We start from the raw sequence: 57,671 nt of genomic DNA on the forward strand, positions 1-57,671 counted from the left end.
AAGCCTTCAGGCAAGCCGTTCATAAATTGTTGGGCTTTCAATAATTCGGCGTGGTATTCATCAAACGGCGGAATGTTACTATCCCACTCCAGCAACAACGATGTGCCGCCCGTACGTTGCCACGCAAGGCTAAACAACTCCCACACGCCGGGTATTACCTGCCTGTCGTGGGTATCAATAATGTGTGTACCACAGTATTGATGGCCTGCTAAGTGCATTTGCACAATACGGTCGTGGGGCAGGTTTTCAATGTATTCAACCGCGTCCATATCATTGTTATAGCAGGTAACGTAAACATTGTTCACATCCAGCAGCAACCCGCAACCGGTTTCATCGGTAAGGGCAGTAAGAAACTCCCACTCTGGTATGCTTGAGTGCTTAAACGCCAAATAGGTACTGGGATTTTCAAGCACTAACGGACGCTCAAGGTAGTCTTGAACTATTTTTATACGGTCGGATATGTGTTTTAAACTTTCAAAAGTAAGGGGCACGGGCAACAGGTCGTGGGTATTTACTCCCAGCACTCCCGTCCAGCAAAGGTGGTCGCTAATCCAAGCGGGATTCACCTCGGCTGCCAGCTTTTTCAATTTCCCCAAATAGTCAAAATCAACAGGGTCGGTGCTACCAATGGATAACGAAACCCCGTGCATGGCAATGGGATACCGCTCTGCCACCTGTCGTAAAATATGACGCGGGCGGCCGCCTGTATCCATAAAATTTTCTGAAATAATCTCAAACCAATCAACGGCGGGCCAATGCTCGGTAATGTGGTTAAAGTGTACGTTACGCAAACCTAAGCCTAACCCAATATTGGGCAGCCGGCTCAGCATTTGTGCATACTCTTGGGTTGTTTTCATGGCAATTAAACACTCTTTGGCTTTAGCAACTACTACTCTTCCTTATTTAAAAAATAGTAAACAGGGCGGCTATTACTGCCCTGTTTACTGCCCTTTCGGGTGATTGATTTTTCTTACAACTTATTCCACTTGCAAAGCAATGCATCGATTTGATATCGTTATATATTGGGATTAGTCTTGCACACATTGGCATCAGTGCTTGGGCTTTCTGCCTTGCTACCGCAAAGCACGCTGCACTTGCTTTCTTTTAAACCAAAGGTACAATTCATATCCCCGCTACTACCGCAAGCATCGTAAGGGCCAAGGCTTTTCAGCCACCACGATGGAGGGCCGTCAGGGAAACGGGGAGTTCCAAACTCGCGACCTTCGCTGGTAAGACGTTCTTCAAACAGTTTGCGGGCAAGTTTCCAAACACTCTGTCCGGTATTTGTACCCTGTGTACTGATGCGCTCGGCTTGTATGGGGGTAGCACAACTTCCTTTCCATGCACAATCGTTTGAGCCGGGTTTCTCTTGTTCTTCGGCACTGCCGTATAATCCGCAACCGCCTTGTCCCCTGCAATTGTTAAGGGTGTGGCACACGTGCGTAGTGGTTGAGCAAAAGCCTGTACCTGCACAACTGTTGGTGCCAAAACGATCGTGGCCTTGGCAGGCGTTTAAGCCCATGCAAGCATGCAGCTCTAACGGAACAAAGGTGGTGGTGCTTGATGTTGTTGACGGTGTTGTTGACGAACTGCCGCAGCCATTACTTCCACTGCTGCCGCAACCGTTGCTATAATATATCCTGTTAATCATGGGTGTATATTTATTTTATGCGTTGATAATGGATTAAAAACTAACGGGTTCACCTGCAATACTGCTCATATCAGGCAAGGTAGCAAAACGGCCGGGCAGGCTGCTTGGCGGATTTAGGCTTGAGGGTATAGCATTGTAAAGGGCTATAATCTGCGATTTTGCGGTAGATTCAGGCGAAAATTCGTAATTCTCAAAAGTGGGAGCGGCATAGTTACCATCAGGCAAGCTAAGGCTGGTAATAAAATCGCAGAGGGTGCTTAGCATAAACACCATGCCCTTGTGAATACCAAAGTTAAATATCTCGCTTTGTTGGGGCATAGGGTTGCGGTAGCACGATTCCATCATCATATACATGTAGGTATATACTGCATTCAGCAGGTTTGATACGGTTTGTATATCAGCGGGGTAACCGGCTGTTTTAGGATTCACGGGGAATGGTTTTACGAAGTATTTTACATCATCGGCAAAGTTTGGAAACTCAGCATGCAAATCAACAAACTTGCGGTAGTGCGATTCTTCGTCGTGCATTTTATCGTCCGTAGTGTGGTCGTCGGCAATGGTACCTTCACCTTGGTGCACAATAGTTTCAATGGCTTTGCGTGCAGCAGCGTTGCTGTCTATTATCACCAAATCACCGCTGTCATCAGCATTGGTAAACTGTGGTTTGTGGTATTTGTTGTAGTACAGCGTATCTACGTTGTTGTGGGTATAGTATCCGTTACCGGGACCTAATTGTGGTTGGCCTGCGTATTTTTCGTAATCCTCGGGCTTAATGTTTGCCTCAATGTAATCCAAAATGCTTTGGTAAAACTGTCCGATAGACACCCAATGGTCAGGAATTTCGTTGCTATTCGGTACACCGCCGGGGCTTTCAATTTGTATAAATTGCTCTAATTGCTCGGCTGAAAACGGTGCTAAACTGATGCTAAGTTCAGGAAAACGACCGGGCAGGTTAGTAGGCCAGTTGGTAGGTGAAATACCCACTAAATCAGGCATGCCGATAAGGGCGCGGTGCAGGTTGGATGCCAAGGCCATGTGCAGCATTTCTTCAATCACTACACTCATAATAGTAGCACCTGCTTTGTTGGCATACACCATTACATCTGCCGATTTTTCAAGTGCTGTTTTAGCAGCAATGGCAGCAGGCAAGCCTTCATCGATATACTTATTGGTATAATCGGCCTGAATTTGGTCTTGGTTAGGGGTGCGGATAATTGAATAGTAGGTGTACAGGTAAATGGGGATGGTCGACATCTCAATGTCGATGGCTTCTTGCAATGCATGGGCAAGCGACTGTTGGTCCTTTGCCAGGGTTAAAAATCTTTTCATAGGTTTAGTTAATAGCGCTACCGATGACCAAAACTGATAGTATTTGCTGGGTTTATGCAGTGATTATCATTGATAGTTTACAGTTAATTAGTTAGCACCGAAGTACATAAATTAATAGCCAAAAAACAACGGCAGCATCTATTTGTAATCATTCTAAATTAATCATTTTCAGCAGGAAAAATGCAGGGTACTTTTTGGAAATAAATTTATATCGTAATATTGCAATATAGTAGTAAAGCGATGGGAGCCACTAAAACAGATTATTTTACCGAACGACAAAACCAACTGGCCGCACTGGCAAAGGCTTTGGCGCATCCGGCACGTATTGCCATTTTGGATTATTTGTTAAAAGTGAATGCTTGCGTTTGCGGTGATATTGTAAATGAATTGCCCCTTGCCCAACCCACCGTTTCGCAACACCTGAAAGAACTTAAAACTGCCGGCCTGATAAAAGGCAGTATTGAGGGCAACAGTATTTGCTATTGCATCAACGAGAATGCACTTGGGCAATTACAAGAGTTTTTTAATGTGATTACTGCCCACGAGGACACAAAAAATAAATGCTGCTAAAAACAACAACTATATGAAATTATCGGATGTTAAAAACCACCTTGGGGCAATGGACAGTTTAACCTTTGTGCTTGAAAACGGTGAACAAGTACCTGCCCACTTCCACATTACCGAGGTAGGTTTGGTTACTAAACGCTTTATTGATTGCGGAAATACTGTACGCAATGAAACCGTTGTAAGTATGCAACTTTGGGATGCAAATGATTACGACCACCGTCTTGCCCCTGAAAAACTGCTGAAAATTATTGCTACATCTGAAAAGGTATTGGGCATTGAAGACCACGAGGTAGAGATTGAATACCAAGGAGGCACCATTGGTAAATACGGACTTAATTTTAACGGCAACCAGTTTGTGCTTACCAACAAACACACGGCTTGTCTTGCCGATGACCAATGCGGTGTGCCTGTGGTGAAAAAGAAAATTGCCCTGAGTGAATTGCAATGCTGCCAACCGGGAGGAGGCTGTTGCTAATGAAGGAGTTCTTTAAAAAATATAAGAAGCCGATACTAATCACCAGCACCATCATTATTTTAAATGTGGTATACGGGTTTGATGCAAGGTTTACGGTTATAAATATTGTTTGGCTTTTTGTTTAAATAAGTAATGAAAAAGGTATTGGTATTATGTACCGGCAACAGTTGCCGAAGTCAATTGGCAGAAGGGTATTTGAGGCATTTTGCAGGCAGCAACGCCGAAATATACAGCGCGGGTATTGAAACGCACGGGGTGAACCCAAGGGCAATAGCTACTATGCTTGAAGATGGTATTGATATCTCAGGTCATACATCAAACAACATTGACGAATACAGGGATATTGATTTTGACTATGTGATTACGGTTTGCGACCATGCCCAAGAAAACTGCCCGTATTTTCCAAGCAAGGCACAACGGTTTCACCACAACTTCCCCGACCCTGCAAAGGCAAAGGGCAGCGAGGAAGAAATTACCGAACAGTTTAGGCAGGTGCGCCAACAAGTAAAAGAATACATGCAGCAATTTGCGGCTAAGTATTTGGCATAAAGAAATACAATAGGAACAGCCCATTTGAAACAAAGGCACTAAGGAACAAAGCTTATTTTGTACCTCAGTGCCTTTGTAGTTGTATAAAAGCACTCCTTAAGAGAGTCTTACGCTTTAGGCCAAGTAAAGTAAAAGTGTGCGCCTTGGCCTTTGGCAGATTCTACCCATACCCTGCCGTCTTTCTCTTCAACAATCTTTTTCACAATGGCAAGCCCTACCCCTGTTCCCTCTACTTTATCACGGGCTTCAAGGGTTTGGAAAATCACAAATATCTTTTCGTGGTATTCGGGTTCAATACCTTGCCCGTTATCCCCTACGCCAAACTTATACCATGCACCATCATCTTCACACGAAATATCAATCACCGGTTCGGGGTTGCTGCCATTGTATTTAATGGCATTGCTAATAAGGTTTGAGAATACTTGCTCAAGGGCAATCCGCTCAGTATTAAGTACCGGAAATTTGCCGTGCATAGTAATCTTGTATTGAGGCGGTGGCGAAAGCATCTCGATAATACTGTTTACCAGCACCTCTGTATCCACTTTTGAAGGGGTAACTTTTATACGCCCTGCACGAGAATAACTTAAGATACCGTTAATCAAATCTTCAAGCCTGCTTACGCGTCCGCGTAGTAGTTGGAATTGGTGTGCGGTTTCACCCTCAAGTTTACCTTCAAGGTCTTCCTCAATCCACATACTAAGGTTGTTTATAGCGCGCAACGGAGCTTTCAAATCGTGCGATACAATGTATGCAAACTGGTCAAGCTCCTTATTAATGCGCTCCAAATCACCTGTGTATTCTTTCAACCTGCGCTCGGCCTCTTTTTCTTTACTAATGTCCTGAAACACGCCTTTCAAGTAAGGTACACGTCCGTCTTCAATCACAGGCACACCTTTAGTTTTCACATCCAGAAGATTACCTTTTGCCGTTATTACTTGCGATTCGATGTCAAACGGCGTTTTATGATGCAGGGCAACTTTCACCGCCTCTATAATGGCTTCACGGGTTTCCTCGGTATAAAATAAGTGTACGTTGGCGAGTGTGGGAACAAAATACTCGTCAACCTCGTGTATGGTTCGCATTTCCTTGCTCCACATCACCTCACGGGTTTTCATGTCTATTTCCCAGCTTCCCACGCGGGCTATGTGCTGGGCTTCCTCTAACTCCATTTGCGATTTTAATATCCGCTGCTCGGCCAGTTTACTCTCTGTCACATCAAAATTCACCCCAATCATACGGATAGGTTTTCCGATTGCGTTTCTGTACAGTTTAGAGATGGCGGCTACGTATTTAATCTCGCCACCACCGCCCAATACCTTAAATGTATCGGCATAATCGCCCTGTTTACCGCTTATTGTATCCTGCACCCCGTCAAAAACACGTTGCTTATCCTCCGGATGAAGAGTTTTTTCAAAGGCATCGTAATCTCCGCCAAAATCATTAGGGTTAAGATTAAATAGCGAGTACATTTCTTTATCCCACAACAATGCCCCTGTTTCTAAATTCCAATCCCAAATACCCAGTTTTGCAGCGTTTATTGCCAGTGATAAACGTTCTTGACTTTCCTTCAAGCGTTCTTCGGCCATTTTGCGCTCGGTAATATCCAACCCAAATCCAATCATGTTTACCAACTCGCCTTCATCGTTCAGCAACGGCGACATACGTCTTAACACCCAAATACGGCCTTTAGGGGTTTCTATCGCTTCTTCAAATTCTATTTGTTGTTTGTTGTATGCAACTTTATTAAATATGGCTCTGCGGCTGTGGGCTACGGCTTTATCACGGCCATATTTCTCACAATAATCATAATCATCTTTACCAATGATAAACGCTCTCTTTTCAGGGTCGCGTATGGCCGCCTCGTTCACAAATAAGTAGCGGTGTTTATTGTCAAACACCACAATATCAGTAGGTATGCGGTTCAGTATTACTTCGTAAAAATCTTGCAGTCGCTTATTATTCTCTTCAGCCACTTTGCGCTCGGTAATATCCCGCGAGTTGATAACAATACCGTTTATACCGGGGGTATTAAGCAGGTTGCTTCCTATGCTTTCTACATCTACCCAACTACCGTTGCGGTGTCTCAGCCTAAACTCAATAGGGTCTGATATTCCGCCGCGTTCCATGCCTTTTGCAAGCTCGTATTGAGCTTTCTGTACATCGTCGGGGTGTATAAATTCAAAAATGCTTTTGCCTATTACATCCTCCTCGGTATAGTTAAAGGTTCTGTAAAACGAGGGGCTTTCGTATACCGTACGGCCTTGGGCATCTATAATGGTTGTTATATCATTACTGTTTTGCACCAACAGCCTGAAACGCGTTTCACTTTCGGTAAGTTTCTGTTCAGCTTCTACTTTTTCTGTTATATCGGTAATAATCCCTTGAAAGTGTATTGCCCTCGACTGTTTTGCATCCCACTCAATGCTGTTGTCAGAGTCAATCCAATGGTACTTGCCTTCGCTATCACGCATCCTAAACCGCAGGCTCACCCTCACGACTTTTTCTTTAAATGATTGCAACACCTTTTGGATGGTGGGTTTCACATCGTCGGGGTGCACAAAATCAGTAAAGGCTACTTTACTCTGAATCCACTCTTGGGCATCGTATCCCAATTGCGAAATATTTTCGGTGATGTATTCAATATTCAGCTTAAAGTTGGGTTTCCAGCGCACCAATATCGACGGGCTGTTTTGAACAATCAGTGAGGCGATTTTTTCTTTCTCTTCGGCCTCTTTAATGGCAGTAATATCGGTATGTGTTCCAATAAATCGGCTGCGCGGGTTGCCATCTCCATCCGTGCTTTGTATAATCTTGCCTCTGTCTAATATCCACTTATAGCTGCCATTTTTGCATTGCAATCTGTACTCGCTACGGTAGTTTTCTACTTTTCCGCTCAAATATGCCTCAAACAAATTCAACGCCCTTTCCCTGTCATCAGGGTGCACAATGTTCCACGCATCGGGCATTACAGGCGAAGGGTCTGAGACTTGATACCCCAGCATTTGTTTCCAACTATCCGATACAAACAACTCTCCCGAAACCAAGTTATAATCCCAAACACCGTCATCATTTCCGCTCAACGCATATTTCCAGCGTTCTTCACTCACCCGCAGCTCTTCATCCGTTCGTTTCTTTTCACTTATATCACTTTGAATAACAATAAAACCGGTTAGTATTCCGTCATCGTCATACATCGGGGTAGTATTTAGCGCTGCCCAATACCCCTGACCCGATTTTTTAAAGCCGTGTATCTCTCCTTCAAACGACACTCCTTCCTGTATCGACTGATATAGCTTTGTAACCGCATCAATAGTAAGCGAGGTATAAGGTTCGGAGCCTCGCAGCAGTTCACCGGGGTCTTTACCAACCAACTCTTCTACACTAAACCCTGTAATACGCTCAAAAGCAGGATTTGCCCATGTGGCTATGCCTTTGGTATCAATAAGTATGATGGCGTTGTTGGTTTTTTGTGCCACCAAGCTCAACCGCTTAATTTCTTCTTCGGCTGTCTTACGCTCGGTAACATCTACCTTAATAGCCATCAACTGGTACAAATCGCCGTGCGAATTGTAAAAGGGGATAATATTGGTAGCCTCCCAATAAATCTCACCGTTTTTCCGGCGGTTGCATATTTCACCGTTCCATATCTCCCCTTTTCTAAGGGTGCTCCATAGTTGCTGCCAAAATTTTTTGGTGTGATAACCCGATGAAAGTATGTTGTGATTTTTGCCTACAAGTTCCTTTTCACTATAGCCTGAAGCCTTGCAAAACTTTTGGTTTACTGATAAAATAGTACCCGTAACATCGGTAGTGCTTACACAAAAGCTTGAGGTAACGGCCTTATCAAACTCTTCATATTTTTTATACGATTCGGCCAGCTCTTCCCTAATCTGGTCTTTCTCTTTGTTTACAATATTATTGGCCTTAAACAGCTCTTGCGAACTAAGCTCAAGAATACGCTCCAGCCTTTTATAGTCCTCATCAAAACTCAGATAAGAGGCACTTATATCGTCCATTAAGGCGATAAACTCCGGGCTCGGGTTATTCTCTTTGTAATACTTCTTAATCTGCCGTTGCAATAACCTGTGCATATTTATCAAAATATAAAAAGGGTCTACGGGTACTAAAGGCACCCAATAAACCCTAGTTAGTTACTAATTAATTCTCAATTTTATTTCTCACTCATCAGCGTAACGGTCATGGTTTGGTTGTGCAACTCACATTTCAGGAATTTCATAAACGGCGATATCTCGCCATATGAGTAAAACCCTGTAATTACAGTATCGTCGCCAAACTGATTTTGCGCTGTTTCCACCTCTTCTTCAACCATCTGTTTCAACACCAATTTACGTCCTACACAACTGATAAGAATTGCCAAATCAGGTGTTTTTCCATCCCAATCGGCCATACTTTTTTCGGCTGCTTCCATGCTGCCGTCAGTCAGGCGGTCAACATTGGCTTTCATCAACCGTACGTACGACCCTTGCGGTATATCGCCCGCAAACGTCATTGATTTATCTTCTTCGTTTATTGCCAAAATGGTACGTACAATCGGGCGTTCGTCGCTATTAGTGCGTATGCTTAGCGGAAACAATAATGCCGATGCAGGCAACTCGGATGCTTTTTCGCCCAAAAACGATTTATATAAATCCAATGCCGGTTCGCCATCAAGCTCATACAGCACATTGTGTTTAGACTTGGTAACGTTACGTTCAATACCAAAACTATCCCATCCGCCCATACTGGCATATCCCAGTGTAAGGCCTTCGCCGTAAAAACCAACGGCTGCAATAATGTTTGAACCGGGTGCGGCCTCGTGTGTAAACACAAGTGTTTTTACAAAATCAGGTCCGTCACCCGCCAACCCTCCGGTTACTGATACCCCTTGGGGCAGTTCTTCCTGCATTCCGCGCACAAACTCACTACCGTTTACCACCAATCCGTCGGTAAGCACAAACAAGTGCCGCAGGTTATTGTGGTTAAACATTGATACAATTTTGCGACCTGCATCATAACTTTCATCTGTATTGTCAATCACCAACTGGTGAGATACAACCTGAGTATTCTCAAACTGAATGGCCGTAGCCGTAACTGTACCGTCGTACACTTTGGCTTCCAGTATCTCTCCTGAGGTACTGCATCCAATCATTTGTGCTTCGGGAAATTTTTGCCTCAATTGCCCGATGGCTTCCGAGCTTTCAATTACTTGCCTTTGTCCGAAAACTATTAATAGTGATGGGCTGATGGCCTCTGTTCCACCGGTTTGTGCCCATTCTTTTTTTTCAGTAAAATGGTATTGGGCTATCTTCATAAAATATGTTAGTTAAGCGTATCCATCAGCAATTTATCTTTTTGTATTGATATTTTATAAGTGCCTTATAAAAAAGAGTGAAATTGCCTCGCTTATCGATAAATTGAATAATTATTGCCTTTCCGCTTTTGATTTATTCCGAAATGAATAATTTTGTTAAGCTATACATGGATACACTATACGACCTTGCCGACCTTGAAGCCCTTGCAATGGGCGATAACGACTTTATGAAAGAGTTACTTGCTGCTAATGTAGAAAGTATTGAGGCCGGTATTGAAGCGATAGCCAAAAGCTACACCGAGGGTGATTTGGATACCATGGGTAAAGAAGCCCACAAAATTAAACCGTTATTGGCTATGCTGAAGGCAGACAAGCTGCACAAGCCTATAGTTGATATTGAATTATACAGCCGCAAGGAGTATAGCCCTGAGCAAGTGCAACGCGCCTATGCTGAGTTTGAACCACTTGCCCCTGTATTGCTGCAACAACTGAAAGAGTTGATTGCATAAGCATCCCCTGTTTATCAACCTATTTTATGATGTATTTACCGGTGCGGGGTTGTTGCAGTTTACCCAACGCTACATACCGCATTGCATCAATGGCATGGTTATTATAATCAACGGGTTTATTAATCGTTATCCCGTTTTTATCCGTTTGCCATTTATAACTGCGTAACTCTTTTATCAGATTGAGCGACGCGGCCGTTATGCACAACGGGTAACGGCGCAAAATATCTATCGACAAATTAATACTGTCAGGACCTTTGGGTGCCGATTTAATATTATAGCCTGCCCTGTAAATCTCTTCGATTGATTTAGGTTCTGCGGCATCGGCAAGCACCTCATCAAACCTTTGCAAACGAGCCGTATCAAGGTGGGCAGCTATATCGGGATTGGTCAAACCCGTTTGGTACAAATGCTCGTGCACAAACAGTTTTCCGTCGCCCATGCGCACCTCTACCAAAGCAGTAGGGTCATTACTAAAGCCAAAATCAAGGCCGTAGCCCACCAATTTTGCATCATCAGGCAGATGGGGCACAACCGTATAATTTATAAATACCTGCCCGCTAATATTACCGTACTCGCCCATGCCGAATATTTTCCAATATTCGGGATCGCTTTCCTGTAAATACTCAATCTCGGCAATAGTAATCGGGTCAAGAAAAGTGTTATCACGATAATTACTTACAATTACCTCTACATCGCCCTGTGTATGGGCACGTTTTTGTTCCAGTTCAGTATTTATCCAGCAATTAATATCATCAGGATTAAAATCAAGAAATGCCCTGCCCGACGTACGAAAAATTAACTGTTGCCATTCTTCAAAAGTGCACTCATTAGCCTCGTTAAGCCACAAGTGAGTACGTTTTCGCCCGCGCACTTTTTGTTCATTATCCAGCGAAAAAAACTCCAAAATATTGCTGCCGTATTTAATAATATTTTCGGTTTTATTGTGCTGCACCAAACCGTATAATCCGCTTTTGGTAAGCACTTCAACCACATCGCGCAAAGCGGTAGCACGCAACGCCGGAAACGATTTACGCACTACCGATAATATTTTATTTTCTCCGCTAAATAATTCAACAATAAAAAGCTGTGCCAACGAGTAGGTTTTTGAACTACGGGTACCCCCGCGGTTAATTACTATCCGTTTATTGCTGTTAAAATTCCGCTCGAAAACGGGAGTTACTTCTAAATTAATTATTCCTTCTGACACTGATTTCTATTTTCCGGATTTGAAGCCCGTCGTTGGTTAATTGCTTATCGGTATAGCCATAATTGGCCTTTAAATCAAAAATTAATCCCGTACTGTTTCCTTCCCCGTTTATCAGGGCATCCAGCACCGCCCCTTCTAGTGTATCGCGGATGGCTTCGCAGGTAGCTGCGGTAGCCTCACTTGCCAGCAGTTCTCCCCACGTTGCCCACGACAACTTCATGTGTACGCACCAAAAATCTTTAATGGTGGGTATTTTGGGTTGCGGTACGGTATGTTTCTCCCCGCTTTTCAGGGTAGTTTCAATACTGTGGTTTTTGCATTTATCAAAATATTCATCAAAACCTTTTTGCAGCGCGGCAGCGGTTATTGTTTTCGGTATTGCTTTTTTTCGTGGCATAATTATTTATTTTTTTCTCCTTTTGCCTCGCCTTGGGCAGTGCTTTCACCGCTTTGTTTATGTCGGGCATATACCGTCATCAGTGCTTGTATGTCCTCCATAAAGCAGGCGTGGCAGCTACTGCGGGCGGGTGCTAATCCAACTATTGACCGTAAATCATCAATGCGCAGTTTATCCTCGTGTGTAAACAGGCTCACCTTGGTTTGCTCCCACAACGCCCATTTCTCCTCAAGCTGTTGCAGGATTTTTAATTGATAGTTATTAAACATAGTTTTACTTATTTAAATATTTTATACAGGAAATGACTGATGGCAGAAGCCGCAAGTCCGTAGATGGTGATAATAATGGCTGATTGCAGGGTAACAGGGCGTTTTTCGGTCACCTCAGCCACAAAATGCAATACCGCTAACCAAAAGGATAAGCAGATGTGGCAATCGAGGGGTTTTAGTTTTAATTGGTGCAAGGGTATTTGAAACCTTGTATGCAACCACCTTTTTAATTGGCTTACAATACCTGAATAATGAACGACAGTAAGCGATGCAAGGGCAATGATGATTAATTTACTAAACAATGATATTGATTCCATACCCCTTAATTGGTTATGACAAAAAGTGTTTCAGGTCTTTACTTTCGCAAAATTCAAATGAAATTCACGGTCGTAACCGCAATATTTATATAAATTTTGCGGTAGCTATCGCAAATTTTGTGTTAAATTTGCGATTATGCACGTTGAAAGACAACTGCTTGCCCAAATGGAGCAACGCCTGAAAGGTAATAAAGCCATCATACTACTTGGCCCAAGACAAGTTGGGAAAACTACACTTATTAACCAATTGGCTGAAAAAAGCGGCGAGGAAACACTTTGGCTAAACGGAGACGAAGCCGATGTGCGTGAAGCTCTTACCAATACCACATCGGCCAAGTTGCGCGCTTTGATTGGAAAAAACACGCTGGTAATTATTGACGAAGCCCAACGGGTTGAAAATATAGGTTTGTGCCTGAAACTGATAACCGACAACATTAAGGGAGTAAAAGTGATTGCTTCCGGCTCTTCGTCGTTTGATTTGGCAAATAAGATTAATGAGCCGCTAACGGGGCGTAAGTGGGAGTTTACCTTGTTTCCCCTCTCATACAACGAGATGTGCCAACACCACGGTTTACTTGATGAAAACCGATTGCTTGAACACAGACTGGTATACGGTTATTACCCTGACGTGGTAACCAATCCGGGTGATGAGCAGGAAATACTGAAACAATTAAGCGATAGCTACTTATACAAGGATATTCTTACTTGGGAAAACATCCAAAAACCTGAAAGACTTGAAAAACTGGTACAGGCACTTGCTTTTCAAGTAGGGAGCGAAGTTTCGTACAATGAACTGGGACAGCAAACCGGGCTGGATAACGAAACAGTTGAAAGGTATATCCACCTGCTTGAAAAAGCGTTTATTGTTTTCCGCCTGCCCTCTTTCAGTCGTAACCTGAGGAACGAATTAAAGAAAAGCCGTAAAATTTATTTTTACGACAATGGCTTGCGCAATGCTGTTATTAAGCAGTTTAATGCCTTGGCCTTTAGAAATGATGTGGGAGCCTTGTGGGAAAACTTTTTGGTAACTGAACGCATGAAAACGCTTGAATACCAACGGGTATTTGCCAATCGATATTTTTGGCGTACCCACGCCCAACAAGAAATTGACTATATTGAAGAAAGGGGCGGGCAACTGCACGCTTATGAATTTAAGTGGAATGCAAAGGCCAAAGTACGGATGCCAAAGGCATTTGGCGAAGCATACCCCGAACATACCTTTGCCGTAGTAAACAAAAAAAGTATGGTTGATTTTTTATCAACCTGACAGCTTTCGCAAATTTCACATTAATTTTGCGATTACAACCGCAGCATTTATATAAAATTTGCGGTTGTAATTGTGATTACTTATTAAATGGTTTGCCAAAAGTGTTCCGTCATCAAAATCAGGCGCACTGTTATAGTAGTTGTAACAGCATTATAGGGTTACTCAACAATCAAAGAAGGGGGAATGCAAAACACCTTATCCAGCATATTGCAAACGAAACCTAACTATATTAGCAACTTAAAACCCTAAACTAAAAACTGAAAACTACTAATTAGTGTTTAAAGTGGCGGATGCCGGTAAACACCATCGCCATGTTGTGCTCGTTGCAGTAGTTTATACTCAACTCATCTTTAATAGAGCCGCCGGGTTGTATCACGCTCACAATACCTGCTTTGTCGGCAATCTCCACACAATCAGGGAAAGGGAAAAACGCATCCGAGCCCATCGAAGCACCTTGCAGCGATAAACCAAATTCACCCGCTTTGGCAATGGCATTTTTCAACGCATCCACGCGAGAAGTTTGTCCGCAACCAATGCCCAACAACTGGTTGTCTTTAGCCAACACAATGGTGTTAGATTTGGTGTGCTTCACAATCTTATCGGCAAACAACATATCTGCCACCTCTTGTGTAGTAGGTTTGCGGTTGGTTGGATAGGTAAAATCGGCTTCGGTTACTACTTTGTTGTCAGCATCTTGGTAAATGCTGCCGTTCAACAAGGTTTTATGCACCATCTCTTGTGCAGGAATACTCTTCAACTGCAACAACACACGGTTTTTCTTTTGTTTTAATATTTCAAGCGCATCTGCATCAAAGGCAGGGGCAATCAACACCTCAAAAAACAGGTTATTAATTTCAGTAGCTGTTGCAGCATCTACCGTACGGTTGCAGGCTATTATACCGCCAAACGCACTGGTAGGGTCAGCAGCAAGGGCTTTGTGCCATGCTTGGGTAAGGTTTGCATCGGTTGCCAATCCGCAAGGGTTGGTGTGTTTAATAATAACAAACGTGGGGCCTTCAAACTCATTCAACAGGTATAGGGCACTATCAACGTCGTTCAGGTTGTTATACGATATTTCTTTACCGTGCAATTGGGTAAATACTTCGTCCAAATTTCCACGGAAAAACGCCTTTTGGTGGGGGTTTTCGCCATAACGCAAGTGCGTATCCGTTACCCCTGCAAAGTAATTACCGATAGCAGTATCGTATTGCGAGGTACGGGCAAATGCTTGCTTAGCAAAATAACGACGGTCGTCTATACTGGTAGCACCACTTTTAGCCTTTAATACTTCGGTCAGCTTAGTATATTCAGCCTTATCAGCAATTACAATGGTGTCTTTAAAGTTTTTGGCCGCTGCGCGTATCAATGAAACTCCGCCAATATCAATCTTCTCAATAATCTCCGCCTCGTTATCGGTGTTTTTCAGGGTCTCTTCAAAAGGATAAAGGTCAACAATTACTAAATCAATCTCAGGTATTGCATATTCGCCCAAGGTTTTCATATCCTCGGCGTTATCCCTGCGAGCCAAAATACCGCCAAACACTTTGGGGTGAAGGGTTTTTACACGACCGCCCAATATTGAAGGGTACGCGGTTAACTCTTCTACAGGAACCACAGGCATTCCCAAACCTTCGATAAATGCTTGTGTTCCGCCGGTTGAGTAAAACGTTACTCCGTTGGCATGAAGTGTTTTGATTAGCTCGTCAAGATGGTCTTTGTGATATACAGATACTAACGCCGATTTGATTTTTTTGTCCATTCCCTTTGGTTTTGAAATAAACCGCGAAAAAACAACATTAAACCGACATTTTATAAACAAGTTGCCGACTCACTTTGCAGCCTTGTTTTTGCGAAACCGTTTCCAATCCAAATAAAGGCCAAAGGTGGTAAAGTTTACAAACCCCACCCCAAACTTATAATTGCTTTGCAAGTTCCACATTTGTATATCACCCGTTGGGTAATTAAAAGGAGCGTAGCCCACATTGGTATACCCAAAAATCGGAAGTTTCTTACTTTCAAAAGCAAAAAATACCCAAGCACCCGTACCGGTAAAAGTGGTGTTGGGGGCATTAATATCTTTATTCCCTGTTGCTGAGGGCTGCCCGTTCACAAAAAAAGAGCGTTTAAAATATAGCCTATCGTATAATGCTCTGGTAAACATAAAGCTGCCCCCCATTTTTACCCTATCGTTTTTACCTACATCAAGAGAGGTATAAAGAGAAGGCGTAATAGAAGTTGCCAGGTAAGACACATCTACTTCCATTCTACTTTCGCTGTTGTTCACAAATGGGGCATTATCCGTAAAATTTCGTTGATGCCTGCCGTGTGCTCGTTCCACTTGTAACGAGGCATAAAAACGCCCCGCTTTTTTGGTTGTAAAGAGGGGTGCATACAGTTGTCCTGCGTAGTTATAGCAAGTAAACCCTTTGTAGCCCAAAAAATAACCACCGGTAATACCCACATATTTTACAGGTGAAGTAGATACTTGTGCATGCGCACCCAACACCCCTATCGTTCCTGTGGCGCGTACTTGCCCACCATCGGTATAGGCGGCAGTATCAGGCAAAGGGTTAATGTAGGTGTAGCCAAACGGTGAGCAGGAAGCCACCATCAGCAGCAAGCCAATACACACCAGTTTTTGCGTCAATGCCATGCCGCAAGATAAAAGAATTGCTATCATCTTTTATCCGTCTGCAAACCTGCGCTTTTGTATTTTCGTTAAGTTAATAATGAACAAACGCATTTTCATCGGAGCCATCGTTTTGCTGTTATTTTCCTGCAAGCAAACAGCAGAGAAACAAGAACTCCCCTCCTATTTCTGTCGACCTGAACTGGAAACCTTTTTCGGCGGCTCAGATACATTGCCGGTGGTTACATTTTCTCCGAGTGATTCGTTTGGAAGTATTAAGCCATCATTTTTAAGACACTTTGATTCTATTAGCGAGAATATTTCAATTAGAGTTCCGATAAGTATAGATAGCCTCAAAAAAACTGTATACGTTAAGACTACCTTCGAAAATCCATTTGTAATTAAACCTATAGGATGCTATAGCCGAAGCAACATACTTAGAATACACCTTGATAATGATTCAATAACTATCAATAATGAAAATAAAATTCCTTATGATTCTCTGAAAAAACTCATCACAGCAGATATTCTAAACTACGGAAGAAATATGTATTTATCCGGAAGCCCCAACAAAATGGTAGTTATACTCAGATGGAATATGCAAATAAAAACAGAAGTTTTTAACCTGGCTTTAAAAAGCATTATCGACGGACACATCGAAGCTCTGAACATAACAAGTTCAAAGTATATTAATAAACACTTATGCAGTATTACAAAAGATGATTTTACAAAACTTACTTCATCTTTCAGATTCAACTTAATTCTTGCTTTTCCTGAGATACCGAGCGAATATTTAATTTTCCCTTCTATTGGGTAGTTAATCGTTAATCGAAAATTAATACCTCGCGAATTAGTTTCTCATATATTGCTGGTCAATATATTATCCATGAAAAAACTTTTACTTCTTTTTAGTCTATTGTGGCTTATTGCCCCCCAATTAAAAGCCGTTAACGAAGAGCCGGACAGTCTTTCAACAGAAAATGCTGAATTGCTTGATGCCCTTAAAGTGCTTGATTCTGCCCAACGCTTAAAATACCAAACCGGAACCGTTACCATTGGTGATGGACTGGCCACTATTAATGTTCCCAAAGGTTTTAAGTATTTAGACCCTGAACAAACTGAGTTTGTGTTGCACAAACTATGGAACAACCCTCCCGGCGGCGGCTATTTGGGGATGTTGTTACTTGAGAATGCTGATTTATTAGATTCAGCCTCGTGGGTGTTTACCATACAATACGACGCTATTGGCTACGTGAGCGATAAGGATGCTAACGAGGTTGATTATGAAGAGCTGCTGGCCGACATGAAAAAAGAGTCAGAAGAAGAAAATAAAACCCGTGTGCAATTGGGTTATGAAGCCATGCATTTTATGGGCTGGGCATCAACCCCGTATTACGACGAAAACAAAAAGATATTACACTGGGCTAAAGAATTTAGCGTTGATGAAACCTCAACCAATACCCTCAACTACAATGTTCGCATATTAGGCCGCAAAGGTGTTTTGGTTTTAAATGCCATTGCTGCAATGCCACAGCTTGAGGATGTAAAAAAGAACATCGACCCGCTTACAAATGCTGTAGAGTTTAGCGCAGGCAATAAATACAGTGATTTTAACCCCGATGTGGACGAAGTGGCTGCATGGACTATAGGCGGCTTGGTAGCAGGTAAAGTGCTTGCAAAAGCGGGTTTATTTGCCGGATTAGCAAAATTTGGCAAAGTAATCATCTTAGGCTTGATTGCCTTGGGTGCCGGAGCTGTTAAGCTGTTTAGGGGTAAGAAAAATAAAGAAACTGCTACCGACGGTAATACCACCGCATAACAATAATTATTGCACAATTTTAAACCGCAATCTTACCTTTGATAGTGTATGAAATTGCTCAAAGGTTTTATTAAATGGTTTTTAATCGCATTGATAATATTCAATGTAGGGGTACTGGTTACAGGCAATGCACATTTGTACAAAGCACTGTCGCGTACCTATTTTATCGGGCGCACAGGCCCCTCCATTGATGATTATACAGCGTTTGAAAATCGTGATGTAAAAACGGGTACCCCGCAGCCGTGGCCTTTTGCAGCCAACTACAATAAAACTCCGCTGAAAGATGCGGACAAGAAATACCACGAGAGTATTGGTACAGTAGCCTATTTGGTGATACACAACGATAGTATTGTACACGAAAGCTATTGGGACGGTTATGGTGAAAACTCATACTCAAATTCATTTTCCGTAGCTAAAAGTGTGGTTTCTATGTTAGTGGGATGTGCCATTGGGGACGGTTTGATAAAAGATGAAAACGAACCCGCCGTGAAATACCTGCCCGAGTTTAAAGAAACATTGGGCGATAAAATCACTATCCGGCACTTGCTTACCATGAGCTCAGGCATTGGCTTTGACGAGAGCTACGGAAACCCCTTCGGGATGATGGCAAAAGCCTATTACGGAAAAGGGGTAAAAGAACTGGTAGGCGACTACAAACCTGCCACTGAACCGGGCAAACAGTTTGATTATATGGGAGGAAATACCCTACTGTTGGGCTTTATTGTAGAAAAAGTAACCGGAAAAAAATTGGGTGATTATGCCGCTGAAAAGATATGGCAACCCATTGGTGCGCAAAACCCTGCCAAATGGACGATTGATGCCAAAGACGGTGATGAACGTTCGTACTGCTGCTTTTACACCAATGCCCGCGATTTTGCCCGATTAGGTAAATTATATAAAGACAGTGGCCGCTGGAACGGTAAACAACTGATACCCCAAGAGTTTGTGCTAAACTCGGTAAAGCCTGCTTCTGATGTGATGGACGGTACTCAACCCCTCAAAATTTACGGCTACCAATGGTGGTGTATGCAATACCAAAACCGCCCGTTGTTTTATGCAAGGGGTATTAAAGGCCAATATATTTTGGTGGATTATGCCACCAACACTATTGTAGTAAGGCTTGGACACAGGCGCGAAGGTAAAAACATTGACGGTCATCCATCAGAAACCTTCCGCTGCCTTGAAATGGCCGAATACCTTAAATAATTACCCTATTAAACTAAAAGCAAGGGTGAAAATCCTATTGCGTGTAATACCGTTGAACGTATGAGAAATTGCATTTTATTCATTTTCGTTGTCGCTATCTCTTTTATCAACCCGTTGAAATCACAAACATTGGGCACTGATATGAGCGGAAACTCGCCACTTGTGCATCAAGGCGGTAGTGCTTATGCCGACTTGGTAAATTCCAATTTCGGGGCATCGTTTTTTGCGTTTGACGATAACCTGTATTACCGACAATCCACCCTTTTTGGCGTAACAATAAACGGTTCTGACAGGGCCGGCATGGCTGCCTTTTTAAACAAGGGGATTACAGCTCCTCAAGCATCTGCGGCCTTTACCGTAGGCATGAGCAAAACAAACAACTTTATTAACCGGTATAAACCCCGTGCTGAGTATTGGGCATTGCTGGATGAAGAAGATTTGAGGCTCACCAGCCGGATGAACGCTTTGGTAAAAGACAGTAACCAACTGAACAAAATGCTGGAAAGCATAGACAAAAAGTTTCCTGCCGAAACCGACACACTAAAACAGTTGTTCTTTTCTATTGAGACTCCGGGTTTTGAACAATTAAAACTGGTATGGATAGCTTATGCCAAAACCGTAACAAAAACTGATTTTTACAATGAGGTTATTTCCCTGCTTTTGGGAGCCAACAGTGAGTTTACGTACCTTTTTACTGAGTATAAGGATTTAAAACAAAAACACGACCAGATTATTCTGCAAAAACAAACTATTGATAAACCAGTAAGGCCATTTGTACAGAACATATTGTACCTTACAACTGGGTTAAAACACAATGGTTTTTACCAAATTGACTCTCAAAACAATGCTATTAATGTTATCTTTAATAATATCACCGCGGGCTTTGTTGCCATAGGGGGCAGCCATTGCTTTGGCAACCGTGTTTTTTTAGGTTATCAAATAGGCCAAACCATGCTTGATAATTTTGAAGCCCTTGCTCCAATGGCCTACGATACAACAAAAACAGCCACAAAATCCCAAGCAGCTGCCACCCGTAGCTATCAAGTATATACAGGCACCTTTAATCGTTTTGTTTCGCCGTTTTTTTCATTCCACTTAGCCCTACGGCAAAAAGTAGGAAAAATAGGCCACGCCATTATCACCCCAATACAGTTTACTTATTCTGCTAAATCAACCATCGGGGCATCGGTACAGTTAATTACAAACAGCGGGGTAAGTTTTGGTGCCTCCATTGAAAACAGAATTATTAGCGATGCCAGACTGAAACAGCCAGGCCAAGAAACATTCAGTCAGGTCTATTTCGGCTTTAGATTAGGCCTTATTCTTGCCGATTTTGATTTTATGAATTAGCGGCTTGCAATTATAAATTGCTACTACTACCGCAACCACCAGCAACGGGTAAACAGGTACTTTAAACCTTGCACTGCCTATAGGCCCTGTAAGAAACCAAATATACCCTGCCATAACCAATAAGTATATTTTTGGCCACAATGGGGTTTTGATAAATACAAACACCACACACATTAGCAATATCAACACGTTTGCTATCATTTGCAGCAGCAGTACAATTATTAAGGCAATAGGCTGGGTTTTAATAAACCGTTTCAGTTCACCTATATCTCCTTTGCTGATGTAGTGCAACAGCCCTAAACCATCTGTTTGCGGGATATTAAAAAAACTAACGTAATCGTACCTGCCGGGGTCGGCCATAAAATTAAGCATCCCTCTTGCATGAAACTTGCCATAAGCAGGCACATCACTTAGTAATATTTGTTTGCAGGTATCTTTAATGTATTCGCATTGTTGCGCATAACTGCCCTTTTTTGCTACGGCTGAATCAATTACCACAATTACACTATCGCCGTACTCACTACCATACTTGGCAAACAAAAAATATTTAGTGTTATAATCTTTTAAATTAACATGGGTGATGGATGAATAATGCCTGTACCCTGTTTCTTGATAGTTTACCCCGCTCCACCAATAGGCTACCAATGGTAGCAACACTACTGTTAACGGCAAAAAATAATGCCTGTTTTTAATCGCAAAAATTAAAAGTACGACCAAGCTAATTACCCAAAAATACAGCATTACGGGTTTGGTAAGCAATGCCAATATTAGCAATGCTGTATTACCTATTATCCAATATTGTTTGTTGGTTTTTAAATAGCGTAAAAAGCAATAAAAAGCACCTGTTAAAAATGCCTGCAACAAGGTTTCGCTCATCACCATGTTGGCGTATAACAGTTGATTAGGAAATAGCACCCATAAAATTCCTGCCCACAAAGCAGGCTTTTCTATTCCAAAATCATCCCGTAATAATTTATATACCAGCCATGAACAAAAAATACTGATGATATTTTGCAACAACAGCACGGCATACAACGACCCGAAAATACTAGTTACTCCCCAAATAAATAGCCCGTACAAAGGCGGACGTTTACTGTAATAATCAATTTTTATAGGCTGGGTTGGGTCGTTGGCGTAAAAACTACCCGTAGCTTCAAAGTTTTTTGCCTGCCATATATAATCACCGCTATCAGGTAGCTGTATGTTACCCTTGTACAAGGCCAATACAAAAAATACCGCATGCAGTAAGGTTATAAACAGCAGGTATTTTCGGGCATTACTCAACAGTGCAAGTATTATTTTTTGAAATTATCCTTAATTACACCGTAAAACTCTTTATAAACTCCGGGGCAACAGGCCACAATTTCTTTCCCGAAAAGATAATTTCCCTTGCCTGAAAAATCAACCACTTTGCCCCCCGCCTGCTGCACAATAAATGCGCCCGCAGCCACATCCCAAGGACTAAGCCCCATCTCGAAAAACCCTTCAAAACGGCCCACAGCAGTGTAAGCTAAATCAATAGCGGCACTACCCATACGACGCAAACCGCGTGTAGATTTCATATAATGGCGCAAACTATTCACATAGCCGTCCATACCATCAAACTCATAATAAGGGAAGCCTGTAGCCAACAACGAGTCTTTCAACGCCGATACAGGCGATACTTTAATCTCAGTACCGTTTAGATATGCCGCAGAATCTTTCCACGCATAAAAACACTCATCCTTGCACACCTCATACACAATCCCCATCACCAACTTGTCTTTCTCAAGCAGTCCCACACTCACTGAAAACACAGGGATACCGTGAATAAAATTTGTAGTTCCGTCAAGCGGGTCAACCACCCAACGGTATTTGTGCCCTTCGGTTTGGGCTATCGTATTCTCTTCAGTAATAAATCCGCAGTCTTCTATCAATTGGTCCAACCCCTCAACAAGTATCTTTTCAGCTGTCACATCCACATAACTCACCAATTGGTTCAGGCTTTTTTCCTCAGTAGCCGTGCGGTCAAAGCTTGTAAACTCCTTGCGGATAAAAGCTCCTGCCTCCTGCACTACCTCAATAGCCTCACGGCACAACTTTTCATAATTCATGCCGCTAAGGTAAAACGCATTGATGAAATGTGTAAGTAAAGAATAGAAAGAAACCGTTAATGACTAATTGGATATACTACCAACCCCTAATCACTAAACATTAACAACCAATCACTTCTTCACCGAAGTATCCTCTTGCAAAGGTTGGGGTACAGAAAGCTGCTTGCGCTGTATAGGCGGCTCAGCACCTTCTCTGTAGTAATTTTTCCAGATAAGGAAACCACCGTAAAACACAATAAATATCATGGTGATAAATATCGAACGCTTGAACGCCTTAGGACTGGGCTCGCGGTCGTAAACAGGTATTTTGGGTTTATTCTCCATAATATTCAACAAAATTGCGTTCGGTTTCCACCAGTTTAAGGTAGTGCAGTTGGCATCCGTGCTCGCTGATAGGTTCGGCAAGTTGGTCCCAAATCTCCACCACAATATTTTCAATACTTGCCATTTTTCCGTGCATAAAATCAACATCCTCGTTAATGTTACGGTGGTCAAGTTTATCAATCACACGGTCGCGGATAATCTTTTTCAGTTCCTTTAAGTCGATAATGAAACCTGTGTCAGGGTTTGGCGACCCTTTTACGGTTACAAACAACTCAAAATTGTGACCGTGCCAGTTTTTATTGGCACAACGACCAAATACTGCGTCATTCTGCTCCTCCGTCCAATTAGGGTTGTACAGTTTGTGGGCAGCATTAAAATGCTCCTTGCGGGTTATGTATAGTAATTTAGGTTTCTCAGCCATAGCTGTAGGTTATCCGTTGTTACAAAAAAGTGTGCAAAGGTAGTCATATAAAAACAGATTATCAAAAGCACTGTAAACCGCCTGTAAAATCAACGTTTTTGCATTTTTCCGTAAAAACGTTTTAGGCATTTGCAAAAACTGCCTGAGAAAGCCAATCCAAGCACCCCACCTTTGTATTACAAACTATGATTACAAAAGGGGCAGCCCCATAAAAGCTGCCCATATTTTTTTAAAGCCAACTGCCTATGAAACCACAATTACTGTTTTGTTTGCTGTTCACCGTATTTGCAAGTAGTTGCGCCTTTAACACCTATACCTACATACCACAAATGCCTAACTCAGCTGCATTTAGCAATGCTGAGCAATTTAAAGCAAATGCTGCGCTGGGACGTTCCCACCTCGAAGCACAAGTAGCCTATTCACCTGTGAAACATCTTGCTGTAAATGGTGGTGCATTTTTGGGAGAGCATAACCAAATGGCACTTGAGGGTGGCTTAACAGCATACACAAGGCTTATAAGAAGTAAGCATTTATTTGTAACAGCAGGAGGCTCACTTTCTCAAGGCAATATCAATACTTCGTTTGATGATAAAAAGGATATTAAACAAGTAGATTTTTACTCAATCAACTGTAGCTATACCGGGAAACATTTTCAATACGGAATATATTGGCACGGTAACGATGTGTATTTGAACCGTGGGCATAACAGAAGAACATTCGGGTTTATTATTAAACACAGCTACATTAATTATGAAAACTACAGTTATACTGAAATAGACAGGAGTTTCAGAGGAATTCCAACCATACTGAATGCCGTAAACAGAACACAATTAAGTATTAAGTCTTTAACGTTGATGGCTTTTTTAGAAAACGAAATTTCTAAGTATGCTATCATACTCGTTCAAACGGGACTTCAACCCAAATCAACTCCGATGATAGGTTTATTCGATGCCCCACGTCAGCAGCGGATATTTTGGCTACCTAGCCGCCCCTTTCTCAACATCGCGCTCGGTATTAAAATCGATTAATGGTTTGTATAAAGGCAAAAGCCCCGACGATGCGGGGCCTTTTACACAACAAACATAATCTATGAGAAATTTTACTGCTTATAGAATTTAAGATTCGCCTGCCCCTTCCCATCAGCACTTATCACTTTTGCTATGTAATATCCTTGGGGTAAGTGTGCAATTGCAATTTCCAGCGTTGCCCCGTGTTCTGCAATGTATTGACCCTTGTAATACATCACCCCGTTTGCATTGCTTATCACAATTTCCGCAGTTTGCACACCACCTACAGTTAGGTTTAGCACCTCTTGAGCAGGGTTGGGGAACAAGGCCATTTCAACTACTGGTGCGTTTTGGGCAGTTTGCTCAGTACCACAGTTACAAGTTCCTTCGGGAATAGCAGGGGTATTATCTGCCACAAGATCATGACCTTTATTTCCGCCTGTAGGAGCACGATGATTGGGTCGTTTTATTTCAATTTCAGTGCAATAGCTATCCTTGCACCTGCCATCACGATTACTGATATACAAACAGATGCGGTGCTTGCCGGGAGCTAATTTAGCAATGTAGTTTTCTAAGTTGCTAACCCTTTGTCCGTCAATTACCCATGAATAGCTAAGATTGGTGCCTTTACTCATGTTGTAAAGCAACACTTTATACTCGTTCACCTCATACCTAAAGGCAGCCTGCAAGCGGCATGGTTCGGGCAACTTCACCTCTACTACTTTGCAAACGTGTTTCACACAGTTAGTGCCTTTAATTTTTACAGTAACGCAAACATTATAACGACCCGACTCTCTGAATTGGAACATGAATCCTTCTCGTTCTGATACTTTACGTCCGTTTATGGTCCACTCGTACACCAAATCTTTACCTTCGGCTTCAGCAATAAATAAGGCTTTACCGCTATTATTAATCCTGTATTTAAATTCAACTTTCAGTTTAGCACAAGGGTCGGGACGTTTAATCTCTACCACCTTGCAAATACGTTTTACGCAGTCTGTACCTTTAATTTTTACAACAAGGCAAACAGTATAGCGGCCGGGCTCCTTAAACTCAAACCTAAAGCCCTCTTTTTCAGAAACCTTACGGCCATCCACAGTCCATTCATATACCAAGTTTTGTCCTTTTGTAGTACTTACAAATCCAACATTCTTCCCGTCAATCTCAAACCTGTAAGAGGCTTCCAATTCGTGGCAAGGGTCGCGCTTCACTTCAATGGTTTTGCAAATTGTTTCGCGGCATTTACCATCCCTGCTCACCACTGTAAGGCATACTTTGTAGATTCCGGGTTGTTTAAAATCAAACTCCGGGTTAGGGCGGTCGCTTGTATGTCCGTTACCAAACTCCCACTTATATACCCAATCGTTCAGGTTGCTTTTAACTTCACTTTTCAAATAGGCTACAGTTCCTTTTAATTCCACCCCAAAGCCAATTTCAAGGCGGCAAGGTTCTTTTATTTCCACCCGTTTACACACCGTATCGGCACAACGACGCACAGTGTTTTCAAACTTGTATTCACGTTTCACAATCAGGCACACCACATACACACCCTGTTTTTTAAAAGTATGTTCGGTACTACTGTTATGAGCCGTTGTATTATCGCCAAAGCTCCACAAATATTCAGTCCCGGTAGTTTGTGAACCTGTAGATTTTGCAGTGATTTTATAACCGTCTGTTTTCAGTTCAAAATTTGCATTGCATTCCCTGTTTTGTGCTTGTACGGCATTCCCTGCCAATAAGCAAATGGCCATCACCATCAATGATGCCAACACTTTAGTCAAAATAGTAATCGTGTTTTTCATAATTGTAAGGGTTTGATTTTATTAATTAGTCGGGATGGTTTATAAACGGTTGTAAAATTTTTTAAACTATTTTTTATCACCAACGGATATACACAAAAAAGCCACTGTTAGCAATTACTTGCACACAGTGGCTAATATCAAAAATGCTCTGTTGGCGTTACTGTTTCACAAACTTTGTGTGTGTGGTGGTGGTACCTGTTGAAACTGTCAAAAAGTAAACCCCTTGCGCCAGTCCTGTAATATCAATATCTGTTTTTCCCCCGCTAAAGGGTTGCGTTGCAAGGCAAATACGTCCCTGCATATCACTAATTGTAATCTTACTTTCACCCTCATCCTCAGTAACCACCGTTAATTGTGTAGTTGCGGGATTGGGATACACCGCAATGCCTTGTTCACTAATTAGCATAGCCGCACTTTGCAGCCTATCCATAGTGCAATACACTTTATTGGTAGTATGTTGGGTAGCAAAGTCAAACCACACTTCGGCCTTGTTCTTCACAAGTGTTCCGGCAGGTGTTTTATCACTCATACGTATCTTAAACCGTATGTGTCCCCTGTTATCAACAAAATCACTGCTGTGTAATAAGTTGGGCGGTAAATTAATATTAGAAAAAGTCCATATTAATACCCCTTTACCCAATTGCGGGGGCAGATTTACCACCTGTGTGGTGTATGGATGGCTGGCACCTAATTCTTGTATGTATTCAATACTCAGGTTCAAATCTATTGTATCCACCACCACCACCGTTTGTATGGTATCGTTGGTAGTGTTTTCAAACCGTATCAGATACTCAACATCGTGCTGGCCGCCATTAATATCAAATATTGTTACACTGTCGCCCGTTTTCGGCTCAGGAAAAATATACTTCCAGTTAATTATAGTGTCATTATCAACCGTTTGTTGCAGTGTGTCGTAATTATCAGTACCAAAAACATCGTTCACACTGGCTGCATCTGCTAAAAACTCAATTTGTCCCGTAGAAGCACCTTCAACCTTGCCTTTAAACGCAATCGTTTTTTCTTCGCCGGGGTCAAGACTACTAAACTCCCATTGCGCCACCCCACCCGTAATAGATTGTGGCGGAGGTATGGCCGAGAAGTTTTTAAACCCTGTATCGATTTTCAATTTCAACTTGCCTTGAGAAATAGCTTTACCTCCATTATTTTTATAACTCAACGTGTAAAACTCTGTTATCCCCCTGCGGGCTTTGTAACCTGCATTAGGCAATATTTTAATCCCCACATCCTCAATACTTCCATCAAGGCGAAGGGCAAAATCGGCTGTATCAAAAATCACATTGTTGGTAGCTGGCGTAAACTGGTATAACGTAGGATTACAGCTACTTAGCGACCAATATTTTTTGGGTAAAATGGTAATGGGGTAAGTTCCGCTGCGGGGCACTACAAAAAAGTATATCCCTTCCCTATCCGTATAGGTAACCACCAACCCGTTAAATAAGCGCAATACTTGGCCAGCCAAAGGTTTCTCGCCTACATCACGACGGCAGTTATTATTTGCATCGTGGTACACTCTGCCGGCTATAATGGCTAAATCGTTATCAAACTCAGCAACGCGGTTCAATTGTATCCTGCCGAAACTTAAAAAGTTACCCGTAGCAAAAAAACGGTTTTTAAATCCCTTTAAAAATCTTACACCTGTTAGGTTTATCTCATCAAGCGTTAGCCATGAGGTATCCGACCATTTAATAATACTGTTGTTTTTGGGTGAGATATTAAACGACCCGCAAGCCCATATTTCATTATCAAAAAACTCAAGGTCACTGAATACCGCAAGGTGTAAGTTGGGAAAACCCTTTGTACGGCTTTGCCAACCGCCATTTATGTATGAATAGATTATACGGTCTGAGTTATTTCCCAAGCCAACGGCCATTAATTCGGTTTTTGCGTTTTGCAAATGAGCAATTGAATGAAACGGACTTGTAGAATCGGCAATGGTGGATGAGCCTTTCAGTTTAAATATGGGTACGCTTTTATTGCTTATGGCATGGGTATAATTACCACACACAAACAACGAATCATTAAACACTTCCAAATTAAGTGCTTGACCTATATAGGCCCCGCCTTGCAGTCCGTCAACCCCTTCCCACTTAAACCCGTTAAATTTTGCTATTCCGTTGGCTCTGGTGGTATCAATACGCGAAAACCCGCCCGCAGCATATAAAAACCCGTCAAACACTTTTAAAGCATTTATACGGATAGGGCTTTGGTCTTCAACACGACGTCTGGCTGCATTCAGCCATTTTTTACCGTCAAGTACTAATAGTCCTGTTTTTGGTGATGCTAAAAACACAGTATCAAAAAAACCGCCTGCATATAACTTATCCTTATACCATTCTACAGAGGTAATGTATGATTCAGGGCCGGCTACAAACGTTGACAAGTCTTGCCAAAAGAACCCGTTCCAACGTGCCACAGCAAATATTTTGTTTTTGTTGGGTGCCGTAGTCGAGTCAACAAAGGCAAAATACATATTATCGTTTGTTGAAGTAACTGCAACAGGAATTTGCTGAAAACCCTGTCCCAGCGGCTTCCATATTTGTGCAGTAGTGTTCAGGGTACCTAATATACCCAACAATAACAGTATGCCTGTAAGTCTCAAAAACTTCATCAACGGATTCACTTCGTTAAATTATAATTTATACCCAAATGTAACCCAAAATTACGCGGACGCACTACTGTGCCAATCGCATTGCTATACAAGCCACCTGCAAAACGACTCATTTGCAAGCCCACATTTACCTGCCATTGCGGGCTTAACTTATAATATACCCCCGTTTGTATAGCTACACTTGCGTTCCATTTGCGCAAAACATCTTTTTGTTTTGCTGCATCGATACTAAACAAGCTAAAGGGACTTATCGCCTCACCGCTCACACTTGCCAGTCGCTGCAACTGAATACTGCCGCCAAATTGCAGCCCGATTTTTTCGGTTAGTTTCAAGTTATAACTTGCTTGTAAAGGCAATGTAACGTAGGTATATCTGCTACTAATGGTAAGGTTTTGGCTGCTGTCCCTAAAATTGGTATAAAAATACCCGATAATTTGTCCGCCGGGGTTAAATACAGGTACCGAGTCGTACACCTGATGGGTATAGCGGTAATTACCGCGGGTTCCTACAGAAGTAATACCAATACCGGAGCCAAAAGACCAGTCATTGATTTTGTAATTGATGGTGATAAGCGATGTTATTGCCAAGCCGGCTTTAGTGCCGTTGCGCAATATGCTGCCGTACTTGGTTTGGTCTTGAGCTGCAAACATTGAGGCTGTAGGCGATAAATTAAACCCGATACTAAAAGGCGAGAGTTTGCCAAGCGTTGGGTTTTTTGTTGTTTTTGACTCAGGCTCAATACTATCAACCTTCGCTACTGAAGGTTCTGACTCCTCTTGGGGTTTTGTGGTATCATTAGTCGCTATCACTATTGGTTTTGTGTCGGCTATCGGAGTTTCATCATGGCTTGCCTCAATGGGCTTACTGTCTTCTTTATTCTCAGTTTCTTTTGCTGTTGATGTTTCCTTGCTGCCTGCACCCGCACCATTATCAGTGCTTGGCTTGTCGGTAGTTTCTTTTCCGCCCGATTTATTATTACCCGACTGTTTAGGGGCAGTTTTTTGCTTAGGCTGTACAGACTTATTATCATCCGCAAACTTCGATTCAGATTGAGTTGTGGTAGTATCAGAACCTAAACCACTGTTGCTGTTTTCTGTTTCAGAAGATGGGGTTTGTGTACTTCCGTTTTGTGGGCTGTGAGAAGAAGTGTTTGAATTTGTAGGCTGCTCGGTTGAGTTTGTTGTTTGTTGTTGAGCGAACGTAGCAGCATTAGTATCTTTAGTATCACTGATAAGATAAATACCCGTGCCTGTGCCTAACAGCAACAAAACTCCCACTACCCACAGCCACATTATGCGACGTTTCCGGCGTTTTTGGGCAGCAGCCAACGAGGCCTGCATAGCAAACCAATCGTTGCCCTCAACAGGTAACTGCATATTACCCAAGCCACGGCGGAAAAAATCGTCAATATGTATTCTCTTCTTAGTCAATTAGTTTCTTGTCTTTTAATGCTTTTTTAAGCAAATCTCTTGCACGCGATAACTGCGATTTTGATGTACCCTCAGATATTCCCAGCATTTGGGCTATATCCTTGTGCCCGTATCCTTCAATAGCATATAAATTAAATACCAGTTTACTGCCCTTAGGCAACTCATCCACCAGCTGCAACAACACATCTTCACTCACTTCGGGGCCCGGGTCGTCAATCTCGTGCTCCACATCATACTCCTCACCGTCCTTCATGTTATCAAACAACTGCGAAACCTTCGTTTTCTTCTTAAAAAAATCAATCGAAGTGTTTATCATAATCCGCGTTATCCATGTTTCCAGCGTGCTGTTAAACTTAAACTTGCCGATATTCATAAACACCTTCACAAATGCCTCGTGCATTATATCCTTGGCATCGTCCCTATCGTTGCAGTAGCGGTAGCACACCGCCAGCATTTTAGGCGCTAGCCTTTGGTACAACACCTGTTGCATCTTAGGGTCGTTATCAGCACAGCCCTTAACTATATCGTTATCATTCCACACGCAGGTTTAAACACTATTTTGACATAGATACTTAACGAAGGTTGGAAAATTTCTTCAAAAATTTCTCTGCACTTGCCAAAGCATCAAAACAAAGTTAGGAAATGATGTTAACCCTAATGACTAGAGACCTTCCTAAAACAGAAAAGCGGAGCAGGGTTTAAACCTTGCTCCGCTTATAGCTCAACAACGGTGGGTTTCATACCCACCTCCACCGCCCCCCAACGGCCATTCCGTCACCCCGACGGGCATAAAGCCCGCCGCTATCAAAGGGTTCCGTCCCGAATGGTTTTAAACCATTCGGGACGTTACACCCCAAAAGCCCTGAATTTTATATTCAGGGCAACATTGGGTTTTGTACCCACCTTAAATAATTATTTAGCACATCTTCCCTAACCCCGTTCACCCTATCCATCACATAATGCTCGCGTACGGTTTCGTGCAGGGCTTCGCCCAACTCTTGGCGCAACGTGGGCGTTTGTATCAACTTCTTAATGTACTTGTACCAATCGGTTTTATTATTCTCAACAAACAGCAAGTTCTTATAATGCTCGCCCAGCAACGTGTACGGATACACCTTTGATACCACACAAGGCTTCTTAAACCAGCCTGCCTCCAGCAATTTCAACGGGCTTTTACAGCGATTAAACGACGTATCGGCCAACGGCACAATACACACATCCAGTTTATTGTATAACGTGGCATAATGCCGTATATCAAGCCCATGCACCCGTTGGTAATTAGGCCTTGCCCGGCCTGCCGTAAAAATTTGCTCGTAATACCCCCACACATCAAAATTTTGGGGACTATACCCGCACAAATTCACCCCGAAATGAGGCTGCAACGGCGCATCTTCATACAGCTTCTCAAACCCACGCTGCAACAACGGTATATCATCCGTATGGCACAAACCGCCCACCCAACCCACACGCACCACATCGCTGTACAAAGGTTGCGGCACAAATTGCGGCTGCTCAGGGTCGATAGCATTAGGGGCAACCGCCACATTCTTATTCAGCTTGCGCACTTGGGCGGCCAAATGCGGTGTAGTCGTAATCACCGCAGTTGCATTTTTAAGCGCCAACTCAATACGGTCGGCCATTCGGTGTTGCCGCCATTGGTCGTACAACAAATGCGAGGTTGGCAACCGCCAATAGTCGTCTACATCCACCACAAACGGAATACCCGCCTTTTTAAGTGCATTCAGCACCAACTCATCGCGGCCAAAATTGCTTAACACACGACTAAACACTACCACATCAAAATTTTCAAGACGGGTATTCTCAGGGTCAATTTCATTAATCTGATGCAATTCGATAGGGCTGCGCTGACTAAGATGGATAAAGGGTATCAGCAGGCGGTGGTATTCAACACCGCCCACATTAAAAGGGTCGCTCTTACTCCTGTAATTTACCACCAGCAACACCTTAGTCTTGGTCGGCATACGCACGCACCTCCTTCACGTATTTCCTAAACATGTATATCACCGATTTTAAAGGGATACCCGTCCTACGGCTCGCCTCTCTAAACGATTTACATTCCGAAACCTCTACACACAAACGCGCAGGGTAAAAATGGGGCGGCTCTTTACGACTATCATCTGCAATCTTCTTCAAAGCCCTCAACTCCCTACGGTTAATACCCTCGTGGTCAATAATCTCCTCCGCCACATCATACGTCTCATCATCCCACGGCGAAAAAGGCTGTGTATATTTCTTGTTAAACAAACTGTACTTATCGTTCTTTTGCCAAATAATCATGCGGGCCACATACAATTTCAAATAACCCTTCGCATGTATTTCAAGCACCTTTTCAGGTTTATCGTATAACTGGCATATTACTTCGTGCAATAAATCTTCATTATCCTGTTTTCCAACCGTTCCGCTAAGCAATTTCAATTGCGGGTCATTATATATCTCTTCAATTATTTTATTTAATTCCATAACCTTTTGTTCTTATTTTGCTTCGTTCATCCGTTTTATGCGCATACCTTTACCTGTCAGTAGTTTTCACCGCTGTTTTGTAGGTTTACAGTTATGGTATCCTGTTATTTTTTTTGAAGGGCCTTTTACGATAGGGCGGCACCCTTCCACTCCGAAAAATTCTTTTCCAATGTATTTTTTAGGCAGAGGTTATATCCTCCAAATCATTTTTTGCAATTAATAGGGCTGCGCTTCAACTCTTGTCTGCATTTGGCGCAGGCATCGATAAAATATCCTTAGGCAATGGTAAACTATCGGTAGTTAATCCCGCCACTTGATTATATAGTAGCGTGAGCGCCATCCGCCACTCGGTATCCGTTCCTGCAAGGCCGTACCGTTCGTACGTTTCAATGTAGCTGGGTTGGTGCAGCAAACTCACCGTAAACGTCCCTTTCGTCCACTTGCCCTCAATCTCAGCCAGTTGATTACCCTCAATGCGGGCTATACAAAAATTTTTTCCGTGGCGCACCGGCCCGTTCGTTAATTTTTTAATTAATACGTTCATTTTTAAGCTATAAATAATTGTAAATAGTAAGAGGTGTGCCTTGAAGGCTTGCAATTAGAAATCCAAAAGGAAGGGAGAAGAAATCAATAGTTTTGTTTAATAGCGGTTTAAAAAAGCATCCTGCAAACGTTTGCAAGTATCATGGCTACCGTAAGCACAAGAATCAATACTTCAATGTCGTTCACCTGCTTTGCTCCGCGGGGTTTAAATAGCTGCTTCATGCTGATAGGGTTTGGGGCTGGTGTGTATTGTTGGCTGAAGCTGCTCTTTGTACTCTTCCCAAGCCTTATCAACCAAACGGCCCAGTTTTTCTTTAATCGCCACCAGGGCATCGTGCGTGGGGTGCAGTTCCCACATCATCTCGTACAATTCGTCGTTAATCACCTTAAGTTGCATCGTTACTTCCTTGTTTATTAATAATTCTGTTTCAATCGACATGACAAAAGTATATGTTTTTGTTTACTAATAGAAACATTTTTGAATATGTTTTAAAGAAAAAATGCTACTGATTGATTATCAGTAGAAAAAATTTTGAAACCTCATAAATATGCATTTAACGTTTGATTTATAGCGATTTGAGCAATGAAAAAGAGCCATATTTTTGTCACAAACCACCTAAGCACTACGCAACCAATATGTAAACAAAATCATTTCTATAAAGACTGATAGCTTACCGAATCTTTATTCGGTTATTTACCCGCCCGAGTGCTTGCAAGAACTTTGCACCAGCAAAATTTAATAGTACTCAAACAATGAAATACAAGACTTTATCATTGGATAGAACCGACGTTGCCCCTTTTGTACTTTGGGCAATAGTGGCATTCTTAACATGGCTGTTTATGCACAGCGCCGATCATTACCTTACCCTTACACCCGAAGCATTGGGCAAATACTTTAGCCTGCGTTGGGTATTAATCTCCCACATTACCGCCGGTGGTGGTGCGTTATTATTAGGACTTATACAGTTTTGGCCCAAACTGCGGAACTTTAGCTACAAAGTGCACCGCATTATCGGCATACTGTATTTGCTGGCTATTTTAGTAAGCAGTATTTGCGCGGTAATACTGGCCTTTACCACAGCATACAAAGTAAACTGGGCGTATGCGTTTTCGGTACAAGTATGGGCATTCGTATGGATTAGCTCCACAGCCATTGCTTACTATACCGCCATTAAAAAGAAATTTACCCAGCACCGCCAATGGATGACAAGAAGTTACTTGGTAACTCTTGCTTTTATTATATCAGGCTTATCGCTACAAACCCCTTATGTAAAGAGCCTGGGCAGTTTTGAAGATATATCACCCTCTTTATTTTGGATGGGTTGGGCAGTACCCTTGTACATGTACGAGATACTTTTAAGCCGCAAAGCAAAAGTATAAAAAGTATGGATTGGCCGAAGGTTAAACAGCCTCGGCCAATTTATCCATTAATTCATGTTTATAGGTATTACCCCAATCGTCCAACTGTTTCACAATGGGCAAAAAACTCCTGCCCAGCTCAGTAAGGCGGTACTCGCTACACAGCGGAAACCCCTCAGTAGTCTCTTTAACCACCACGCCAATCCCCAGTAATTCACTCAGTTGCATATCCAGCACCCGTGGCGTAGCCTCAGGTATGTAGCGGTGTATTTCGCTCGGCCTTGTGCAGCCCTTGTCTATCGCATCAATAATACAGGGTTTCCATTTAGCACCAAACACCCGCATGGCCACAGTAATGCCACAACTAAAATCTTCCTTAATTTTTCGTTCGTACATACCTCACAAAATTACGAGTTCCCAAAGTCAAAAATCAGGCCGCCAATACCGAATAATTATTCGGTACACCGATTATAAACCCTACCCCTGTTTTCCGTGCCTGCGGAAAGCCGCAATAAACTGACTACTCTATAGCACAAGCCGCTATCCACCAACAACTATCAACCACCAACATCCCCGACATCCGACATCTGACATCAGACATCCATCCCCACCAACAACCACCAACTATCAACCACCACCACACCCCTGACATCCAACATCTGCCATCTGACATCCATCCCCACCAACAACCATCAACCATCAACAACCATCAACCATCAACTACCAACCAACAACACCCCCGACATCAAAAATTTCCTCCCCCACATTGCACACTTTGCACCCCCTCCAATTACAGGGCAAATGCAAAAACAACTCCCTGTTTACAAATTAAAAATTACCGATGAAGACCCTGTATCAGGGGTTGATTACGTAGCATTGGTAGATGTGCCCGCCACCGAATTTAATTGGGTGGCATTTAACCGCCAAAAACCCATGCAGTTTAAGGTGCAGCACGCCGAGCAACGCATTATCTGCGGTGCGCTGATGGTAGCCAACCTGCCCATTTACCGCAAAGAGGGCGACCGCGAGTACTACGTGGTATTTGATGAGCCTACCATTAAAAGTGTTTGTTATAAATACTTCCGCAACCGTTACACCGCCAATGTAAATGTAATGCACAACCCGCAGCAAAAAGTGGGCGGCGTGTACATGGTGCAAAGCTATTTGATTGACAAACAAAACGGCGTAAATGCCCCTGCTTACTACCCCGAATTGCCTGACGGCAGCTGGTTTGGATGTTTTAAGGTGGATAACCCGCAAGTGTGGGACAACTACATAAAAACAGGCAAACTGCAAGGGTTTAGCGTGGAAGGGATGTTTGGCCAAATGCACGTAACCGATGCATCGGAAATTATTATCCAACAATTAATTGAGATTATCAAAAATGAAAATGACTAAAGAAAAAATCCTGAAGGCCATTGGTACCGATGCCTGGGATAAAATTAAAAAACTGGCCTTTGGCGAACAGCCCGCAGGCGAAGTAACCGAAACAATGCTGACCGACGGCACTGAAATTATGTACGAAGGCGCGCTGGCAGTAGGCACATTGGTGATGGTAATTACCCCCGAAGGTGAAATGCCCATTGCCGACGGTAAGTACGAATTGGAAGACGGTACCCGCTTCACCACCAAAAAAGGAGCGGTAGCAACCTTAGCCGCAGGCGGCGGAAAAGGCGTGAAAACAGGCTCGAAACCACAAACGGGCGCAATAAACCAAGCATCAGACCTGAAAGAGAAAATAGAAATGATGTACCGACAGCACGAAGAAAACGCGGTGGAGTTGGCCGCTATAAAAAAGCAATTCAGTACTATGCAGGCCGATAACAAAGCCTTGCGCCAAAACCTGAGCAAAATTAGCCGCGTACTGGAAATACTGGTAGAAAACACCCCCGACGAGCCTATCCGCAACCGCCAGTTTGCCCATAACACCAATAACCCCACCAAAGCCGAGCGCATCGCCGCATTACTGAAAAGCTAATTCATTGCTTTTGGGAATTGGCCTTTAACCCTTAGCAATGACACTATGCTTTCATCTGCTAAAAGCCAAAGGCTAACGGCTAATAGCGATTAAAAATACTATCAACTCAAAACGATACAACACAACAATGAAACACAACTCAATTCCCCGATTGCTTAAGCATTCGTTTGCATACAGCATCAGCTCGCTGGATAACTATACCGAGCAAAACGTAGTACCCTTGGTAACCAAATCACTGTTTGGCAGCCGCACCGCCGAATTGTTCCCCGTACAAACAGGTATCAAATCAGCCGAGGTCATCAACATCATGGACGACCAAGTGTATTTTCAAAGCGGCACAGGATGCGGCTTCACCGCCAGCGGCGATACCACCTTCACCCAACGCACCATCACTGTAGGTAAAATCAAAGTGAATAAAAAATGGTGTCCCGATGAATTGGAAAGCAAATGGACACAATTTTTGCTAAACGCAGGCAGCTACTACGAAACCCTTGTGCCCGAAGAAGCCCTTGCCGATTTTATGACCGCTATTATTGCGCAGGAAATGGAAAAAGCTTACTGGCGCGGTGATACCACCAGCGGCAACCCAAACCTGAACAAATTTGATGGTTTTGTAAAAATTATCGACGCTGCCGGAACTGCCGTAGCAGGTAACACAAGCGCGCAAACTTCTATCACAGTGGCTAACGCCGTGGCAATACACAACAATATCCTTACTGCATTGCCCGCAAGTCTTTTAGACAAAGACGATGTGGTAATCTTAGAAGGATGGGACACTTTCCGCAAATTGATTTTAGGTCTTCAAGACGAAAACAACTTCTTTTACGATGCTGCCGGACCTGATAATCACATTGCAGGCGAATTGAGGTTGCCCGGAACTAACATTCGTGTGGTGGCTGTTCACGGTCTAAACGATACCAACCGCATTTTTGCAGGCCGCAGCAGCAATTTCTTCATCGGCACTGATTTGCTGAACGATTTTGAAAACTTCAACATCTGGTACAGCAAAGACAACGACGAGGTGCGCATGAAGGCCCGTTGGAAAGCCGGCGTACAAGTAGCATTCCCCAACGAAATTGTACAATACACCAACGCATAATAGCTGTTTGCTCTTGGCTCTTGGCAATTAGCTAAAAGCCAAATGCTAATTGCCAAAAGCAGCCAACCCAAAATAAAAATCAAAACTCTTAAAACATAAAACTTAACAACTAAAAATATGTCATGTGCATTAACCACAGGCTTCACGCTGGATTGCCGACAAAGCAACGGCGGTATAGAAGCCGTATATTTTACAGAAATAGCCAACAAGGCAACATTAACTGCTGCAAGCGGTGTCATCACTGCATTCACATTGGCAGCCACTAAAAAATTCTTCAAATACGAGTTGAGAAAAAAAACAGGGCAGTTGGAACAAAACATACAGGTAAACAACGAAAACGGCACTGTATTTTACGAACAAACTCTTACCGTTAAATTAGATAAGTTGGAGGTAAATAAACGCAACGAAATTTTGTTGCTGGCCAAAAACAACCTGATGGTAATTGTGAAGGATAACAACGGCAAATACTGGCTGGTGGGCGAAACCCGCGGTGCTTTGTTAAGTGCCGGAAAAGGAACCACAGGAACCGCCTTTGGCGATATGAGCGGCTTTGAACTAACCTTTACAGGTGAAGAGCCCGAATTGGCCAAAGAAGTTGACTCAACCCTTATTGCTACATTAACAGCATAACCTTACAACGTACCGGTTTCATTCATCCGTTCTCCGGTATTTGTGCCCCGTTTGCAGCAATGCAAGCGGGGTTTTGTTTTATAGTGAAATGATAATCGCACGCAAGGGAGCAATAAAGCATAAATTTGTTAGTGCCTTGGTGTCTTAGCGGCAGAAAAACCTTACAGTTTCTCCAAATACTTCTTTATAGCAAGTGGGAAATGCTTGTACTCCAACTCGTGTACCTTTTTAGCCAACGTTTCAGGCGTATCATCAGCATCAATCCTTGTTACAGCCTGCAACACAATTTCACCCTTATCGTATTCAGCGTCCACCGTGTGTATAGTTATACCGCTTTCCTCTTCCCCGGCTTCAATAACAGCAATATGTACATTCATTCCGTACATTCCCTTACCGCCGTACTTAGGCAACAACGCAGGGTGTATATTCAAAATCCTGTTAGGAAACGCCTCGATAAGATTAGCAGGCACCAGCCATAAAAACCCGGCCAACACTACCAAATCAGCATCAAAAGCCTCAATCAAATCAACAATTTTGCGGGTATTGTAAAACTCGTCCCTATCAAAAACCACACAGGGTACATCAAGGTCTTCGCAACGTTTTATTACGCCAGCTTTAGGGTTATTGCAAAAAACAGCCTCAACACTTGCAGTGCCGTCTTTCCTAAAAAATTCAATAATATTTTGGGCATTACTGCCTGAGCCCGAGGCAAAAATCACTATGTTTTTCACCCCCGCAAGATACGGCTAAAACTCAAGTTCGGTATTAATGGCCTGCCCCATAAACGCATTGAAGTTAGACAAGCCGTTAAACAAGTGCATGGGCACAACACTGATAATGAAATCGGTTTTGTTGTCAGACTTACGAACGCGCTTAGAAACAAGTGTCGATGTACCTGTCCATGGCGAAACCACACTGTTGTTTTCACGAGTAATACGGCCGTTGTACAATACCGAGTAAGCATACAGGTTGTTATCAATCGGCAACTCATACGGCCTGATACCTGTTAAAAAATTAGGGGTGCGCAAAATTGGCCATGCGCCGCTCACAGGCAACAACGAGTCGTTTTGTTGCATCAAAAACGCATCTTTATTGGTAACAGGTAAATAAGATTTTATGGGGGTAAAGTCTAAGTAAGCAGGGTCGGTGGGTAAATTATCATTGGCAGCACTCACCACCATCATACGCCCGCCTTTATCAAAAAACACCGACGACGATTTTTGCAGTAATCCCAAACTGGCTTCGGTATCATCGCTAAACCACAATATGCGTTTAAAGAAACCGAATATCTGTGCTTGGGTAAAAGGGTCGGGAGATAGTTCTGTATAATTATTTCCGTTCCGCTCGGTAGCCATCATCAAATCATACGGTTTTGAGGTTGCCGATGCCAACGCAGTTAAATAAAAGTTTTGCACCGATGCCCTTAAAAACTGCGATTCAATAGCATTTACCACCAATATATCGCCTTGCGGTTTGCGTACAAACAAGGTGTAAGACGCAGTAAATGATGACTTACTGCCTGTTTTATCAATGGCACGTATATACAGCTTGTTGCTGTCGTTCAGTTTTAAACCCCCAATGGTGCGGTTCCATGGGGTTTGGTTGCTTCCTAAATAAATATCGCAGTCGGTAATACTTCCGGTAAGGTTTTTACCCACTACTAATATATCGCGGATACCGGGGGCAATTTTAGTAAACGGACCGTTGGTATCGTTAAAACAAATCTCAAACGAGTCCAGCGAAATATCACCGTCCAAATCGCCTGCCTGCCAAGTATAACGGATAGCGGGGAAACTACGCACAGGGGTGCGCGAAGGCACAGCCGACGATACATAAAAGTTAACCGTAGGGGCTGAGTTTTTTACAGGGAAAAACAAACGAGCAGGAGAAGCATCAGCGTTGCCGTTGTTATCTATGGTACGAACTTCAAAATCAAAATCAAACGTATCAGAATTGGTAGGGATTATCAGCGTAAAAACTGAGTCCTGCTTTTTGGTTGCCTGCCAAGCTGAATTGTTGATACGGTATTCATACCCGGTAACAAAACCATCAGCATCAGTACCCCACCATTGCACCCGCACTTGCGAAGTGAAACGGTTATCCCCTTGCCTCACAATAGTATCAGCTACCAAATGTGTTTCAGGCGCGGTATTGGGTTTGGCAGTTCCGTCAAAATCCTTTTTGCAGGCGGCCAGCATTGCCACACAGGCCAATATGTATATGCAGCGAAGTACTCCCTTCATTCAACTGCAAACTTAGCTAATTTATACCTTTTGTTAAGTTAATGATATGTTAGCTTTTGAGATAAACTAATGCCGATTCTTACACGCAGCCCTTATTTGATAGACTTTAACAGCTCCGCAGCCTCTTTCTTCAATTTTTCATCTGTAAAAATCAACGACTCAAGCACTCTCTTAGCCTCAGCAGGGTTGTTTTGCTTCATTAGTGCTTTTGCCCTAAGCAGTTGGCCCTGCTCGTAATAGGTAAAAACCACGTTCTGCAATACCAGCAAACAACTGTCGTATAGTTTTGCATCAAAGTAACTTTGTGCAGTCAGGTAATTTAAAGAATCCTGTTGAGGGCTAAAGAAATTCAAGTTAGACACCTCTAAATTGTTATTAGAGATATTATTATTCCTGAAATTGTTACTGACGTTATTATGTGAGGGATAAATATCCCTTCTCTGCTCCTTTTTAAGGGGTTGAGTAGCTTCTTTTTTATAATCAACTGCGGGTGGCGAAACTGTACTTTCTGTTATTACCACCTCTTTTTCTTCCATATCATCCGCACCCGCAACTTTTTCCGTTTCCTCTGCTTCACTTTTAAAAACACTTTCAGGTAAAATGCTGCTTTCATCTTTACTCACAGAAACACTTTCGACATTCACAGGCGCACTATTAACTTCTCGTTCTTTTGAAGGAACAGAACCTGAGGGAACCGAACGTAATTCAGTAACACTATCTCTTTTGACAACGCTCTCTTCCACTTCAGAAGAAGCCGCTCCTTCCTCAGCCTTTCTTATATTCTCACTTTTAACTATCCTATCATCAGCAACGGGCGTAAGATTGTACCAACCTATGCCTAACCCAACCAGCAAAACAGCAGCGGCACTCCAATACCATAAAACCGCCATTCGTTTCCGTTTGGGTTTCAGGTATTCGTCCACTTCTGCATTAATAGCAGCCACCGTTTGGGGCAGCATTTCGGGATGTGCAAGCGTATCAATACCTTCCTTCATATCCGCGCACAACTCACACCCTGCAACGTGTTGCTGCAAGGCTTGCAATTGGTTGGGGCTAAGCGTTTTTTGCGCATAGCCTTCCCACATCTCATTGCTTATACATTGTGCTGTATCCATACTAGTAATGCCCATCCAAAAAGAATTCCTTTTTGTGCAAGGGCGTTTTTTAAATTACGTTTACCGTTTTGTATATAACTCTTCACCTCATTAGCGGTGTAGCCCGTTTGCAGGCTTATCTCCTCATAACTTTTCTGTTTCAAAAAAAACAAATCAATACATTCCCGCTGCTTCTCATTCAACTGTGCCAATGCATTTTCCAACGCTTGCAGTTTGTGCTCTTTTTCCTCCCCTTCACCCTCTTGATGCAGTAACTCACCAAATTTCACAAAAAAAGTTTCACTTTCTTCTTCAGGCTCAGCTACCAGCACTTCCAGTGCGGGTTTGCGTAATTGCATCAAACAATAGTTTTTGCAAACACTGTATAGCCAACTTTTAAAATTTTGCGGACTGTGCTTCAATAAGTCGGTAAACAGCTTTTCAAAAACAGCCATGCTGGCATCTTTGGCTGCGGCCTCATCCCTCAAGTATTTATGGCATACCGTAAAACTAAGTAATGAGTACCGCTTAAACAGCTCACCCACCACCCATTTGTTATGGGTGTGTTGGTACTCTGCCACCAGTTCCTCATCCGTTTTATGGTGCTCAAATGCCGCCATTTACAAGGGTTTCAAAAAAATTTTATTTCAGCTTATGGAATTTCAATTATAGCTGCATCAAATAGCAAACCAAATACATCATCAAATATGAAACAAATTCTTGTCGTATTCGCCATTATCTGTTGCGGCGTCGCAAATGCACAATCCCCCAAAGCCATCAATGCCAAACTGCAAAAAGTTACTGTGTATTTGCAGGGAGCTGATTTACATTATACCGAGAACGTGAACCTGAGTGCAGGCATCAACGAGTTTGCCTTTGAGAACATATCGCCTTACATCAATCAACCGTCGCTGCAAGCCAGTATTAAAAACGGAGTGGTGATGGATGTGAAATATGAACTTGTGTACGAAGAAGCCAAACCGAAACCGACTGCCAATAAAAAATACGACAAGGAGATTGAACAGGTGTTAGACTCTTTGGATGATTTGAGGTATGAAGAAAAGGATGCGGACAACCATTTAAAAGCCCTGACTACTGAAAAAAATATGTTGATGAACAACCGCATCATTAAAGGTGAGCCGTTGAAAGACTCGTTGCAGTTGTTGCAACAAGGGATGGCTTTTTTGAAAGAACGACTAAATGCCATTTATGCCGAAGAGTTGAAGTATGAAAAGATTAAGGACAAAATTGCAAAGGTGCGCAACCGACTTAACAACCGCCACAAAGCATTGCTACTATTGCAAAGTGGTGAAGGCGCAGACAATAGCGGCGATGCCAAGCCCATACACAAAGTATTGGTAACGGTGTACGCTGAAAACCCAACCACCACACAACTTAGTTTTAGTTATTTTGTTGATGCTGCAAACTGGGTACCCGCTTATGATTTGCAAGCCTCTTCTGTAAACGGTTCGTTAAAGCTGAACTACTTTGCCAACGTTACACAAAATACCGGCCTTGATTGGAAAAACACTCAGCTTACCTTAAGCACCTCCACTCCTACCGAAAGCAATACCAAACCTACCCTTAGCCCTTGGTACCTTAGTTTTTACGAGTATAAAAGTTATTCACCCGCACCTTCCACAAACTCAGCAATGCCGCTTAAAAAGGAAAGTTTAGCCTTTAGACATAATAATGCTGACGATATGACCGACCTGGAGGAAAAGGACTTGAACTCGCTGTTAGATTATATCAGCGTTACAGAAAACCTGTTGCGCGTAGAGTACGAGATAAAGCTGAACTACACATTGAACAGTGACGGAAAAACCCATAAAGTACTGATTAACGATAAGGATGTGCCGATGACCTTGCAGTTTGCCGCTGTTCCTAAAATAAGTTCTGACGCATTTTTAATGGCTCGTATCACCGGATGGGAAGAAATGAACATCATTCCGGGCAATGCCCGTTTGTATTTTGACGGTGCATTTGTAGGCCAGATGTATTTAGACCCTTCAACCACCGAAGATACACTAAGCGTAAACTTAGGCAGGGATAAGAGTTTTGCCCTAACCCGCAAAAAGGTAAAAGAAAAACACAAAGAGAGATTTATAGGGGATGAAAAGATTGAAACCCGCACCATTGAGATTGTAGTACGGAACACTAAAAACCAAGCCATTGATGTGGAGGTAGAAGACCAGATACCCGTAGTAAGCGGCACAAACGAAATAAAAGTGGTATTGAAAGAAAGCGACGATGCAGAGTTGGACGAACCCAGCGGCAGCCTGAAATGGAAACTGAAGCTAAAAGCCAAAGAAACCAAAAAACTTAAGTTTACGTACGAAATCCATTACCCCAAAGACAAACCCATAGCGGGGCTATAATAAAGAATGTTATCACGCAAGTAAGTGTTACTGTCCCTTTTTGCCACGATAAGTTAAAACCTATCGCTTTTGTGATTTCCTCCCCGCGCAGGACTTAAGTCCTGCGCGGGGAGGAAATTTTAATAATAGGGGTTTTCAAACCCCTGCCTTCTGAGTCGGCCCTTTTTTATTTTGGGTTACTGCTAAATAAATTTATGTACTCTTTAAATGCATATAATTTACCTCGTTGTGCGCTTTTTATTTCACTCAATATTCCACGTGTTTCAAAATCACTTAGAAGTTTATACGCCGTCACATTTGATTTACCTATTATCCCCTCAATTTCCTGTACAGTGATGATAGGTTTTTTGTACAAATACTCTATCACCTTTTTTGCATCACTACCTCTGCTACCTAACTTAGCCGCTTCAGCCTCCATGTTTTTTTGCAGTTGTAAAATAGCGTCAAACGTGGTAACCCCACTCTTAGCAGTTTCTATCACACCCGTTAAAAAAAATTTAAGCCATTGGTTTAAGTCATTGTGTGTTCTTACCCGGGTTAAATTATCGTAATACAGAATTCTATTGCGTTCAAAAAAATCCGACAAATACAAAATGGGACGTTTTAAAATCCCTTTACCCACCAAATACAGCGTAATAAGCAATCTACCCACCCTGCCGTTACCATCCAAAAAAGGATGTATAGTCTCAAACTGATAATGTATTAACGCCACCTTCAACAAATCGGGCAACGGATTTAACTCATCATTGGCAAACTTTTCAATATCTGACATTAACTCATCTATCGAAGTATGGACAGGCGGCACAAATACAGCATCATTTATAGTTGCTCCCCCTATCCAATTTTGGCTCTTGCGGTATTCACCGGGCATCTTGTGCTCCCCCCTAACCCCCTGCAACAATATTTTATGGGTTTGTTTAATAAGTCTTGAAGAAAATGGCAACCTGTGCAGCATATTCACAGCATCATTCATTGCCACTATATAATTCTGCACCTCTTCCCAATCGTCCCTCTTTTCAGAAGAAACTTCATCTTTACTCAAAAAAGCTTCTTCAACATTTGTTTGCGTACCCTCAATTTTTGATGATTGAGTAGCCTCTTTAGCAATGTGCATTTTAACAAACAAGTCTATATCAACGTACTCAGAGTACATATCCAGCCTGCCCAAATTTCTGTCGGCTTGACTCAGTAAAGACAGCACTTCCATATTGGGCAACTGCCAATCTCTGTTTATAAAATTGGGCTGAAAGCTTTTGTAGTAGCCTTGACTGATTAAGCTGCCTGCTATAAAGGTATTCATAATAATGTTGCCAAATCTTAAACAACAAGTCTCTATAGTTAAGATTTTTTAATAAAGTTTAATCAAAGATATATGTTATTTAAGAAAATGTCATTAAAACTTAAATTTAATTTTTTTTAGTTAAGAGGAACTTAATTTAACTAAAAAAGCAGGCTGTGAGCCTGCTTTTTTAGTTAAATTATATCGTGTTGCAACTTATGCAGTTTGTGAAGCCGGAGCATCCGCACCTATGGTAGTTTCTTCCCAAGCATCGTAATCCTTCTTCAACGAATCAAGCTTGGCAAGCGCTCCTTTAAATGCCCCTACTCCTAGCAGAAGATGCAAAGGCGGGTTTTCAACCTCTGTTACCTTGATAATAGCCTGCGCTGCACGAACAGGGTCACCGGGTTGGTTACCACTGTAGCCTCTTATCGTGTTTTTGTTTACCTCTGCCGTTTGTGCATAGTCATCAATCACAATCGCACTGTTTTTGGCTGAACGTCCGGCCCAATCAGTACGGAAGCCGCTCGGGGCAATTACCGTTACTTTAATACCCAACGGTGCAGTTTCTTTTGCCAATGCCTCTGATAAGCCGTCAACCGCAAACTTAGTAGCGTTGTAGTGGCCTAACGCTGGAAATCCAACCAAACCGCCAATAGAGGCTATATTAATAATATGACCGCTACGTTGGCTGCGCATAATAGGCAACACTTCTTTAGTCATGTTAGCTAAGCCAAAGTAGTTAATCTCAAACATACGACGTACTTCATCGTCCTCGCTTTCTTCTACAGCCCCAAAGTACCCTATGCCGGCATTGTTTACCAACACATCCACACGTCCGAATTTTTGTTTCACTTGCTCCACCGCTGATTTAATTTCATCAAGCTTGGTTACATCCAACTTCACCGCCAAAGCAGTTTCAGGGTAAGCCTCAACAATATCTTTCACATCATCCGTATTGCGTGAAGCCACTCCTACTTTATACCCTTGTTTCAGGGTAAGTTTTGCCAACTCGCGGCCAAAGCCTGTTGAGCATCCTGTTATTATCCAAACTTTGTTCATTGTTATTTCTATTTATTGTTTAAACAACGTTTATACTGCAACGGTTTTGCCAAAAACAAAAAAGCAGACACAAGGCCTGCTTTTTTACTGTTATATTTTTGTTAAACGATTACATCTCGCGGTTCACGTCCCATTGCTCAAGGTAATCAGCAACGCGGCGAACAAACATACCGCCCAAAGCACCATCCACTACACGGTGGTCGTAGCTGTGGCTTAGGTACATCATGTGGCGTATGGCAATTACATCGCCATACTCAGTTTCTACTACCGCAGGTTTTTTGCGGATAGCACCTGCTGCCATAATGGCTACTTGAGGCTGGTTGATAATGGGTGTCCCCATTACGTTACCAAAAGTACCAACGTTAGTCAAGGTATAAGTACCGCCTTGTATTTCGTCAGGGGTAAGTTTATTGTTACGGGCGCGGTTAGCAAGGTCATTCACATCCTTCACCAATCCCAATAGGTTTTTAGTGTCAGCGTTTTTAATTACCGGTACTATCAAATTACCGCTGGGTAGTGCAGCTGCCATACCAATATTAATAGCCTTACGGCGAATAAGATTAGTACCGTCAACTGATATATTTATCATCGGGAAATCCTTGATGGCTTTCGCAATGGCTTCAATCAGCATTGGAGTGAAGGTCAGCTTCTCGCCGTCACGTTTTTGGAAAACATCCTTCATTTTTTCTCTCCAACGCACCATATTGGTCACATCAGCCTCAACAAACGAAGTAACGTGCGGAGAAGTATGCTTGCTCATTACCATGTGGTCGGCAATCAGCTTACGCATACGATCCATTTCTATAATCTCATCGCCTGCGTTTAAGCTTACCGCGGGAGCAGTAATTTTAGGCTGGCTAACTTGGGCGGCAGGTTTTTCAACCACTTTCACCTCAGGTTGAGCAGCAGGAGTAGCTGCAGGAGCAACACCATTTTGACGTTGTTGAACGTATGCTAAAATATCTTTCTTAGTTACACGGCCTTCACTACCGGTACCGGGCAAGCCTTCAAGCTCAGCCATACTGATATTTTCACTACGGGCAATGTTTAATACCAACGGCGAGTAAAAACGGGCACCGCCTGCAACAGGGGCAACAGTTTCGCGCGCTTGTGTGATTGTATTTTGAACTGAAGCAACAGGTGTTGGTGCAGTTTCAACTGGTTTTTCAGCGGGTTGGCTGGCAGGGGCAGCAGGTTGTGCACCCGCGCCTTCAAGACCGATAATAGCAATGGGCTTGCCCACTTCTACTACATCGTTTACGTTGTATAGCTTCTTAAGTAGAACACCACCCTTAGGAGATGGTACTTCGCTATCAACTTTATCCGTTGCTATTTCAAGTACGCTTTCGTCGGCTTCAATTTTATCGCCTTCGTTCTTTAGCCAGTTAATAATAGTGGCTTCAGCAATACTCTCGCCCATTTTAGGCATTATCAGTTCAAATTCAGTCATAGTAAATTCTATACCCAATTACGCCGCAAAGAAACACAATCTTTGCCATTGCAACAACACAATTTAAGGCCGTATTGCCAACGCAATAAGTTCCTAAACTGCAGCAGAAAACACACTATCGCATAATCGTTTGAGCCCTGTCAGGTCCAACCGAGATGATGCCAATAGGCTTCTGAATAATTGTTTCAACGGCTTTTATGTAATCGCAGAAAGTTTGGGGTAGTTTATCGTAGTCAGTTATTTTAGTTAAGTCCTCTTGCCAGCCGGCATAAGCGGTGTAATGCGGGGTAACTTCCCCATCGTTATAGGTATGCGGCAGCTGCCTAGTAAGTTGTCCGTTCACAACATACTCAGTAGCCACGTTCACCTCGGGCAAGCCGCTTAATACGTCTGCCTTCATCATTATCAATTCATCTACACCATTCAACATGATGGCATAATTCAAAGCCACCAAATCCAACCAGCCTGTACGACGTGGACGGCCTGTAGTTGCACCGTACTCGTGGCCTTTATCTCGTAGCTCTTGTCCCAACGCATCATTCAATTCAGAAGGGAAAGGCCCGCTGCCCACACGGGTGCAGTAAGCTTTAAAAATACCGTACACCTTGTTGATGTGCTTAGGCGCAATACCCAAACCTACACAAGCACCACCACTAATAGTGTTGCTGCTGGTAACATAAGGGTAGGTACCAAAGTCAACATCCAGCATGCTGCCTTGTGCACCCTCGGCAAGTATTTTCTTGCCTTGGCTAATCAAGTCATTAATGAAATATTCACTATCCACCTGTTTAAACTGAGTAAGGTATTCTACCGCCTCAAAAAACTCAGCTTCAAGCGCATCCAAATCACACGCATAATTATAAAAATTAATCACCGCCATGTGCTTTTTCTTCACTTGCTCGTAACGACTTTTAAAGTCGCTGCTTTGCATATCACCCACACGCAATCCGTAACGTCCGTACTTATCTTGGTAAGTAGGGCTGATACCGCGCAGTGTACTGCCTATTTTCTGGTCGCCTTTAAAGCTTTCGCTGGCAGCATCCCACATACGGTGAGTGGGTAAAATCAAATGCGCCTTGCGCGATATGTATAAGCTGTCCTTTATGTTAGCTCCGGCAGCTATTGTTTTCTCAATTTCTTTACGCAACAAAATAGGGTCGATAACCACTCCGTTGCCGATAAGGTTGATACATCCCTCGTGGAACACGCCTGAAGGCAAAGTGTTCAACACGTGTTTCATCCCGTTTATTTCCAGCGAGTGCCCTGCATTTGGCCCACCCTGAAAACGAGCTACCACATCGTAGCGGGGAGTTAAAAAGTCAGCTATTTTTCCTTTTCCTTCATCGCCCCATTGCAGGCCCAATACTACATCTACCATCGTATGTAATCTATCTGTTTTAAGCGGTTTGTTCTTCTGGTTTAAAATTTTTGCTGCAAGCCGTGCAAGTGCCTGCATCGTCTAATTTTGGCGAACCAAACAAGTTTAGCGAGTGGCTGGTGATATCAAATTTCAGCAACTCACCCATCATACTCTGTATTTGCTGTATACGGGGGTCGCAAAATTCAATCACATTATTACAACGGTTACAAATCAGGTGGTCGTGCTGGCGGTAACCGAAGCTACGTTCAAACTGAGCCATGTTTTTACCAAACTGGTGCTTGGTAACAAGGCCGCAATCCAGCAACAAATCAAGCGTGTTATACACCGTAGCCCTGCTAACATGGTAGTTGCGGTTCTTCATCTGTATGTATAACGACTCAACATCAAAATGCTCCTTTTTGCTGTATATCTCATCCAATATAGCATAACGTTCGGGCGTTTTGCGCTGCTTCTTTTGCTCAAGGTAATCTGTAAATATTTTACGTACTTCCTCTGGGGCAGTTTGTCGGCTCATTGTACTCACCTAAAATAAAAGGCAAAGGTATCACTTTTAAAATTTATCGGTTTGAAGATTTGAGGATTTGTGGATTAGTATTTAATTATCAATAACTTGATTTATATTTATCTGTTCATCAAACTTGAAACATTAAACTAAAAACTCTTGACTTATTTGGCAAACAATTTGATGTTTAAACATTGATTTAGTATCTTTGAGTAAATTATATCGGGATGAAACGCTCGGACTTTATAAAAACAGTAGGACTTGTTATGGCAACCACCCCTTTGATGGGCCTGAAAGATTGGCACAAAATAACTGAGAATGCAGAACCCACCGCAAAAGCACCGCTTTTGTTCATAGGGCATGGCAATCCAATGAATGCCTTGTATAACAATACTTTTACCCAAACCCTAACTAAACTGGGCCAAACGGTTGAAAAACCCAAAGCAATATTGGTGGTTTCTGCCCATTGGCTCACCAACGGAACATGGGTAGCCACTACTGCAAAGCCTGAAACCATCCACGATTTCGGAGGATTCCCCCAAGCCTTGTTTGATGTGCAATACCCTGCACCTGGCTCTCCAACGTTTGCTACAGAAACACAAACGCTATTAAAAGATAAAACCACAGTTCAAGCGGATACAAGTTGGGGACTTGATCATGGTGCCTGGACTGTTCTAAAACACATATACCCCAATGCCGATGTACCCGTTTTTCAATTAAGTATTGATTACTCAAAGCCTCCCCAATACCACTACGACTTAGCAAAATACTTAGCTAAACTAAGGGACAAAGGGGTAATGATTTTGGGCAGTGGCAACATTGTACACAATTTGGGCCGTATAGATTGGAACAACCCCAACACGGGCTATGACTGGACTATTGAGTTTGACGAGGCGGTAAAAAAACATATTAATGATGGTAACCACCAGCCTTTGATTGATTACATCACCCTTACTAAAGGAGCTAATTTGGCCGTACCCACTAACGACCATTATTTGCCTTTGCTATATACATTGGCCTTGCAGGATGCAAAAGAAAAGCCCTCGCATATATACGAGGGCAATGAAATGGGTAGCATTAGTATGCGTAGTGTATTGTTTAGCTAAACTATACTACTACCGACTGGTCTTCTATCACTTTTACTTTTTGTTGGGCACTACGGATATCAGCCTCAGTTACAAACACCTTCAAAGGTTCAGGGCTGTGCTGGCGGGCAATAATTTGGGTACTACCGATTTGTGGCGCACTGATTTGGGGTGCTGAAACCGAAGGTGCTGAAGGTGCTCCTCCCCCGCCACCAATACTTCCTCCACTTGACAATACCTTATGAGCTTGTGCCACTGCTGAGGCTATTTGGGCGGATATGGCCGCAAATTTTGCAATACCGGCAATACCCCCTGTAGCAACGTTATCAGGTGTCGGCGCATTAGTATTGGAAATGGCACTACTTATCGCCTTTGCGGAATCAATGCCGATTTTTACTAAGGTTATTGCCTTCTCAATATCGTTTTGAGTCTTGGCATTCTTAATCAGGTTTTTATTAACGGTATCAATTACATCCAATCCATCTTTAGCAGCCTTTTCTGCAAACTCCCACTTCGCCTTGGTAATTGCTTTCTCGCGTTCAATTTGGGCAAGAAGTCGGGCATTCTTTTCTTCTTCAATAGCAGTGTCTAGTTCATTCTCTGCCTCCTGTTGTTGAACTTTTAATGATGCCTCATCTTCGATTTTCTGAGCCCGTAATGCTTTTTCAATGGCATCGTACTCTTCAACGCTCAGTTGGTTATTGGTTTTCTTTTCCAACTCGGCAGCAAGCAGCTCATCATAATGCGTTTGTAAATCTGCCTTTTGCTGTGCGTAGAAATCCTGAGTAAGGCTTTGCTTACGTCTAAGAGCTTCCTCCTCAGTAATCTCCTTATCTTTCAAACTCTTCTCCAGCAGCTTAAACTCGTTCTCAAGGCTTTTCCGTTTATTTTCCTCGTTACGTTTTACCCACTTCTCATTTGCCTCTAAAACCGCCTTCTGTCTTTCTTCTCGCTCCTTTTGCTCTTTTGCATCCCACTCTTTGTTAATGTCATTTACCCGCTTTTCATGCAGTTTTTTCAACTCTTCAAGAGCGTTAGTATTGTCCTTGTAGCGTTCCTTTTCCCCAGCATATTTCAACTCTTCCTCTGCCAACTCTTTCTTCCTGCCTTCCTCCATATTAGCTAATCGGAGTTGCTCATAATCCTGCTCTTGCTTTGCCTTGCTTTTGGCTGATTCTATGTCAATATTTTTTAAGCTGAGTTCAAATCCAGCCTTTTGGTTTTCAAACTCCAGTAGCTTTTCCTTAGACGCATCTATAGCCTCTTGACCCTTTTTCTCTACTTCTTCTGGATTAAAAAACTGTGAAGCAGCAAAATCCGCTAGTTTCTCACGCAAGTTTAACTCTTTGTCAAACAAACTCGCTATCTTATCAACAGCAGCCAACACAGGTGATAAGCCTATCAAAACAAACTCCAATACACTTTTTAAGATTCTTTTATTTCGTGTTTCTGCTTCAATTTGAGCCGCTAATACCTTTTCTTGGTTTTCAATGTCTGCTTTACCTGTACTAATTACAACCCCTAATTGCTCTATCTTAGTTTTAAGTATAGCCCGCTCACTTTTCCCTTTTTGTCTTTCAATATTCTCTTGACCTTCAAGGCTAGTAAAGGTTTTCTGAGCATTATCATACAGCTTTGTGCCGGTTTTTAAATTCTCTTTTTGCTCTGAACTAACTCCGCTTATAGAATTTTTAATCTTGTCCCAATAAGAAGCTAAAGTGGCTACTGCTGTAATAATAATCCCAATAACATTTGCCGACATCACTTTATTAAGCACCTTAAAGCTACCCGTAGCGCCTACCAATGAACCTGAAAGTTTTTGATTAGCATCGCTTCCCTTTTGAGAAGAACTTACCGACTCTTTATGTAAAGCATTTGATAGCTTCTGAATAGAGTTTTGTATGGCTTGAATTTTTGATAAATTACCAATAATTTGTGAAAGTCGACCTGTTTCCAAACTAAACAATTCTGCGGCAGCTTTGGCACCTTCAAATCCAGTCTTAACATTTTCGCCAACATATATCATTTTGTCAACATTGGGTGTCAATGAACCAAGTTCATTTATTAACTTATTAGTTTGAGCAATCTTCCTATTGTACTCTCCAACTTTAATAGCTGCTTTGTTAAATTCTTCGGAACCAATCTCTTGATTTTTCAAAACAACATTTAAATCTTCAATAGAATAGTTCAGGTCAGCTAAACTGCCACTAAGCAAAATAATATCCTTTACTGATTTAGCAGACTTTTCAACATCTACTAATGCTCTCTCGTAAAGCATAATTTTGTCATTGGCAGTGCTAATGCTTTTACCTAAACTCAAAAAAGCTTCTGAACCAATATCAGCTTTACTAACTTGTTCTTTCAATAAATCCAGCCAAATTTTCAAATCCCTTAGATTTGATTCTGCTAATTCAGTATTTATATCGAAATTAAACTTAAAATCCTTTTCCATAAAACAATGCTTTATTAATTAATTTAATTTAAACCACTTTTCCCCGTTGCTCACTATTACAACTTTATCGTACTGTGAAGTCAGGCTGTATGATGCAGCCCCATTGATAAGCTCGCTTTCAAACCCATCGATATAAATAATATCACTTGAACTGTCGGTTTTTATAATTTCAAATATTTTACCGTTACGGTTTTGAGCTGTGGGTAAATTCACGGTAATCTCTCCATCGGTTGCATCACAAAACAACGTTCGGACAGCATCCGTAAGCGTGTAGGGAGAATCATCGTTCACGATAGAAACAGCATCCCCCATCAACGCGGTAAAATACTTTTGGTTATTGATGTACAATACCCCGGGCTCAGTAACGGTGATGCCGCTACTGTTAATCAGTGTTACGTCTTGCAGCCCTGCCGAAATAAAATTACCCCCGCCGCCAAGCACTGTTATTCGCTCACTGCCGCTTAATACATTGTTATTAGTACCTGTAAGTAGCACCGAAGCAGAGGTGGTATCAATGGTATTAAACCAACCGGTAACTACCCGTGGTCCGTTATCAGGAGTGCCGGCAGGTGCAGCAGTGCCGCCTATTGTAGGTATTGTGTAGGTAGTTTCATTGGTTCCGAAAGTACCGCGCCCGCCATTAACCCTTGTACGGTTTTGCAATGGAGCATCAAACTCAAGTACTTTAATAAACTGGCACTTGGTAACTTTATTAAAAACAGGGTCGTAATTCTCAACTTTTAATAATCGGTAATACGCATCTTTAATAAAATAATATTTACGAAAGGACAGACTGTTAATATCAGCGGGTGTAAGATAAAACCAGCCTTCCACCAGTTTACTGTTAACGTCGGTTATCTCCTTAATTTGTGCATACCAATACCTTGTGTATAGGTTTTGGTTAGTGTATTCAAACAAGCGTTCTGATGTAGATTGATAATACACTTCAAACGGCGGGGCAAAACTCAGGTCAAATGTGCTTGAGTAGGGGTCGTCCAAATGACCGCTGTAAGGGTATTCATCAAATGGATAAGGACTAAAACCTGATGCATCAAATTGCCAACGTTCACACTCCTTTAACCCTCCGTAATACAGCAGGCGTATTTTACTTGCTTTTGAGGTAACAGGGGTTTTGTTGTCAGAAAAAGCTATGTAAGGCAAAACCCTTGAGTTAGGGTCGTTCAGCTCCTTAAACAAAGGTGTTGGGGCAAAAATTATCTCTATTTTTTTGGTGCTTTTTACAAAATCATTGTCAATTTTCAGCTTGTAGTCGCCATACGTGCGGTCAAAATTATTTTTATAGGTTTTATTCAATAAATCCCCGTCATCAGCATATTTAAAATAATATTGCCCTGCATCTAATGCCGACATCGGACTAATTGTGAACTCCTTACTTATATCCAATTTATCGGTCCAGTCAGTAGACTGTCCGGTATAATAATCTGCCCTTGGTTCAATAATTAAATCCTTTTCTTTATCAGCGTTAGGTTCGGTATATAAATTAAAAGCCTTAATGATAGAGCCTAAAAAGTCACGTTGCTTAATCCCTGTCGGGATGCAAGAGTTAAGCGAAACTTCCTCCCCTTCGCTTACCTTAGCACTTGATACTCCATTGGCAAAAAAAGTATTAGAAGTGGCTGCTGTAATTAGCTTATAACCGGGTCGTTTCTCTGATAAATATTTATATCCGTTATTAAGTACCAAATAATCCAGCCGTATCGGGGCAACAAAAATTTGTTCGCCTTCTTTAATAGTTACCTCGTTTGATTGTAAAACCGCCGTTTTTTGGATACTGGTGATATTATGACCCACCGATACAGGGTGTGTTTGTGGTGCAAAATATACGTTTGAGTTTACTGAACATAAGTGTTTATCAACTCCGGATACCCTGTGAACAATACTTAAAACAATATTAAAGTCGTTGTAATTATAATTATAGGTGGTAAAAGAGGTATTACGCACCTTACAATCAACGCTGGCTTTAAACTTATATTTACCTGTTTTATTGCATGTAAATATTCCCGTAGTATTATCGTATTGAAATGAATTATCAAAATAGGGACTGCCGCTGTCGATATCAAAAATTATCGGCGAAACTCCCGAAAAAGAACCCGGGTCAGGAAGGAAATCAGTAGTTAATTCTGCTGAAAGTCCTGCGTAAAACAATCGGCTTTCAACTTCATCTTTGCTTAATAAAAACTGCTCGCTATTAAACGGTACAATCAGCCGCTTAAAAAATTCAGAATTAAAAAAATTACTGGTATAGGTAAATCCCGCCTTTTCAAAAATCTTATCAAGGTATTGTTTCACGTATATGGCAGGCCTAAACTGCTCAACACCCCAATGATCTTCGGCTGTGCCGGGGGTATATCGTTTTTGGTAGCCGTAATCAACCATCGGATACACATATCCTTTACCCAACGCAAACGGAACTGTTACACCATCCTCATAAATTTGGGTTTCCCAAGAGTCAGCAATATTTCCACGGCTATAAATGTGGTCAAACTCACTCATGTCAAGGTCGGTCAATTCACCTTTTACCACATTGCCCAAACTGTCTTTTTGATTATCAATGCTGGCAAACAAATTGCCTACCTCACCGTAACAAACAATTTTATATTCAATCTTATTACCCTGCTCCACCACAATGTCCTTCAACTGGCAATAGCCTTTTAATTGGGTCAGGCTGTCAATAAAAATAATAACGGGGGCTTTTTTATTGGGGTTAAAGTGTTTCACTGCCTGTCCCGTGTCAGGCTCACTTAAATCCACATTCACATCAAAAAGGTACCCGAACAACAGATCATTGTTTGTGCTGCCGGGTATTTCAATCGTAAGAGTACGGTCGGTTTTTCGTTGCTCAGGGTTTTGTATGTCCACCAACTGCTTGGTAATATTCAAACTCACCTCTTTCAGCAAATCAATCTGTGTACTATTAATAACTATTTGTGTTCTCATAAACGTTGGCGGTAATTAGGTTGTGCTAATTGAATAGTAAGATTTAGGCTAAACAGCTTTTTGTTGGCATACTTTTTTACCTCGTAACTATCTTCAGTTATAGTTACTGCAACCGTTTTCTTTGGGTCTGACGGATCAATTTGCCAATACACGGCCGGACTACCTGCCAGCTCTTGCAGCCAAACACTTTCTTCCTCCGTTATCCAGCCTGTATTTATTGAGTATTGCTCCGTTTCAACAGTATCAAAGTTTACTGTACCCCGTGCATACGAGTTATTTGTCCAAGCCATCGTATCCAAATCTGTATAGCCTGTAAACTTTTGGTAACCGCTGCGCTTAAACTGTGTAGTTTGCTTATGGCTGCCCGTAAACGTATAGCTGTCAAACCGTCCTAAACGGTTCAGAAAGTGCAACCTGAATAACTGATGGCGACCACAATCCCTATCTACCACAAACGTGAAAGTCTCGCTAACTGGGCTGTTATCGCTTGCTAAAAAAACCACCGTGTAGCGTACCACCTCACTGGTAATGATACTGCCGCCCAAATTGTATGGGCCGCACATAAAATCAAGCGAGTAGCTGATGCCTTGGTCGCTGCCTGAATACAACGTATGAGTAACTGTATAGGCATTAATCACTCCGCCCGCTGCATTGTATGTAGTTACCAACGCTTTAGACACCTGTTTACCAATAGAGATATGGCTCAGCGATGCGGCCTCATCCTCCCTTATTTTTAATGTGCGAGGCGAGTTTGTAAGCAGTCTCCTTTGTGTACCGCTTAACAAATCATAGTCGGTATAATCAAAGTCAATCCAATCAAGGTATTTCAACGCTGCATTAAATGCGTACCCCGAAGCCGAAACCATACCGCTGGCAATAGGAAGGTTGTTTATTTCTTCGGTAAACTCAACCTTATAATCAGCCATTGTACCCCTTGCCACCTTAAATCCTGTTGCACCTTTAGCAAGATTTTCAATTACAGGATTGTAGCGGGGTTCAAGCATACGGTGCACATCCGCTTGTATGTAGTTACCGTGCGGCCACTTATCATATTTAAGTGTTTTTTTCAGCGTGCCTGCATGGTACACCTTAACTACCATTTTAAAATATTGGGTGGCCGCCAACGTGCTGCCCACAAT

Annotated in this window: 54 protein-coding genes (2 of these 54 running past the window's edge); 18 read left to right on the forward strand and 36 right to left on the reverse strand. The window is 42.4% G+C overall.

Annotated elements, in window-relative coordinates; genetic code table 11:
* From F9K23_06800 to F9K23_06810, 3 genes are all read right to left on the reverse strand, one after another.
* Window positions 1-830 carry the 5' portion of a DUF692 domain-containing protein gene (locus F9K23_06800; protein ID KAB2917022.1) on the reverse strand. 88 nt of this gene lie to the left of the window's left edge, so only the first 830 of its 918 coding nucleotides appear in the window; its start codon is at window positions 828-830; its stop codon lies off the left edge, out of view.
* Window positions 831-1,015: 185 nt separating this feature from the next.
* The gene (locus tag F9K23_06805; protein ID KAB2916903.1) at window positions 1,016-1,651 is read right to left on the reverse strand and encodes a hypothetical protein; all 636 of its coding nucleotides are present in this window, start codon (window positions 1,649-1,651) and stop codon (window positions 1,016-1,018) included.
* A gap of 33 nt (window positions 1,652-1,684) precedes the next feature.
* Complete coding sequence (locus F9K23_06810) at window positions 1,685-2,980, reverse strand: hypothetical protein (protein ID KAB2916904.1); 1,296 nt, start codon at window positions 2,978-2,980, stop codon at window positions 1,685-1,687.
* A gap of 240 nt (window positions 2,981-3,220) precedes the next feature.
* Here F9K23_06810 and F9K23_06815 point away from each other — a divergent pair, with 240 nt between their 5' ends.
* From F9K23_06815 to F9K23_06830, 4 genes are read left to right on the forward strand one after another with little or no spacing between them, the layout of a single operon-like run.
* Window positions 3,221-3,550, forward strand: coding sequence for a winged helix-turn-helix transcriptional regulator (locus tag F9K23_06815; GenBank protein ID KAB2916905.1), 330 nt, complete (start codon window positions 3,221-3,223; stop codon window positions 3,548-3,550).
* A 13-nt stretch (window positions 3,551-3,563) separates the two neighbouring features.
* The gene (locus F9K23_06820; protein KAB2916906.1) at window positions 3,564-4,022 is read left to right on the forward strand and encodes a hypothetical protein; all 459 of its coding nucleotides are present in this window, start codon (window positions 3,564-3,566) and stop codon (window positions 4,020-4,022) included.
* Window positions 4,022-4,147, forward strand: coding sequence for a cytochrome O ubiquinol oxidase (locus F9K23_06825; protein ID KAB2916907.1), 126 nt, complete (start codon window positions 4,022-4,024; stop codon window positions 4,145-4,147). Before F9K23_06820 ends, F9K23_06825 begins: the two co-directional genes overlap by 1 nt.
* A 7-nt stretch (window positions 4,148-4,154) precedes the next feature.
* Window positions 4,155-4,571 carry an arsenate reductase ArsC gene (locus F9K23_06830; GenBank protein ID KAB2916908.1) on the forward strand — a complete coding sequence of 139 codons (417 nt, stop codon included), beginning with the start codon at window positions 4,155-4,157 and terminating at the stop codon, window positions 4,569-4,571.
* Between the two features lie 107 nt (window positions 4,572-4,678).
* Here the strand turns inward: F9K23_06830 and F9K23_06835 are convergent, their stop codons facing one another.
* Both F9K23_06835 and F9K23_06840 read right to left on the reverse strand, forming a co-directional pair.
* The gene (locus F9K23_06835) at window positions 4,679-8,662 is read right to left on the reverse strand and encodes a PAS domain S-box protein (GenBank protein KAB2916909.1); all 3,984 of its coding nucleotides are present in this window, start codon (window positions 8,660-8,662) and stop codon (window positions 4,679-4,681) included.
* An 80-nt stretch (window positions 8,663-8,742) separates the two neighbouring features.
* Window positions 8,743-9,882 (reverse strand): hypothetical protein, encoded by a 1,140-nt coding sequence (locus tag F9K23_06840; protein ID KAB2916910.1) that lies wholly within the window; start codon window positions 9,880-9,882, stop codon window positions 8,743-8,745.
* A 143-nt stretch (window positions 9,883-10,025) separates the two neighbouring features.
* Between F9K23_06840 and F9K23_06845 the strand changes: the two genes are divergently transcribed.
* On the forward strand, window positions 10,026-10,391 hold the full coding sequence (locus tag F9K23_06845; protein KAB2916911.1) for a hypothetical protein: 366 nt from the start codon (window positions 10,026-10,028) through the stop codon (window positions 10,389-10,391).
* A 19-nt stretch (window positions 10,392-10,410) separates the two neighbouring features.
* Here the strand turns inward: F9K23_06845 and F9K23_06850 are convergent, their stop codons facing one another.
* Genes F9K23_06850 through F9K23_06865 form a run of 4 tightly spaced genes read right to left on the reverse strand, consistent with a single transcriptional unit; the run spans window position 10,411 to window position 12,581 of the window.
* A complete protein-coding gene (locus tag F9K23_06850) occupies window positions 10,411-11,598 on the reverse strand; it encodes a hypothetical protein (GenBank protein ID KAB2916912.1) in 1,188 nt (395 codons plus the stop codon).
* Window positions 11,579-11,995, reverse strand: a complete 417-nt coding sequence (locus tag F9K23_06855) for a hypothetical protein (protein ID KAB2916913.1) — start codon at window positions 11,993-11,995, stop codon at window positions 11,579-11,581. Before F9K23_06855 ends, F9K23_06850 begins: the two co-directional genes overlap by 20 nt.
* Window positions 11,996-11,997: 2 nt before the next feature.
* A complete protein-coding gene (locus tag F9K23_06860) occupies window positions 11,998-12,264 on the reverse strand; it encodes a hypothetical protein (protein KAB2916914.1) in 267 nt (88 codons plus the stop codon).
* Between the two features lie 8 nt (window positions 12,265-12,272).
* Window positions 12,273-12,581, reverse strand: coding sequence for a hypothetical protein (locus F9K23_06865; protein ID KAB2916915.1), 309 nt, complete (start codon window positions 12,579-12,581; stop codon window positions 12,273-12,275).
* Between the two features lie 136 nt (window positions 12,582-12,717).
* Between F9K23_06865 and F9K23_06870 the strand changes: the two genes are divergently transcribed.
* Complete coding sequence (locus F9K23_06870; protein ID KAB2916916.1) at window positions 12,718-13,848, forward strand: ATP-binding protein; 1,131 nt, start codon at window positions 12,718-12,720, stop codon at window positions 13,846-13,848.
* Window positions 13,849-14,119: 271 nt separating this feature from the next.
* On the opposite strand, the gene purH is transcribed toward F9K23_06870, so the two are convergent.
* Entirely contained in the window at window positions 14,120-15,607 is a 1,488-nt protein-coding gene (gene purH / locus F9K23_06875) for a bifunctional phosphoribosylaminoimidazolecarboxamide formyltransferase/IMP cyclohydrolase (protein KAB2916917.1), read from the reverse strand.
* A 69-nt stretch (window positions 15,608-15,676) separates the two neighbouring features.
* Window positions 15,677-16,528, reverse strand: coding sequence for a hypothetical protein (locus F9K23_06880; protein KAB2916918.1), 852 nt, complete (start codon window positions 16,526-16,528; stop codon window positions 15,677-15,679).
* Window positions 16,529-16,577: 49 nt separating this feature from the next.
* Between F9K23_06880 and F9K23_06885 the strand changes: the two genes are divergently transcribed.
* The 4 genes from F9K23_06885 (at window position 16,578) to F9K23_06900 (ending at window position 20,852) form a co-directional block, all read left to right on the forward strand.
* The gene (locus F9K23_06885; GenBank protein ID KAB2916919.1) at window positions 16,578-17,294 is read left to right on the forward strand and encodes a hypothetical protein; all 717 of its coding nucleotides are present in this window, start codon (window positions 16,578-16,580) and stop codon (window positions 17,292-17,294) included.
* Window positions 17,295-17,363: 69 nt separating this feature from the next.
* Window positions 17,364-18,296 (forward strand): DUF2167 domain-containing protein, encoded by a 933-nt coding sequence (locus F9K23_06890; GenBank protein KAB2916920.1) that lies wholly within the window; start codon window positions 17,364-17,366, stop codon window positions 18,294-18,296.
* Between the two features lie 48 nt (window positions 18,297-18,344).
* Complete coding sequence (locus F9K23_06895; GenBank protein KAB2916921.1) at window positions 18,345-19,502, forward strand: serine hydrolase; 1,158 nt, start codon at window positions 18,345-18,347, stop codon at window positions 19,500-19,502.
* Between the two features lie 60 nt (window positions 19,503-19,562).
* Window positions 19,563-20,852, forward strand: coding sequence for a hypothetical protein (locus F9K23_06900; GenBank protein ID KAB2916922.1), 1,290 nt, complete (start codon window positions 19,563-19,565; stop codon window positions 20,850-20,852).
* Here F9K23_06900 and F9K23_06905 read toward each other — a convergent pair.
* From F9K23_06905 to F9K23_06920, 4 genes are all read right to left on the reverse strand, one after another.
* Window positions 20,814-22,151 carry a glycosyltransferase family 39 protein gene (locus F9K23_06905; protein ID KAB2916923.1) on the reverse strand — a complete coding sequence of 446 codons (1,338 nt, stop codon included), beginning with the start codon at window positions 22,149-22,151 and terminating at the stop codon, window positions 20,814-20,816. The genes F9K23_06900 and F9K23_06905 overlap by 39 nt on opposite strands.
* Complete coding sequence (locus F9K23_06910; GenBank protein KAB2916924.1) at window positions 22,148-22,945, reverse strand: inositol monophosphatase; 798 nt, start codon at window positions 22,943-22,945, stop codon at window positions 22,148-22,150. Before F9K23_06910 ends, F9K23_06905 begins: the two co-directional genes overlap by 4 nt.
* Before the next feature lie 111 nt (window positions 22,946-23,056).
* Window positions 23,057-23,269, reverse strand: a complete 213-nt coding sequence (locus tag F9K23_06915; protein KAB2916925.1) for a hypothetical protein — start codon at window positions 23,267-23,269, stop codon at window positions 23,057-23,059.
* Window positions 23,259-23,690: a 6-carboxytetrahydropterin synthase gene (locus F9K23_06920; protein ID KAB2916926.1), complete on the reverse strand. Its 432-nt coding sequence runs from the start codon at window positions 23,688-23,690 to the stop codon at window positions 23,259-23,261. Before F9K23_06920 ends, F9K23_06915 begins: the two co-directional genes overlap by 11 nt.
* Before the next feature lie 245 nt (window positions 23,691-23,935).
* Here F9K23_06920 and F9K23_06925 point away from each other — a divergent pair, with 245 nt between their 5' ends.
* Window positions 23,936-24,718 carry a hypothetical protein gene (locus F9K23_06925; protein KAB2916927.1) on the forward strand — a complete coding sequence of 261 codons (783 nt, stop codon included), beginning with the start codon at window positions 23,936-23,938 and terminating at the stop codon, window positions 24,716-24,718.
* Between the two features lie 71 nt (window positions 24,719-24,789).
* Here F9K23_06925 and F9K23_06930 read toward each other — a convergent pair whose 3' ends face one another.
* The 8 genes from F9K23_06930 to F9K23_06965 all read right to left on the reverse strand — a co-directional run bounded on the left by F9K23_06930 (window position 24,790) and on the right by F9K23_06965 (window position 34,021).
* Window positions 24,790-26,499, reverse strand: a complete 1,710-nt coding sequence (locus F9K23_06930) for a PKD domain-containing protein (GenBank protein KAB2916928.1) — start codon at window positions 26,497-26,499, stop codon at window positions 24,790-24,792.
* A gap of 157 nt (window positions 26,500-26,656) precedes the next feature.
* Window positions 26,657-29,128 carry a T9SS type A sorting domain-containing protein gene (locus tag F9K23_06935; GenBank protein KAB2916929.1) on the reverse strand — a complete coding sequence of 824 codons (2,472 nt, stop codon included), beginning with the start codon at window positions 29,126-29,128 and terminating at the stop codon, window positions 26,657-26,659.
* 8 nt (window positions 29,129-29,136) lie between these two features.
* The gene (locus F9K23_06940) at window positions 29,137-30,558 is read right to left on the reverse strand and encodes an outer membrane beta-barrel protein (GenBank protein ID KAB2916930.1); all 1,422 of its coding nucleotides are present in this window, start codon (window positions 30,556-30,558) and stop codon (window positions 29,137-29,139) included.
* Window positions 30,551-31,099 (reverse strand): RNA polymerase sigma factor, encoded by a 549-nt coding sequence (locus tag F9K23_06945; GenBank protein KAB2916931.1) that lies wholly within the window; start codon window positions 31,097-31,099, stop codon window positions 30,551-30,553. Before F9K23_06945 ends, F9K23_06940 begins: the two co-directional genes overlap by 8 nt.
* A 334-nt stretch (window positions 31,100-31,433) precedes the next feature.
* Entirely contained in the window at window positions 31,434-32,540 is a 1,107-nt protein-coding gene (locus F9K23_06950; GenBank protein KAB2916932.1) for a glycosyltransferase family 4 protein, read from the reverse strand.
* On the reverse strand, window positions 32,524-33,039 hold the full coding sequence (locus F9K23_06955; protein ID KAB2916933.1) for a hypothetical protein: 516 nt from the start codon (window positions 33,037-33,039) through the stop codon (window positions 32,524-32,526). The genes F9K23_06950 and F9K23_06955 overlap by 17 nt, the downstream gene beginning before the upstream one ends.
* Window positions 33,040-33,271: 232 nt before the next feature.
* Complete coding sequence (locus tag F9K23_06960) at window positions 33,272-33,583, reverse strand: hypothetical protein (protein KAB2916934.1); 312 nt, start codon at window positions 33,581-33,583, stop codon at window positions 33,272-33,274.
* Between the two features lie 204 nt (window positions 33,584-33,787).
* Entirely contained in the window at window positions 33,788-34,021 is a 234-nt protein-coding gene (locus F9K23_06965; protein ID KAB2916935.1) for a hypothetical protein, read from the reverse strand.
* A 314-nt stretch (window positions 34,022-34,335) separates the two neighbouring features.
* Here F9K23_06965 and F9K23_06970 point away from each other — a divergent pair, with 314 nt between their 5' ends.
* A complete protein-coding gene (locus tag F9K23_06970) occupies window positions 34,336-34,962 on the forward strand; it encodes a DUF2306 domain-containing protein (protein ID KAB2916936.1) in 627 nt (208 codons plus the stop codon).
* 21 nt (window positions 34,963-34,983) lie between these two features.
* On the opposite strand, the gene F9K23_06975 is transcribed toward F9K23_06970, so the two are convergent.
* Complete coding sequence (locus F9K23_06975; protein ID KAB2916937.1) at window positions 34,984-35,337, reverse strand: helix-turn-helix transcriptional regulator; 354 nt, start codon at window positions 35,335-35,337, stop codon at window positions 34,984-34,986.
* Window positions 35,338-35,742: 405 nt separating this feature from the next.
* On the opposite strand from F9K23_06975, the gene F9K23_06980 reads away from it, so the two are divergent.
* The 4 genes from F9K23_06980 to F9K23_06995 all read left to right on the forward strand — a co-directional run bounded on the left by F9K23_06980 (window position 35,743) and on the right by F9K23_06995 (window position 38,648).
* On the forward strand, window positions 35,743-36,339 hold the full coding sequence (locus F9K23_06980; GenBank protein KAB2916938.1) for a hypothetical protein: 597 nt from the start codon (window positions 35,743-35,745) through the stop codon (window positions 36,337-36,339).
* Window positions 36,332-36,919 carry a hypothetical protein gene (locus F9K23_06985; protein ID KAB2916939.1) on the forward strand — a complete coding sequence of 196 codons (588 nt, stop codon included), beginning with the start codon at window positions 36,332-36,334 and terminating at the stop codon, window positions 36,917-36,919. Before F9K23_06980 ends, F9K23_06985 begins: the two co-directional genes overlap by 8 nt.
* 127 nt (window positions 36,920-37,046) lie before the next feature.
* The gene (locus tag F9K23_06990; protein ID KAB2916940.1) at window positions 37,047-38,018 is read left to right on the forward strand and encodes a hypothetical protein; all 972 of its coding nucleotides are present in this window, start codon (window positions 37,047-37,049) and stop codon (window positions 38,016-38,018) included.
* Between the two features lie 117 nt (window positions 38,019-38,135).
* Entirely contained in the window at window positions 38,136-38,648 is a 513-nt protein-coding gene (locus F9K23_06995; GenBank protein KAB2916941.1) for a hypothetical protein, read from the forward strand.
* Between the two features lie 161 nt (window positions 38,649-38,809).
* On the opposite strand, the gene purN is transcribed toward F9K23_06995, so the two are convergent.
* From purN to F9K23_07015, 4 genes are all read right to left on the reverse strand, one after another.
* Window positions 38,810-39,379 (reverse strand): phosphoribosylglycinamide formyltransferase, encoded by a 570-nt coding sequence (gene purN, locus F9K23_07000; GenBank protein ID KAB2916942.1) that lies wholly within the window; start codon window positions 39,377-39,379, stop codon window positions 38,810-38,812.
* Between the two features lie 15 nt (window positions 39,380-39,394).
* Entirely contained in the window at window positions 39,395-40,891 is a 1,497-nt protein-coding gene (locus F9K23_07005; GenBank protein ID KAB2916943.1) for a hypothetical protein, read from the reverse strand.
* Between the two features lie 92 nt (window positions 40,892-40,983).
* On the reverse strand, window positions 40,984-42,006 hold the full coding sequence (locus tag F9K23_07010; GenBank protein ID KAB2916944.1) for a hypothetical protein: 1,023 nt from the start codon (window positions 42,004-42,006) through the stop codon (window positions 40,984-40,986).
* Entirely contained in the window at window positions 41,985-42,605 is a 621-nt protein-coding gene (locus F9K23_07015; GenBank protein ID KAB2916945.1) for a sigma-70 family RNA polymerase sigma factor, read from the reverse strand. The genes F9K23_07010 and F9K23_07015 overlap by 22 nt, the downstream gene beginning before the upstream one ends.
* Here F9K23_07015 and F9K23_07020 point away from each other — a divergent pair.
* Complete coding sequence (locus tag F9K23_07020; GenBank protein ID KAB2916946.1) at window positions 42,543-44,363, forward strand: DUF4139 domain-containing protein; 1,821 nt, start codon at window positions 42,543-42,545, stop codon at window positions 44,361-44,363. The two genes, F9K23_07015 and F9K23_07020, sit on opposite strands and share 63 nt — an antisense overlap.
* A 166-nt stretch (window positions 44,364-44,529) precedes the next feature.
* On the opposite strand, the gene F9K23_07025 is transcribed toward F9K23_07020, so the two are convergent.
* The 5 genes from F9K23_07025 to F9K23_07045 form a co-directional block, all read right to left on the reverse strand.
* Complete coding sequence (locus F9K23_07025) at window positions 44,530-45,663, reverse strand: Fic family protein (GenBank protein ID KAB2916947.1); 1,134 nt, start codon at window positions 45,661-45,663, stop codon at window positions 44,530-44,532.
* A gap of 195 nt (window positions 45,664-45,858) precedes the next feature.
* A complete protein-coding gene (locus tag F9K23_07030) occupies window positions 45,859-46,704 on the reverse strand; it encodes an oxidoreductase (GenBank protein ID KAB2916948.1) in 846 nt (281 codons plus the stop codon).
* Window positions 46,705-46,813: 109 nt separating this feature from the next.
* A complete protein-coding gene (locus F9K23_07035; protein ID KAB2916949.1) occupies window positions 46,814-48,154 on the reverse strand; it encodes a 2-oxo acid dehydrogenase subunit E2 in 1,341 nt (446 codons plus the stop codon).
* A 115-nt stretch (window positions 48,155-48,269) separates the two neighbouring features.
* Window positions 48,270-49,532 carry an adenylosuccinate synthase gene (locus tag F9K23_07040; protein ID KAB2916950.1) on the reverse strand — a complete coding sequence of 421 codons (1,263 nt, stop codon included), beginning with the start codon at window positions 49,530-49,532 and terminating at the stop codon, window positions 48,270-48,272.
* 19 nt (window positions 49,533-49,551) lie between these two features.
* Window positions 49,552-50,049 (reverse strand): transcriptional repressor, encoded by a 498-nt coding sequence (locus F9K23_07045; protein KAB2916951.1) that lies wholly within the window; start codon window positions 50,047-50,049, stop codon window positions 49,552-49,554.
* Between the two features lie 215 nt (window positions 50,050-50,264).
* Between F9K23_07045 and ygiD the strand changes: the two genes are divergently transcribed.
* Window positions 50,265-51,143: a 4,5-DOPA dioxygenase extradiol gene (ygiD, locus tag F9K23_07050; GenBank protein ID KAB2916952.1), complete on the forward strand. Its 879-nt coding sequence runs from the start codon at window positions 50,265-50,267 to the stop codon at window positions 51,141-51,143.
* Between the two features lies 1 nt (window position 51,144).
* Here ygiD and F9K23_07055 read toward each other — a convergent pair whose 3' ends face one another.
* The 3 genes in view from F9K23_07055 to F9K23_07065 are tightly spaced (at most 18 nt apart) and all read right to left on the reverse strand, a layout consistent with a single transcriptional unit that may run on beyond the window.
* Window positions 51,145-53,574 (reverse strand): hypothetical protein, encoded by a 2,430-nt coding sequence (locus F9K23_07055; protein ID KAB2916953.1) that lies wholly within the window; start codon window positions 53,572-53,574, stop codon window positions 51,145-51,147.
* Window positions 53,575-53,592: 18 nt separating this feature from the next.
* Window positions 53,593-56,532, reverse strand: a complete 2,940-nt coding sequence (locus tag F9K23_07060) for a hypothetical protein (GenBank protein ID KAB2916954.1) — start codon at window positions 56,530-56,532, stop codon at window positions 53,593-53,595.
* On the reverse strand, window positions 56,529-57,671 hold the 3' portion of the coding sequence (locus F9K23_07065; protein ID KAB2916955.1) for a hypothetical protein. It continues 63 nt past the right edge of the window; the window shows 1,143 of its 1,206 coding nt (coding positions 64-1,206); its start codon lies off the right edge, out of view; its stop codon occupies window positions 56,529-56,531. Before F9K23_07065 ends, F9K23_07060 begins: the two co-directional genes overlap by 4 nt.

Source organism: Bacteroidota bacterium (assembly GCA_008933805.1).
Classification (GTDB): Bacteria; Bacteroidota; Bacteroidia; order UBA8524; family UBA8524; genus SB11.

Excerpts from the sequence above, each read along its gene's own strand:
- F9K23_06865 (KAB2916915.1), bottom strand. The coding sequence starts at position 12,581 with ATGGAATCAATATCATTGTTTAGTAAATTAATCATCATTGCCCTTGCA.
- F9K23_07035 (KAB2916949.1), bottom strand. The coding sequence starts at position 48,154 with ATGACTGAATTTGAACTGATAATGCCTAAAATGGGCGAGAGTATTGCT.
- F9K23_06900 (KAB2916922.1), top strand. The coding sequence starts at position 19,563 with ATGAGAAATTGCATTTTATTCATTTTCGTTGTCGCTATCTCTTTTATC.
- F9K23_06970 (KAB2916936.1), top strand. The coding sequence starts at position 34,336 with ATGAAATACAAGACTTTATCATTGGATAGAACCGACGTTGCCCCTTTT.
- F9K23_06975 (KAB2916937.1), bottom strand. The coding sequence starts at position 35,337 with ATGTACGAACGAAAAATTAAGGAAGATTTTAGTTGTGGCATTACTGTG.
- F9K23_06890 (KAB2916920.1), top strand. The coding sequence starts at position 17,364 with ATGAAAAAACTTTTACTTCTTTTTAGTCTATTGTGGCTTATTGCCCCC.
- F9K23_06920 (KAB2916926.1), bottom strand. The coding sequence starts at position 23,690 with ATGGCTGAGAAACCTAAATTACTATACATAACCCGCAAGGAGCATTTT.
- F9K23_06835 (KAB2916909.1), bottom strand. The coding sequence starts at position 8,662 with ATGCACAGGTTATTGCAACGGCAGATTAAGAAGTATTACAAAGAGAAT.
- ygiD (KAB2916952.1), top strand. The coding sequence starts at position 50,265 with ATGAAACGCTCGGACTTTATAAAAACAGTAGGACTTGTTATGGCAACC.
- F9K23_07015 (KAB2916945.1), bottom strand. The coding sequence starts at position 42,605 with ATGGCGGCATTTGAGCACCATAAAACGGATGAGGAACTGGTGGCAGAG.
- F9K23_06930 (KAB2916928.1), bottom strand. The coding sequence starts at position 26,499 with ATGAAAAACACGATTACTATTTTGACTAAAGTGTTGGCATCATTGATG.
- F9K23_06880 (KAB2916918.1), bottom strand. The coding sequence starts at position 16,528 with ATGATAGCAATTCTTTTATCTTGCGGCATGGCATTGACGCAAAAACTG.
- F9K23_06955 (KAB2916933.1), bottom strand. The coding sequence starts at position 33,039 with ATGGAATTAAATAAAATAATTGAAGAGATATATAATGACCCGCAATTG.
- F9K23_06915 (KAB2916925.1), bottom strand. The coding sequence starts at position 23,269 with ATGGAGAATAAACCCAAAATACCTGTTTACGACCGCGAGCCCAGTCCT.
- F9K23_06960 (KAB2916934.1), bottom strand. The coding sequence starts at position 33,583 with ATGAACGTATTAATTAAAAAATTAACGAACGGGCCGGTGCGCCACGGA.
- F9K23_06935 (KAB2916929.1), bottom strand. The coding sequence starts at position 29,128 with ATGAAGTTTTTGAGACTTACAGGCATACTGTTATTGTTGGGTATATTA.
- F9K23_07010 (KAB2916944.1), bottom strand. The coding sequence starts at position 42,006 with ATGGATACAGCACAATGTATAAGCAATGAGATGTGGGAAGGCTATGCG.
- F9K23_07060 (KAB2916954.1), bottom strand. The coding sequence starts at position 56,532 with ATGAGAACACAAATAGTTATTAATAGTACACAGATTGATTTGCTGAAA.
- F9K23_07005 (KAB2916943.1), bottom strand. The coding sequence starts at position 40,891 with ATGAAGGGAGTACTTCGCTGCATATACATATTGGCCTGTGTGGCAATG.
- F9K23_06855 (KAB2916913.1), bottom strand. The coding sequence starts at position 11,995 with ATGCCACGAAAAAAAGCAATACCGAAAACAATAACCGCTGCCGCGCTG.
- F9K23_06895 (KAB2916921.1), top strand. The coding sequence starts at position 18,345 with ATGAAATTGCTCAAAGGTTTTATTAAATGGTTTTTAATCGCATTGATA.
- F9K23_06830 (KAB2916908.1), top strand. The coding sequence starts at position 4,155 with ATGAAAAAGGTATTGGTATTATGTACCGGCAACAGTTGCCGAAGTCAA.
- F9K23_06985 (KAB2916939.1), top strand. The coding sequence starts at position 36,332 with ATGACTAAAGAAAAAATCCTGAAGGCCATTGGTACCGATGCCTGGGAT.
- F9K23_07020 (KAB2916946.1), top strand. The coding sequence starts at position 42,543 with ATGGGTGTGTTGGTACTCTGCCACCAGTTCCTCATCCGTTTTATGGTG.
- F9K23_06860 (KAB2916914.1), bottom strand. The coding sequence starts at position 12,264 with ATGTTTAATAACTATCAATTAAAAATCCTGCAACAGCTTGAGGAGAAA.
- F9K23_06980 (KAB2916938.1), top strand. The coding sequence starts at position 35,743 with ATGCAAAAACAACTCCCTGTTTACAAATTAAAAATTACCGATGAAGAC.
- F9K23_06820 (KAB2916906.1), top strand. The coding sequence starts at position 3,564 with ATGAAATTATCGGATGTTAAAAACCACCTTGGGGCAATGGACAGTTTA.
- F9K23_07025 (KAB2916947.1), bottom strand. The coding sequence starts at position 45,663 with ATGAATACCTTTATAGCAGGCAGCTTAATCAGTCAAGGCTACTACAAA.
- F9K23_06965 (KAB2916935.1), bottom strand. The coding sequence starts at position 34,021 with ATGTCGATTGAAACAGAATTATTAATAAACAAGGAAGTAACGATGCAA.
- F9K23_06870 (KAB2916916.1), top strand. The coding sequence starts at position 12,718 with ATGCACGTTGAAAGACAACTGCTTGCCCAAATGGAGCAACGCCTGAAA.
- F9K23_06845 (KAB2916911.1), top strand. The coding sequence starts at position 10,026 with ATGAATAATTTTGTTAAGCTATACATGGATACACTATACGACCTTGCC.
- F9K23_07045 (KAB2916951.1), bottom strand. The coding sequence starts at position 50,049 with ATGAGCCGACAAACTGCCCCAGAGGAAGTACGTAAAATATTTACAGAT.
- F9K23_06925 (KAB2916927.1), top strand. The coding sequence starts at position 23,936 with ATGAAACCACAATTACTGTTTTGTTTGCTGTTCACCGTATTTGCAAGT.
- F9K23_06885 (KAB2916919.1), top strand. The coding sequence starts at position 16,578 with ATGAACAAACGCATTTTCATCGGAGCCATCGTTTTGCTGTTATTTTCC.
- F9K23_07055 (KAB2916953.1), bottom strand. The coding sequence starts at position 53,574 with ATGGAAAAGGATTTTAAGTTTAATTTCGATATAAATACTGAATTAGCA.
- F9K23_06805 (KAB2916903.1), bottom strand. The coding sequence starts at position 1,651 with ATGATTAACAGGATATATTATAGCAACGGTTGCGGCAGCAGTGGAAGT.
- F9K23_06825 (KAB2916907.1), top strand. The coding sequence starts at position 4,022 with ATGAAGGAGTTCTTTAAAAAATATAAGAAGCCGATACTAATCACCAGC.
- purH (KAB2916917.1), bottom strand. The coding sequence starts at position 15,607 with ATGGACAAAAAAATCAAATCGGCGTTAGTATCTGTATATCACAAAGAC.
- F9K23_07030 (KAB2916948.1), bottom strand. The coding sequence starts at position 46,704 with ATGAACAAAGTTTGGATAATAACAGGATGCTCAACAGGCTTTGGCCGC.
- F9K23_06995 (KAB2916941.1), top strand. The coding sequence starts at position 38,136 with ATGTCATGTGCATTAACCACAGGCTTCACGCTGGATTGCCGACAAAGC.
- F9K23_06910 (KAB2916924.1), bottom strand. The coding sequence starts at position 22,945 with ATGAATTATGAAAAGTTGTGCCGTGAGGCTATTGAGGTAGTGCAGGAG.
- F9K23_06990 (KAB2916940.1), top strand. The coding sequence starts at position 37,047 with ATGAAACACAACTCAATTCCCCGATTGCTTAAGCATTCGTTTGCATAC.
- F9K23_06815 (KAB2916905.1), top strand. The coding sequence starts at position 3,221 with ATGGGAGCCACTAAAACAGATTATTTTACCGAACGACAAAACCAACTG.
- F9K23_06950 (KAB2916932.1), bottom strand. The coding sequence starts at position 32,540 with ATGCCGACCAAGACTAAGGTGTTGCTGGTGGTAAATTACAGGAGTAAG.
- F9K23_07040 (KAB2916950.1), bottom strand. The coding sequence starts at position 49,532 with ATGGTAGATGTAGTATTGGGCCTGCAATGGGGCGATGAAGGAAAAGGA.
- F9K23_06840 (KAB2916910.1), bottom strand. The coding sequence starts at position 9,882 with ATGAAGATAGCCCAATACCATTTTACTGAAAAAAAAGAATGGGCACAA.
- F9K23_06810 (KAB2916904.1), bottom strand. The coding sequence starts at position 2,980 with ATGAAAAGATTTTTAACCCTGGCAAAGGACCAACAGTCGCTTGCCCAT.